This window comes from Blastomonas sp. SL216, assembly GCA_026625625.1.
GTDB lineage: Bacteria > Pseudomonadota > Alphaproteobacteria > Sphingomonadales > Sphingomonadaceae > Blastomonas.
On the sequence record CP113055.1, the window covers coordinates 1,943,095 to 2,000,452 of the forward strand.

The following is a 57,358-nucleotide window of genomic DNA, read 5'->3' on the forward strand; positions in this document are numbered from 1 at the left end:
CCAGGCTCGAAAGGCCCGACCTGCGGCACGATGGCGCCGTCTTCCGCTATGGTCGCGCCCTTGAACAGGTTGACGCACGGATGGACATCGCGCCGCCCCAGCCCGTGCTTGGCCGCGCCGAGCAAAAACCGATCCCGGCCATTGGGATAGGGGCCGCTGTTGCTGCCATTTCCGTATTTTGCGCCGTTGGTGGCAGCGTTCGAGGTGCCGCAGAACGCATCGTGCGTCCCCGCATCATCCTCGACGATGCTCATCAGCACCCGGCCCATGTCCGAGAGCAGCAGCTTGCCCGCGCCCAGATACGCGTTCCATTGCACCTTCACCGTATCCGCAACGTTCAGCCGCTCGGTCGGCATCTCGGCATTGAACAGCTGCAGCCCCGCACAGGCATCGCCCCTGGTATCGATCAGGCGAAGCCGCGTCCCGCGCGCCAGCTTGCGCGTGGCATAGCCGCCCGGCGCGATCGTCTCTTCCCACAGCAGGTCATCCGCCGCGACCCCTTCGGGCAGGTCATCGGCGACCGGCGGCAGCACCGGCATCGATTCGACGCGCGTCCCCGCCATGCTGCGCGCATGCGCGCGGGCGGCGGACGGATCGCTCAGAACGGCAGTCATGCAGCGGCTCCCTTGGCATGTTCGCCCGCATCCGGCTCGTACAGCGGTGGCAGCAGGGCGGTGGTGGTGACGAGTTGCAGCTGGTGGACGCCGCGCACCCGGCGCAGCGCATCGCACAGGTCGTTCAGGCGCACGGCAGGCCCCTGTACCAGCAGCACCTCGAGCGACTGGTCATCCTCCAGAAACACGTGCTGCGAGGAGATGACCTCCTTGAGATATTCGGCCTGGGTCTGCGCGAGCTGGTGCCGCACCCGGCCCCGGTCGCCGCGATAGACGATGGTCAGCGTACCCGCGAGCATCTCGTCCGGGCGCGTCGTCGCCTCGTGCGCAGCAAGCGCGTGGCGGATCAGTTCGGCGATCAGCTGCGAGCGCGACGGCAGGCCGCGTTCCTCCACCATCATGTCGAGCTGCCGGAACAGCTCGCTGGGAAGGCTCATCGACAGCCTTGCGACGCTGGTCGGTTCAGTGCCCATGTCAGGCGTTCTCCTGGTTGACGGCAATCTCCAGAACGCCCTTGGATTCAGGGCTTTCCGGGTTGCTCTTCTTGTTGAGTAACAGGTCGTAGACCGCCGTCGCGCCAAAGCGGTGCGGCGCGTGCGGATCATGCCGGCGCTTGTCGAGCGCGAGCACGCGGGTGCCCAGCGTGAATGCCTCGCGAATGTCGTGCGTCACCATGACGATGGTCAGCGCATAATCCTGCCACAGCTGCTGGATCAGCGCGTGCATGTCTGCGCGGATGCCGGGATCGAGCGCGCCGAACGGCTCGTCGAGCAGCAGGATGCGCGGCCGCTTGATCAGCGCCTGCGCGATGGCGAGCCGCTGCTGCATGCCGCCGGAAAGCTGCGCGGGATATTGGTGCATGGAATCGGCCAGACCCACAGCGACCAGCATCGCTTCGGCCTGCTCGCGCGCCGCCTTGCGCGCGCCACCGAACAGCCGCGCGGTGAGCGGCGCCTGCTCGCATTCCAGCCCGAACACGACATTGCCGAGCGCGCTCAAGTGCGGGAACACCGAGTAGCGCTGGAACACCACGCCGCGATCGGGCCCGCATTCGGGCGCAAGCGGCTGACCATCGAGTTCGATCGCGCCCCGCGTCGGGCGCTCCTGCCCCAGGATGACGCGCAGTAGGCTGGACTTGCCCGCGCCCGAAGGCCCGACGATCGAGACGAACGAGCCCGGCTGGATGTCGAGATCGACCTTTTCCAGCACGATCTTGTCGCCATATTCGACCCACACGTTCTGCAGGCTGAGAATGGGTGCAGCAGCAGCGCTCATCGGCCGTGCCCTTCTGCCCAGGGAAAGGCCTTGCGGCTGGTAAAGGCCAGCGCCCAGTCCATCAGGATGGCGAGCAGCGCGATCCACGCGACATAGGGCAGGATCACATCCATCGCGAGATAGCGGCGGACCAGGAAGATGCGATAACCCAGCCCCACGTCCGCCGCGATTGCCTCTGCCGAGATCAGGAACACCCAGGCAGGCCCCAGTGCCAGCCGCACCGCATGGATCAGCCGCGGCATCGCCTGGGGCAGCGCCACGCGGATCATGATCTGCCAGGAGCTTGCGCCCAATGTCTGCGCCTTGATGATCTGTTCGGCGGGGAGCGCGGCGACATAGGCGGCGATGTCGCGGATCATCACCGGAGCCACGCCGATGGCGATCAGCGCGATCTTGGCGGTCTCGCCCAGCCCCAGCGCGATGAACAGGATCGGCAGCAGCGCGATCGGCGGGATGACCGCAATGCCGGTTACCAGCGGGCCGAAGGTCGCGCGCACCGGCGGCAGCACACCCAGCACCAGGCTGACGATCAGCGCGGTCAGCGTCGCAATACCCAACCCCAGCCCCAGCCGCTGCAGGCTGGCGAGCGTATCCGCCCAGAAGGTGATCTGCCCGGTGAGCTGGTCCGCCTGGAACATCAGCGCCGACATGGCCTGCATCATCGCCCCGGGCAGTGGCAGGATCTTGTCCATCGGATTGTCGGCATGGCGCTGCGCCGCGACGATCAGATAGGCGATCAGCAGCACCACGACCGGCAGCGCGCCGAGCAGGATGCGCTCGCCCTTTTTCGGATGGCGGTTGACCCAGCGCATGGCGGCCCCCTTTCCCGGTTGCCCGCTCAGAGCTTGCCGTCTGCGGCGAGCTTCATGAACGTATCGTCAAAGCGCAAGGTCACCCGCGCCGGATCGCCCAGCACCTTGCCGCCCGGAAAGGCCATGCCCACCGCATCGGCGCTGCTTGCGCCCTTGAACAGGCCCTTGGAGAAGCTGAAATCGCGCACCTGGGTCATCGTCGTGACCAGCCCGGGCGCCGTTGCGGCAGCGAGCGCCGCCTTGGGGTCGGCATAGAGGAAGGTGGTGGCGAGCTGGCTGTCGAACATGTCCGGTGTCGCACCCGAAAGCTTGGCCATCGCCGCGCGGGCGGCCTTGCCCTCCGCATCGTCGCGCTGCATCAGCGCCACCGTTTCGTACCAGATGCCCGCCAGCGCCTTGCCCAGATTGGGATTGGCTTTGAGCGTGGCGCTGTCGACCACCATCAGGTCCAGGATCTCGCCGGGAATATCGGCCGAGCTGAACACTTGGGTGACGCCAGGCTCCGCCTTCATCACCGACAATTGCGGGTTCCACGCCACCGCAGCGTTGACATCGGCCGCGCCAAAGGCGGCGACGATATCGGCATCGGACGTGTTGACGGTCTTGACGTCGGTCGACTTGAGCCCCGCCTTTTCGAGCCCGCGGGTCAGCAGATAATGCGATACCGACAGCTCGACCAGATAGACCTGCCGCCCCTTGATCGCAGCCAGGCTGTTTGCGCCCTTGAGCAGCACACCATCATTGCCGTTCGAATAATCGCCGATGATGATCGCGGTGGTGTCCTTGCCGCCCGCCGCAGGGATGGTCAGCGCATCCATGTTGGTGACGGTGACACCGTCGAACTTGCCGGCCGTGTACTGGTTGACCGACTCCACATAGTCGTTGACCTGCACGAAGTTGATCTTGATGCCGTATTTGTCGGCCCATTTCTTCACGATGCCGGCCTGTTGCGCATAGGGCCAGGGCATCCATCCCGCATAGATCGACCAGCCGATATTGAATTCGGTCTTGGGCTTGGCCTCTTCAGGGGATCCGGAACAGGCAGCCAGGGCCAGGGCCCCCATCATCGCCAGCAGGGTGGTCAGCCTGCGCAAAAGCTGTGTCATGATTCGATCCCCTTTCGCAGTGCAGCATCACCAGCGCGACAGGGCTTGTCCACCAAAAAATATTACGATGATGAAAAAGCGTAATAACAAGATTCCTGCGTGCCATCATTGTGGCAGGCACGGCCTCGCACCGATGGCGCCCCATCACCCGGCGAGATTGCGCTCGGAATTGTCGATAACATCGCCGTTTTATCCAGTCAGCGAATCACCCATGGCTGTGGCCAAATAGCGCCACCTCCCGATTCGTCATCACAAGCTCTGTGCATAGCAGCGCGCAAAGTCACTGGATCGCTTGCCGTTACGGCAGGCCGCAAAGCCGCATCAAACCGAAGATTTTTTGCGCTGCAGCACAACTTCATGTTCATACTGAGCAGGTGCAAAATTATTACGCTTGACGCATTAGGTAATATCCATACCGTATTGCCTATCGCTACAGATGTGGCGATCCAGACGTTCCATTTGACCAGAGCGAGGGTTCGTGGATCAGAAGCCGGCCTGCCAGGATATCCAGCAAGGCGCTGCGCACCGCGCAGGCGGCATGATCGACCATCGCTGCATTTCGATTTTCAGCCACGCAGGCACAACCGCCGCGCGACGTGCATTGGCACGCGTGCCGACAAGGCGGAGCCTGCGCGGTGGTTCAGGGAGAACAGGCCGGAAAACCGGCTATCAAGGTGTCGGCATGGCCAGAACACCAGGGGAGAAGGGTGTCATTTGAAGAAAGGCTCACCAAGAATTGGGGGTCTAAAAATGACGAGAGAACTGTTTCGCGCAACCTTGCTGGGCGCCACCATGTTGATGGGCGTCGGCACTGCGCCCGCTTTCGCGCAGGATGCCGCGAGCGATGCCGCGCAAGACACCGAGCAGGAAGGCGGCAGCAACGTCATCGTGGTGACCGCGACCCGCCGCGCTACCTCCATTCAGGATGTTCCGATCAACATCAGCGCGATCGGCGACGAGCAGCTTGCCCGCCAGCGCATCGACGACGTCCGCGACATTGCCGATTTCACCCCCGGCCTGACCATTTCGGACACCGGCCCCGGATCGACCGGCACCATCGTGATGCGCGGCCTCAATGCGTCGGATACCAGCGCGACCGGCGCTTCGTTCGACGATGCGCTCGGCCTGTATCTGGGCGAAGTGCCGCTCTATTATGATTTCAAGCTGCTCGACATCGCGCGTGTCGAGGTGCTGCTCGGCCCGCAAGGCACGCTCTACGGCCTCGGCACGCTGGCAGGGGCAATCCGCAACATCCCCAACCGGCCCAATCTCGACAGCTTCGAGGGCGAAGTGCATGGCCGCTTCTATGCCAAGGAGCGCAGCTCCAAGCTCGGCTATCAGCTCGACGGCGTGATCAACATCCCGATCATCAAGGACCATCTCGCCTTCCGCAGCTCGACCGGCTATTTCTACGACCCCGGCTTTATCGACTATACGCTGCTGCTGCAGAACCCGGGCACCTCGCTGCCCCAGCCCAATGGGCCGAACACGATCACCGCAGCCGGCTATGCCGCCAACCTGCGGCGCGAGAACGACGTCAACTTCGAAAAGACGATCAGCACCCGCAACCAGCTGCTCTATCAGGCCAGCGAGGACTTCAAGCTCAACATCACCTATGCCTATCAGCGCACCAAGACCGACGGCGGGCAGTATAACAGCGATTTCGTGTTCGGCACCGGACGCTATGAAAGCGCCTCACGCTTCCTGGAACCGGTCGACCGCCGCGCGCATCTGATCAGCGCAGAAATCAACGCGAATATCGGCAATATCTTCGATCTGGTCGCCACCACCGCGCATACCGATGTCAAGATCGAACGCACCGGCGACAATACCGACCTGCTGCTCGATCTCGATTATGGCTATGAATCCTTCCCGGCCTTTTCCAGCTTCAACGAGAGCACCAACCGCCGCAAGCAGTTCAACCAGGAAGTGCGCTTAGTCTCGCGCCATGGTGGACCGTTCAACTGGGTGCTCGGTGCGTTCTACAACCGCCGCACGCTGCAGAACGATTATCGCGAGCGCCTGCCCAACCACCCGTTCGTTGCCTTCGGCACGCTGCCCAATCCGCTCGAGCTCGAATATGTCTCGTTCAACCGGTCGCGGGTGACCGAACGTGCGGTGTTCGGCGAAGGCACATTCCGCATCACGCCCGAATGGCAGGTGACGGCTGGCGCGCGCTATTTCGGCTATCGCTCGGAAGTTGCGGGCCGTGCGGTGCTGCCGCTGCTCGGCGATCCGCTGAGCCCCTATGATCTGCCCTCGGCCGGCGGCGTCGCCAAGAAGAGCGGCTGGGTCTGGAAGTTCAACAGCTCGTACAACATCACGCCCGATGTCATGGTCTATGCGACCTATTCCAAGGGTTACCGCCTGGGCGGGCCGAACACGGTGGCGCCCTGCGTGCTGCCGCTCAACCCCAACCAGCAGAATGTCTGCGCGCTGCCCAATGAACAGCAATTCGGGCCGGACACGACCAAAAACCTTGAACTCGGTATCCGCACCGAATTGTTCGACAATATGCTGACGTTCAACTTCAACGTCTTCCAGATCAAGTGGAACGGCATCCAGGTCGCGTCCGCCACGGTCAACGGCGTGGTCGGCATCACCGTCAATGGCGGCACCGGCAAGTCCGAAGGCTTCGAGTCCTCGTTCCAGCTGCGCCCCTTCCCCCGTGTCAGCATACAGGGCAACTATGCCTATCTCGATGCGCGGCTGACCCAGGATGTGCCGGGGATCATCGCGGTCAACAGCCCGGCGGGTGTCTATCCCAGCCGCCCGATCCAGCTGGACGCCTTGTCGGGCGATCGCCTGCCGGGGTCTGCACGGAATACCGCTGCGCTGGGCGCAACCTATACCGCCCCGTTCATGGACGGGAATATCGTTGCCGACTGGACCGCAACCTATCGCGGCAATGTCGTGACCCGGCTGGGCTGGGAGCGCGCCTTTGGCGACAAGCTGCCCGGCTTCACCCAGCACCGCGCCTCCGTCTTCTATGAAACCGACAAGTACAGCATCGGTCTGTGGGCCAACAACATCTTCGACAAATATGCCGTGGCATCGGTGTCGAACGACCGCTCGCGCGTCGGGCTGAACGATGGGGTGCGGCTGCGCTATCTGCGCAACAACGTCATCAATCCGCGCACCCTGGGGCTGGAGGCGCGGTTCAAGTTCTGATCGCAGGCGTGGTGCGTGGGCCGGTTGGGCAAGGCCGGTCCCCGCCCATGCGGCACATGGCGCAGAGGGGCTTTGAGATGACAGCGGATCGCGGAAGCTTCAAAAAGCCGGCATCGGCAGCCTTGCTGTTTGCGCTTTGCCTCACCGCGGTTCCGTCGGTGACGGCCAAGACCGCCACGCCGCTGCCCCGGTTGTTTCCCGAACGCTGGATCGATGGCACGAACGGCGCAGAGCCGGTGGCGCAGGTCCAGGCGCTGGACGCCGATACCTTCGTCATCCGCCAGTCGATCGCAACCAATTTCGAGGCACCATTCCTCTACCTGCTCTTCGGCCGCGACAAGGCGCTGCTGATCGACACGGGCGCAGAAGGCGGCGTCATCCGCCCGGTGGTCGACCGGGTGATTGCCGACTGGCTGAAGGCGCATGACCGAAAGTCCATCCCGCTGGTGGTTGCGCACAGCCATGCGCATGGCGACCATATCGCGGGCGATGCGGCGTTTGCCGATCGGCCCGATACAACGCTGGTCGGCCTCAAGCCTGCAGAGGTCGCGCAATTCTTCGGCATCAAGCCCTGGCCCGGCGCGATAGCAAAGTTCGATCTGGGCCAGCGGCCGCTCAGCATCCTGGCCACGCCCGGTCATCAGGCCGCCGCGATGATGGTCTATGACCCCCGGCTCAGGATCCTGATCTCGGGCGACACGCTCTATCCCGGGCGGCTGTATGTCCCGGTCAATTTCCTGGCCGACAACCGCGCCAGCATTGACCGGCTCGCTGCCTTTGCGCGCACCCACCCGATCCGCGCCGTACTGGGCGCGCATATCGAGATGACGCGAACACCGGGGCGCGACTACGCGCATGAAGTGCTCGCCCATCCCGACGAACACCCGCTCGAGCTGCCCGCCGCTGCGATCGCCGAATTGCGCCAGGGGCTGAAGGCAAGGCTCGACACACCCGACCAGCCGCAGGTGCACGACCGCTTCATCATCTACCCGGTCCCGCCCCGTGCCGAGTGACCGCATAGATCATGTCTATGGGAACTATTGCCGATTGCCGTCTGGCGTGATGGGCCAGTTTTTACAACGCTCATACCGCTGCGAACCTCAACCATTCCGCATGCTTCGCCGCCTCTGGGCACCGCTGCGGAAACAGAACGCGAGTACAGACACATGACCGGAGTACGCGTCGGCAAGCGGATCATCGGCGGGCAATCGCCCGTCACCATCGGTTGGGAAAATGTTCCCAAGGTGGAAGGTGGCCCGTTCAAGCGGCTGTTCTTCAGCTGGTTCCAGCCCGCTGTCCTGTTTTCGATGATCCTGTTCTGGTATTATGCGCCCAACTCGATCGCCAAGGCATCGACCGCTATCGGTATCGGCATTGCCTTTCGCGCCTTCCTGCTGGCGCTGGAATGGGTCAACCCGCGCTACAAGAGCTGGGAGCTGACCTGGAAGGAATGCGTCACCGACCTGTTCTATGTCGGGCTGGGCTATACCATCCTCAATCTGGTCGACAATTTCCTGGGCAGCGAGGTCCTGATCGCCAATCTGCTCAGCACTTTCGATTGGGACAAGTTCGCATGGTTCACCGGCCTGCCGCTGCTGGCCCAGGCGTTCCTGATCCTGTTCATCTTCGATTTCGGCCAGTACTGGATGCACCGCGGCATGCACAACTGGTACCCGCTGTGGCTCACCCATTCGGTGCACCATTACATCACCCAGCTGAACATCAACAAGGGCGCGGTCGGCAACCCGGTCGAGCTTTTCCTGATCGGCCTGGGCATCGGCGGACTGTTCGATTTCCTGCCGCGCGCGGCGCTGCTGGCGGGCGCGATCGGCATGTCGATCGGCGTGTACCAGCATATCAACGTGCGCTTCAACACGCCTGCCTGGTGGCGCTTCCTGTTCAACACGACCGAGCATCACAGCCTGCACCATTCGCAGGATTTTGAAGCCACGCGCAGCAACTATGCGAGCAACTTCATCTTCATCGACCGCATCTTCGGCACCTGTGTGGATGGCGAGGCGGAATTGCTGGGCATGGAAGGCGGACGCCGCATGTCTATCCGCGAACAGATGACCTATCCGTTCACCGAGGGATGGAAGACGATGAAGGAGCGGTTCGGCAAGACCGAAACGACCCATGTGGTGCCGGCAGAATGAGCGGCCAGGCACCGACCATGCCGGGTGGTGATGCGCCTGCCATGGTGCCCGACAGCGATGGCCGCTCGTGGATGCGGCTGATCGACTGGATCTGGACCGTACGCGGCGACATCAATCTGCCCGAGGGCCTGAGCGCCGAACAGGCCTTCGCCCGGCTCGACCCGTTCTTCCACGAGCCCGGCACCCGGTTCGACCGGTCCGACGACAGCCTGACCTTCTCCAAGAAGGACCCGGTGGCGCAGGACAAGATGTCGATCTACGACACCGGCGTGCTGCGCATCGAGCGTGATGGTGGTGGCGCGGTGCTGCGGTACTGGATGACCAGCAAGTCGCTGCTTTTCTGCTTCCTCGCGCCCCTGCTGTTCGTCGCTTTCGGCCAATTGATCGTCGGCGTCGGCCTGCTGGCAGGCCCCGGGACCGAGCAGGCGGACAAGAAAAAGGACGAGAAGAAGAAGGACGAGGTCCGCCCGCTGCACTGGATCGACCAGGCGCTCGGCGCGCCCGAGCCGGAAAAGCCCAAAAAGGACGACAAGGACAAGAAGGAAGGCAAGAACCAGTTCTCGCCCACGTCCGCCTATGTCTTTGCCGGGCTGTTCGCGCTGCTCTACATCATCGGTCGCATTCTGGAGGACCGGTTGATCCGGCGCAGGTTCCAGCGCAGCCTGGCCGGGGGCTGATCCGGCGCGCCGACCGCTGCATGGTCCCGACATGATTGCCCAGCGCTCCGGCGCAGTCTAAGCCTCACGCCATGACGTCCGGAACCTATACGGCATGAGCAGGTGGCAATTCGACGCGCAGACCGATGACATCCGCCCGCTGATCAAGGCTGCACGCGCCGGTGGCCTGCGCCATGCCATCGCCACGCTGGTCGAAACATCGGGCCCTGCCCCGCGCGAGATCGGCGCGCAGATGCTGATCACCGAGACGCAGCATTGGGGTTATCTGTCCGGCGGCTGTATCGAGGCCGATGTTGCCCGGCATGCGCGCGAAGCCATGGCCGAGGGCACGCCCAGGCTATTGCGCTATGGTGAGGGCAGCCCGTGGATGGACATCCGCCTCGCCTGCGGCACCGGCATTTCGGTGCTGGTCGAACCGCTTGCGATCGACGAGCCTGCAATCGACACACTGCTCGCCGGGTTTGATGCGCGGCACCCGGTCATCTGGTCGAGCGATGGCCAGCATCGCGACGCAGGCAAGGCCGAATGCGCCACGCCCTTCCAGTGGGACGGCCTACACTATGTTCGCAGCTATGAGCCGGTGCTGAAGCTGGTCCTGATCGGCGAGGATGCAACCGCGCTGGCCTGCGCAACCCTGGGCCAGGACATGGGGATCGAGGTCATCCTCATCACGCCCAACGGCCCCGAGCAGCCGCCCTTCGATGGCATCGGCTATCACCGCAGCGCCGCCGCGACCGCGCTGGCGGCCACCGGGCTGGATCGCTGGACCGCGGTCGCGGTGCTGACGCATGATCGCGACGATGACGAGGCAGCGCTCGCGGCGGCGCTTGAATCGGATGCCTTTTATGTCGGCGCGATCGGCGCGCGCATCCGCCTGGAGCAGCGCTTCGGGCAGCTGCGCGCGCATGGTGTCAGCGAGGCACAGATGGCGCGGCTGCATGCGCCGATCGGGCTTCAGGGCTTTGGCAAGGCCCCGCGCGATATCGCGCTTTCGGTGGTGGCAGAGGTCGCGCGCGAATTCCACAGCCGCTCGGCCAGCGCCAGCCCGTCCGCATCGTCGATGTCCAGCACCGCCCCGATATCGTCGGTTTCCAGATAGGCGATATCGTCGCGCCTGCGCTTGAGCAGGTCGCCCGCGCCTGTATCGCCTTCCAGCGCCATCAGCATCGGTAGCGCTGCACGGGTGAAGGCCACCGGATGGCCGGGCCTGCCCTGCACTCTGGGCCGCGCAGCAAAGCCCGATGCCAGCGCGCGCTCTGCCAGCTCCGCGCACATATCGACCGGCACCAACGGCATGTCGCCCAGAAACAGGAACAACCCTGCGTCCGTATCAGGAAAGGCCGAGCAGCCCGCGCGGATCGACGCCGCCATGCCCTGATCCCAGTCCGCCGCCTCGATCATCCGACAGTCCAGCCCGGCGACCGCGCGTGCAATCTCGGCCGAGTGTGCCCCGGTCACAACAACCAGATCGTCAAAGCCGGCAGCCGCAACAGCCTCGAGCGTGCGCCGGATGAGCGGTTCGCCGGCGAGCGGTGCGAGCAGCTTGGCACCGCCGAAGCGGCGCCCCGCCCCCGCCGCCAGCACCAGCGCACGCCATCCGGTCAGCGGCATGGCGTGCGCTGCGTGCTCAGGCCTTGGCCTGGGTCAGGATAGGCAGCGTGCGGATGCGCTTTCCGGTCGCAGCGAACAGCGCATTGGCCAGCGCCGGTGTCGCCGGCGGAACGCCCGGTTCGCCGATGCCGCCAATCTTCGCACCGCTTTCGATGAAATGGACATCGACGGCGGGCGGCGCATCGGCCAGCTTGATCAGCGGATAATCGCTGAAATTGCTCTGCACCACCGCGCCCTTGTCGATGGTGATCGCCTCGCCAATGGCCGAGGACAGCCCCATGATCAGGCCGCCTGCAATCTGCGCTTCGGCATTCAAGGGGTTCACGGTCGTGCCGCAATCAACCACCGCCCAGGCTTTCAGCACCTTGGGGCTGCCATCTTCCTTGACCGTCGCCTCGATCACCTCGGCCACGATCGTGCCGAAGCTTTCGACAATGGCGATACCGCGTCCGACGCCCTCGGGCAGCGGGCTGCCCCAGCCCGAACGCTTGGCCACCATGTCGAGCACCGCGCGGTGGCGGGATCCTTCGGCCAGGTGCTTGCGGCGGAACTGATAGGGGTCTTCGCCCGCCGCCTTGGCCAGTTCGTCCATGAAGCTTTCGTTGTAAAAGCCGAACTGGGTCGAATTGACCGAGCGCCACGGCCCGTCATTCTGGTTGGACTGATATTTGAAATGGCGGCGCGACACGGCAGGCACGTCATAGATGAACGTGACTTCGCCCTCGGCGGTGTCGCTCTGCACATAATCGGCCTGCCACGCGCTGATCTTGCCGTCCTTGCCCAGAGCGCCCTTGAACTGGCTGGACGATTGCGCGCGATAGGTGCCGTGGCGGACCTCTTCCTCGCGGCTCCAGACCAGCTTGACCGGATAGGGCACCTGCTTCGCGAGCACCGCCACCTGATCGATGATCTCGGTCACGTTGGGGAAACGCCGCCCGAAGCCGCCGCCCATGATCATCGGGTTGAACACGACATCGTCGATGCCGAGCTCCGCCGCCTTGGCGGCACGGTCACGGGTGGTCAGCGGATCCTGCAGGCCGCCCCATAGCGTCAGCTTGCCATCGCGATAATGACCGGTCAGCGCGAACGGCTCCATCATCGCATGGTGGAGGAAGGGCACGCGGTAATCCGCGGTCACAACCTTGGCGCCCGGCGCACCGAAGGCGGCTGCGACATCGCCGTCGCCGGCTTCGCCCTCGGGCTCGCCGGTCTCGCGCAATTTCACCTGCGCGGCATGAATGGTCTCGCTCGTCAGGCTTCCATGGCCGCCGTCGGAGAATTTGGGGCTCAGCGCCTGCAGGCCCTTGAGCGCCTGCCAATAGCGCTTGGCGACGACGACGACCGCATCGTCGAGCTTCACCACCTTTTCGACGCCTGGCACTGCCAGCGCCGGCTTTTCGTCGACCGAAATCAGCTTGCCGCCGCGCACGGGCGCTGCCGCAATCGTGGCGACGCGCATGTCGGGCAGGATCAGGTCGATGCCGTATTTGGCGCTGCCATCCACCTTGGCGGGGATGTCGATGCGCGGCACCGGCTTGCCGATCAGCTTGAAATCCTTGCGCGTCTTGAGCTCGGGCGATCCGGTGAGCGAGCGCTCCGCCGCACCTGCCGCCAGTTCGCCATAGCGCAGCGATTTGCCCGATTTGGCGTGGATGACCTTGCTGTCCGCCGTGGTCAGTTCACTCGCCGGAACGCCCAGCCGGTCGGCGGCTTCCTCGATCAGCGCCAGGCGCACCGAGGCCCCCACCACGCGCATGCCCACCTGTCCGGTGAAGCGCACGGCAGACGAACCGCCGGTGATCTGCAGCGGCATCGAGCGTGCCAGCATGGCCATGACCGCATTGGGCAGCGCGTTGATCACGCCCGGCATGGACGAGTCACTCAGCAGGAAACCCCTGCCCAGTGCGGCATTGGCAAAGGCAAGGTCCGCCGGAGCCTGCTCGACCTTGACCTTGGACCAGTCCGCATCGAGCTCGTCCGCCAGCATCTGCCCCATCGCGGTGTGTGTGCCCTGGCCGAAATCGATATGCGGGGAGTAGACCGTGACGGTGTCGTCCTCGGCGATCTTCATCCAGCTGAGGAAATTATGGTCGTTGCCGGTTTCGGTCAGCGCCTTGGCGCGCGCATTGGCCGATCGATCCGACCAGTAGACGCCGAACACGCCGCCGCCGACCAGCAGCGCGCTGCCCACCAGAAACGCACGGCGCACGATGCCGCGCTTCTTCTTGGCCGGAGCGGGAGGAACCATGGTGTCCATGTCGGGATTGGGATTGTCTGCCATCATGCCTCTCCCTGAACCGGAGCAGTCGCGGCGGCGGCCTTACCGGTCGCAGCCAAGATCGCCTTGCGGATGCGCGGATAGGTGCCGCAGCGGCAGATATTGGTCATAGCCTCGTCGACCTGCTCGTCGCTGGGGCTGCCGGTGCGCTCGATCAAGGCCACCGCCGCCATGATCTGGCCCGACTGGCAATAGCCGCATTGCGGCACCTGCGCCTCAATCCACGCCTGCTGCACCGCATGCAGCGTGCCATCCGCGCCCTTGAGCCCTTCGATCGTGGTGACCGACTTGCCAGCCATGTCGGCCAGCGGGACGCTGCACGAGCGGGTGATCTCGCCATCGACATGCACCGAGCACGCCCCGCAGGCTGCGATGCCGCAGCCAAATTTGGTGCCGGTCAGCTCCAGTTCCTCGCGCAGCACCCAGAGCAGCGGCGTGTCAGCCTCTGCCTCGACGCTGACCGGTTTGCCATTCACCTTGAAGTCGATCGCCACCGCGTGCTCCCCCGATTATTTCACCCATGTTGCATAGCAGCAAGGTGCTGCCAACGCCAAGCGAAACGCGCGGGAAACAGGGCTGTTTGCAGCGATTATGTCAGGGAATTCTGGTTTTGCCGTCCGCAGTCAGCTCAACCAGCCCCATGTCATTTCCGGCAGGGTCGATAAACAACGCCAGCACCACCACGCCCGGCACTTCGAAACGCGGCGCGACGACCTTGCCGCCCTGCGCGACGATCTCGGTCAAGGTCGCGTTGATGTCGGGCACGCCGACATAGATCACCTTCTGCGCAGGGTCGGTGCGCAATGTCCCGGGAAGCACCGGACCGCTGACCGGAACCGCAACAACGCCACCGGGGCCAGCCGTCCAGCCGAATATCTTCTCGTAGAACGCTGCCTGACCTGCATCGGCAGGACCGGCGATATCGAAATAGACAATGGGTGCAGGCATGGACTTGCGAGCCCCCTGTGCGGCCCCGCTACCCGGCAGGGAGATGGCAGCCAGGACGACCAGGGCCGGGATATGCAGGCGGGCAGATATGATGTTCATAAGGCGATCTCCTTGAGCGGAACTCTTGCCAGGCTCTGCGCTGGGCGGCTTGGAAAAATCGGCAAATCCTATCGCGGGGCCATGGTCGGTGCGCTGGTCAGCCCTTCAGCCTCGCGCCGCCGCTGATAGCTGCTGGGCGGCATGCCGGCGAGCAGGCGGAATTCGCGCGCCATATGCGCCTGATCGGCAAAGCCGAACGCGGCTGCGGTTTCCGCCAGGGTCTGGCTGGCCCGCTGAAAGCCCGGCGCCTGCAGTACGGCAGACAGCCGGTGCAGCCGCAGCCAGTATTTGGGCGAACAGCCGATCGCCTCGGCAAAATGGCGGCGCGTGTCCCGATCGCTCAACCCCAGCGCCGCGCCGAGCTGACCGGCGCGCCACGGCTCGTTCGGCAGGACCTGACCGGCGCACACCACCGGGTGCGGCAGACGGTCGGCCAGCCAGGCTTCGAGCAGGCCGATCCGCATGGCGGCGTCCTGCGCCTCGCCCAGCCGGTCGCGCAGGCTGTGGAATGCAGCGCCGAACACGGCTTCGGCCAGGATGGGCGGCTGTCCGTCGCCCACCGGCAGCGGCCCCAGCAGCCAGGTGGCCGCTTCCGGATGCAACCGCGCCGCGACAAAGCAGGTTTCACCCAGCGAACGCGAAAATCTGGGCCCGGTCTGGATGGGCGTGATCCAGCCGTGCCTGAACACGGTGCCCTGCCCGCCCGCGCTCCAGACATGGCCATCGCCCAGGCTGATCACGAGTTCGACATAGGGCTTGGGGATGGCCGCCGCCTCGCCCATCAGATGCCCCTCAAGGTGCCAAAAGGTCTTTACCGCCCATGCGAGCGCTGCAGCCGGTTTTCGCTCTAGATACGAGACCATCGGGCGATACCCCCTCGCCTTGCAGCTTGCCATCCGGTGCATCGGCGTCAAGCGCCAGGATTCGGGGCGCGTGCGGACGTGATGCATCCACACCCTAGCTGGTGCGGCGGGGCTGGGAAGCAGTGCGCGTGCCACGTCGGCATCCGAATCGCCAATACAGGCCGACGCCAGAGCCGGTTTCGCACTCCCTGTCCAACTGTCCAAAAAAATTTACACCATCCGACCATCCTCGAATTGGGGTGATTTTTTGCCGCTCCAAGGCATCGACCGGCCCATGGCTTGCAGGATCATGCCGAGATCATCGGGAAATTCCGGCACTCCCCCATATTTGGGGGATGCAAACGAATTCAAAGATTTGGGTGCGGTGATGGACCGGACCGGCGGCCGCACAAGGCGCAATCAAGGCGGCTCATCAGGCGCAGCGATGCAAGACCAATCCCAGGCGGAAGGGGATCAGGTTAATAAACGTGGTGGATCGGCATAGTAACCGGCGCGGTAACTGCCATTAACCCTTGCTTATCCATTGCACGCATAACCCCTGTCAGCCGGGCTGGACAGCTCGGGGCTTGAGGGGGCTTTTATGCTTAAAGATTTCTACGCTCATTATCCAATTCGCAAGAAATTCGACATAATCCTCGGGGTGTTGATGGCCATCACGGCTATCCCCGTGGTGCTCAGTGCGATCGATCTGGTCGGTGGAAAGCCCGGGAGTTTGGGGGAATTCCTGGCGGAACTGGCCGTAATGGCGTCGGTGGGGGCATTTGTGTTGTACGCGAAAAAGGCTGTTTGCGATCCTTATGTGAGCACGGTCGTCCGCATGGAAGGCCTGGCCGCTGGCGATCTTGCCAGCCCGATGGCCTATACCCATCACAATGACTGCGTCGGCCGCATGAACAAGGCGATGCTGGTGTTCAAGGACAACGCGGCCGAACGCGTGCGCGCCGATGCCGTGCTGCGCACCGTGGTGTCCGAAATCACCTCAGGCCTGCAGCAGATGAAGAATGGCAACCTGACCTTCTCGATCGACCAGCCCTTTGATGCGGAATATGACTCGCTGCGGCAGAATTTCAACGAAACGATGGGGCAGCTGTGCCAGCTGCTCACCCAGACATCCAGCGCGGCGGCCAATGTGCTGACCGGCGCATCGGAAATCCGTTCGGCGTCCGATGATCTCGCCCAGCGCACCGAGCAGCAGGCCGCGAGCCTGGAAGAAAGCGCCGCCGCCATGCGCGAAGTCACCGGCATGGTGCAGCAGACTGCACAGAACGCCTCTGAAGTCGGCAAGCAGGTCAGCGAAGCGCATCATGCCGCCACCGATGGCGGCCAGGTCGTGCGCCGCGCGGTGAACGCGATGGACGTCATCCAGAAATCTTCGGGTGAAATCACCAATATCATCGACGTCATCGATGGCATTGCCTTCCAGACCAACCTGCTGGCGCTGAATGCCGGGGTCGAGGCCGCGCGCGCCGGTGATGCTGGCAAGGGTTTTGCTGTGGTCGCCAACGAGGTGCGGGCGCTGGCCCAGCGGTCGGCCGATGCCGCCAAGGATATCAAGGAACTGATCACCGCCTCGACCGCAGGCGTGTCGGATGGTGTGGCCTTGGTTGACGAGACCGGTTCGGTGCTGCTGCAGATCAGTGACCGCGTAGCCGCGATCAATACCCGCATTTCCGAAATCTCGTCGTCCGCCCAGAACCAGGCGCTGCGCCTGCAGCAGGTCAACCTGGCGGTCAACGAGATGGACAAGATGACGCAGCAGAATGCCGCGATGGTCGAGGAATCGAACGCAGCTGCACGCAGCCTGGCAGAAGAGGCCACCGACCTGTCGCAGGTCGTCCAGCGCTTCCAGACCGGCCAGGCGTCGCGCGCTGCTCCAGCCGCCAAAACGCCGCGCCGCGCACCGACAAAACGTGTTCCCATGGTTTCCGGAAACCTCGCGTTAAAGGAATCAGAGGAAGACTGGTCGGAATTCTGAGTTAGAAGGAGAACAGGGTGATGCATCACATGACACTGCCCAGCCGTTGCGATCGCGCCAGCGCGATCGCCATGCACGGCGAACTGCGCGATCAGCTGCGGGCAGGACCGGTGACCATCGACGGATCGGACGTCACGCAACTTGGCCAGGCCATGCTGCAGCTGCTGCTGAGCGCGCGCCAGACCGCCAACCGTAACGGCCAGTCGCTGACCGTCACCCTGTCCGAGAAAATGCGCGCAACGCTGACCAATGTCGGGGCCGACCCGGACATGCTGAGCGGAAATGGGATGCCGTCATGACCAACGAGGAAATCCGTACCATCTTCTTCGCCGAGTGCGAGGAAGCGCTGGCCTCCGCCGAACGGGCGCTGACCATCTGCCGCAGCCAGCCCGACAATATGGACGCGGTGAACGACGTCTTCCGCTCGGTCCACTCGATCAAGGGTGGCGCGGGCGCGTTCGGTTATACCGCGCTGCAGGTCTATACCCACGGTTTCGAGACGCTGCTTTCGGACGTGCGCGACGGCATCCTGCCGATGACCGAGGACCTGCTGTCGCTGCTGCTGCGCGCGCTCGACCTGCTCGGCGACCATGTCGCCCGCGCGCTGGAGGGCAGCGAAGCCCCCGATGACAGCGCCATGATCGCCCAGCTTGCCGCTGCGCAGCAAGGTGGTGGCGCTGCCGCGCCCGCCGAGGCTGCCGCTGCGCCTGCCCCGGTTGAAGCCGCGCCGGAGCCCGTCGCCGAAGTGGTGCCCGAAGCACCGGTCGCCGCCGAAACGTCGTCGGATGTGGACGATCTGCTCTCGTTCGATCTCGACGCGATGCTCAACGACATCGCCACCGATATTGCCCCTGCCAAGCCCGCCTGGCGCGTGAGCATGAAGCCGCAGGCCAGCGCGATGCTGAACGGCGGCGAACCGCTGCTGCTGCTGCGCGAAGTGCGTGCGCTGGGCGAAGGCACCGTGCGCCTGGATACGAGCGCCCTGCCCGATCTGGACAGCTTCGACCCGGCTGGTGCCTATCTCGCCTGGGACGTCACGCTGCCCGGCGAGGTCGAGCGCGACGCGATCGAGGACGTGTTCGGCTTTTCCGGCGACGATCTGGATGTTGCCATCGATTCGGGCGGGGTCGAGCCTGCCAAGGTCGAAGCCGAGCCCGCGCCTGCTGCGGTTGAGCCTGCGCCTGAAGCGCCGGTTGCAGTGGAAACCCCGGCCCCTGCTCCCGTCGCAGCGCCTGCTCCGGTCGCCGCGCCTGAGCCGGTTGCTGCACCTGCGCCGGTACCCGCTCCCGTCGCTGCAGCACCGGCGCCGGAGCCGGTCGCCGCTGCCCCGGTTGCCGAAGCAGCAGCGCCCGCCGAAGCCGCCGCACCTGCGGACAAGGCCGACAGCGCTGCAGCCAAGCCCGCGCTCGTCTCGTCGCAGGCCGCACCCGCCGCGCCGGTTTCGCAGTCGGTGCGTATCGACCTGCGCAAGCTTGACCAGCTGATCGACACCGTCGGCGAAATGATGATCGCCCAGGCGATGCTCGGCCAGCAGCTTTCGATGCACGGTCTGCGCAACAGCAGCGAACTGGCGATGCTCGAATCGCTGACCCGTGATGTGCAGGAACGCGCGATGGCGATCCGCGCTCAGCCGATCAGCACCGTGTTCAGCCGCGTTCCGCGCCTGCTGCGCGACCTGCAGGCGAGCACCGGCAAGACGATCAACCTGGAAGTGTCGGGTGAAACCACCGAAATCGACAAGACGATCATCGAGCGTCTGGGCGATCCGCTCACCCATCTCATCCGCAACGCTGCCGACCATGGCATCGAAGACGCCGCGACGCGCGTGGCCAATGGCAAGGTGCCCGAAGGCACGCTGAAGCTGTCCGCCGAACAGCGTTCGGGCCGCATCCTCATCCGCATCGAGGACGATGGCCGCGGTATCGATCAGGCACGCGTCCTCAAGAAGGCGGTTGAAAAGGGCCTTGTCGCCCCCGATGCCAACCTGTCCCCGGACGAGATCAACAACCTGATCTTCGCCCCCGGATTCTCCACCGCCGAGACCGTGTCCAGCATTTCGGGACGCGGCGTCGGCATGGATGTGGTGCGCCAGAACGTGAAGGATCTGGGTGGCCGCATCACCGTCAAGACCGAACCGGGCGCCGGCACCAGCTTCATCCTGACCCTGCCGCTGACGCTCGCCATCGCCGATGGCATGACCGTCACCGTCGGTTCGCAGACCCTGGTCCTGCCGCTGTCGCACATCGTCGAGAACCTGCGTCCCGGCGAAGGCGAGATCCACCGTCTGGGCAATGGCCGCCTGATGCTCAAGGCGCGCGACCGGTTCATTCCGGTGGTCAATATCGCCCGTGCGCTCGATCTGGATGGCGAGATCAACGATCCGACCGAGGCCGTGCTGATCATCGTCGATACCGAACTGGCCGGGCAGGCCGCACTGCTGGTCGATTCGATCGTCGATCAGCGCCAGATCGTCATCAAGAGCCTGAACGCCAATTATCGCTCGGTCGAATGCGTGGCCGGGGCAACCATCCTGGGCGACGGCCGCGTCGCGCTGATCGTTGACGTCGATGGCCTGGTCGTCGCCGAAGCCGGTTCGCAGAGCTATCGGGAGGTTGCGTGACCGCGCAGGCGCTCGCTTTTGAAACGCTGCCGGGTATCAGCCGGGCCGTCTACTCGCCGGAGGATTTCGCCACGGTGCAGCGGCTCGCGCATGATACCGCGGGTATCGTGCTGGTGCCGGCCAAGTCGATGCTGGTCTATTCGCGCCTGGCCCCGCTGGTGCGCGAATCGCGCTTCACCACCTTTGCCGATTACCTTTCGTCGCTGAAGGGCAATGAGGAGGAGCTGCGCCGCGTCATCTGTGCGCTGACCACCAACCACACCTATTTCTTCCGCGAAGACCATCATTTCGACCATCTGGGCGACGTGGTGGCACCCGATCTGATCGCCAAGGCACGCAAGGGCCAGCCGGTGCGGATCTGGTCGGCGGGCTGTTCCAGCGGCGAGGAAACCTGGTCGATCGTCACCACGCTGCTGGGTGAAGACCCGCGCATGGCCGCGACGCTGGCGGGCACCGACCTGCGCATCCTGGCGACCGATCTGGACGACAACGTGCTGAACACCGCGCGCGCGGCGAGCTATTCGACCGAGAATATCTCGGCCATGCCCGCAGAATTGCGCCGGTTGTGGACCCAGGCCAGCGGCGCGACCACGACGATCAACCCCCAGGTGCGCAATCTGGTGAGCTTCAACCGGCTCAACCTGCTGCACGACTGGCCGATGAAGCGGCGCTTCGACGTGATCTTCTGCCGCAACGTCATGATCTATTTCGACCAGCCGACCAAGGAACGTCTGGTCGCCCGCTTTGCCGACCAGCTTCTGCCGGGCGGTCATCTGTACATCGGTCACAGCGAGCGCGTGATCGGTCCCGCTGCGGCCCGGCTTACGCAAATCGGTAAGACTATTTACCTTAAGGAGGGCGCATGACCATTCGTGTCCTGATCGTCGATGATTCTCCCACCATGCGTGCCCTGCTGGTCGAGGCCCTGCGCCCGTCAGCGGACATCCAGGTCGTGGGTACGGCGGTCGATGCGCGCGAGGCGCGCAGCATGATCAAGGCGCTGAACCCCGATGTCGTCACGCTCGACATCGAAATGCCGGGAATGAGCGGACTGGAATTCCTCGAAAAGCTGATGACGCTGCGCCCGACGCCGGTCGTCATCGTCTCGGGCCTTGCTGAAAGCGGCTCCGCGATGACCGCGCGCGCGCTCGAAATCGGGGCGGTGGAATGCTATGCCAAGCCGACCGGCGCGGCAGGCAATATTCTGGTATCCGACCAGGGCCGCCTCGCCGAAATGATCCGCAATGCGGCGCAAGCCAAGGTGCAGGCGCATGACCGCGTCCGCCCCACCGCAGCGCCGCGCCAGTCGATGGGATCGGCCCAGACCCGGCTGATCGCGATCGGTGCCTCGACCGGCGGCGTGGAAGCGCTGCACGTGCTGCTCAGCCAGTTCCCGGCCGATTGCCCGCCGACCATGGTGGTCCAGCATATCAACGGCGCCTTTGCCGAAGCCGTCGCCCGTCGCCTCGATTCGGTCTGCGCACCCAAGGTGATGATCGCCGAACCGGACCTGCCGGTGCGCGCCGGACATGTCTATATCGCACCGGGCACCGAACGGCATCTGGAGGTGCGCGGCAGCGGGTCGATGGGCATGTATGTCCGTGCACGTCCCGGCCCCAAGGTCAGCGGCCATCGCCCCAGCGTCGATGTGCTGTTCCATTCGGTCGCGGAAAATCTGGGTGCAGACGCCATCGGCATCCAGCTCACCGGCATGGGCAATGATGGCGCGCACGGCCTGCTCGCCATGGCCGAAAGCGGTGCGATGACGATCGCGCAGGACGAGGCGACCTCGGTCGTGTTCGGCATGCCCGGTGCCGCCATTGCGCTGGGGGCAGCGAGCGTCGTCGCCCCGATCCACCGCATCGCGCAGGTCGCCTTCGGAGGTGTCGTGTCATGCTGATGGAAACCATCGACTTTTCCAAGCACAAGCGCGTCCGCCTGATGGTGATGCAGGGCCAGGCCCGTGTCAGCGGCGATCCGCGCCTGGAACTGACCACCGTGCTGGGCAGCTGCATCGCCTGCTGCCTGTACGATGCGTCGAACAATATCGGCGGGATGAACCATTTCCTGCTTGCCAGCCCCGGCAATGATGACGGGCTGGACGAACATTATGGCGTGTACCTGATGGAAGTGCTGATCAACGAGATGCTGGCTTATGGCGCCGATCGCCGCATGCTGCGCGCGCATCTCTATGGCGGCGCGACCATGTCCAGCGGGATGAGCTGGATCGGCACCGCCAACGGTGAATTTGCAACGTCGTTCCTCAAGGCGGAGGGGATCCCGTTGGTCAGTCAGTCGGTGGGTGGGCCGTCCGCCCGCCGCGTCGATTTCCGCCCGTATCACGGCCAGGCGCGTTGCCGCATCGTCGACAACTCCCAGGCTCCCAAAGACCTGCCCACACCCAAGCTTCGTGAAGACCACGGCGATATTGAGCTGTTCTGAGAAAAGGACCCCGAAGATGACCTGTGCTCAAGATAAGACCCGCATCCTGACTGTGGACGACAGTCCCAGCATGCGCGCGCTGCTCAAGCATGCGCTGACGGCGGAAGGTTTCCATGTCGACCAGGCCGATGACGGCGTTTCCGCGCTGGATTGGCTTAAGGAGAACGAGTGCGATGTCGTTATTACAGACATCAACATGCCGCGCATGGACGGCTTTGGCCTGATCGAGCACCTGCGGAAAGGCGCGATCCACGAGAATCGCCCGATCTTGGTGCTGACGACCGAAGCGTCCGAGGAGAAGAAAGCACAAGCGCGCCGGGCCGGCGCGACAGGATGGATCGTCAAGCCGTTCGACGCTGTAAAGCTCGCCGCTGCCGTCCGCCGCGTCACGCACTGATCCTGCTCGCCTGTTGTAGGGGGAAGAAACATGAACCGTCAGCTGATCACATTTGAAGTCGAGGGCCAGACCTTCGGGATCGACATCATGGGCATCCGCGAAATCCGCGCATGGTCGCCCACCACCCGCCTGCCGCGCGTGCCCGATTACGTTGCCGGCGTCGTCAACCTGCGCGGCATCGTGCTGCCGGTGATCGATCTGGCAGCGCGCCTGGGCTGGAACAAGTCCAAGCCTGGCGAACGCCATGTCATCATCGTGACCGAGGTCGCAGGCCAGCTCAAGGGCATGATCGTCGACGCCGTGCGCGACATCGTCACCTTCGATCAGGCCGCGCTGCAACCGCCGCCGACCACCGGAGATTCGGTGCTGCCCTTCCTGGAAGGTCTGGCATCGCTGGACGACCGGATGGTGATGGTGCTCGATCTTGTCGCGCTCACACACGAAATCGAATTCGCCGATGCTGCCTAATAGGCATCCTTAATTCCTGTTATTGAAGGGTCGTTTCCCATGACTGCCGCCGCCCGCGTTCTTATCGTCGATGACTCCATCACCATGCGTGCGCTGTTCACCAGCGCGCTGGAAAAGGACAAGAATATCGAGGTGCTTGGCGCCGCTCGCGACGTCATCGAAGCGCGCGAGCTGATCGCCGAGCTTCGCCCCAATGTGCTGACGCTCGACGTCGAAATGCCCGGCATGAACGGCATCGACTTCCTTGCCGAGCTGATGGCCGAGCGCCCCATTCCGGTGGTCATGCTCTCCACCCTGACCCAGAAGGGCGCCGACATCTCGCTGCGCGCCATCGAACTGGGCGCGGTCGACTGCTTCCCCAAGCCGCAAAAGGCGACCGCGGAAGAGTTCGCCAAGATCTCGGGCAAGCTGTGCAAGACCGTGCTGACCGCCGCGCGCACCAATCTGGAAGCGCGCAGCAAGGCCAAGGATGCGGTCGATCTCAGCGCCTCGTTCAACTATCGCTGGAACGGCCAGGTCATTGCGATCGCAGGCGGCATGGGCTCGATCGATCCCGCCACCATCGCGGTGACCAGCCTGCCGACCAACTGCCCGCCGACCATCGTGTCGCTGGCGATCGACGAGGCGCTGTCCGCTTCGCTGACGGCCAACCTCAACAAGGATTGCCGCGCGCAGATCAAGATCGCGGAAGATGGCGCGCTGCTCGAGCCCGGCATCATCCATGTCGCCGTCGATCCGCGCTATCACGTGGTCATCGACAGCTGGCCCAATGGCCGCATCCGCCTGGTCGAGCGCGATCCCGTGAACGGTGCGCGTCCGTCCGCCGACCTGCTGCTCGCGTCGCTGGCCAAGACGGTTGGCAACAAGGGCGTCGGCCTGCTGCTTTCGGGCGGCGGTGAAGATGGCGCTGCCGGCATGGGTGCGCTGCGCGCTGCGGAAGGCACCTGCCTGCTGCAATCGCCCGACACCGCGCTGATCCCCGAAATGATCGGTGCCGCCATTGCCAAGGGCATCATGAACTTTGTACCGCCGGCCGAATTCGGAGCACGCCTGTGCCCGGCCGACGAGGCGACGCAGAATGCTGCATGACCGCACGGCTCTGCGCGTCATTGCCGATCTGCTGCGATCCACGGGGCATCTGACCGAACAGGTCGGCTCTGCCCTGTGCGCCGATGAGCAGACGGCCAGCCGCAACCTGACGCTGCTGCAGGATATCGACCTGCTGGCCCAGCGTCAGGTCGCGATCGCGGAAATCCTGGAATCCGAGGATCTGTCGCAATCGCTGGCCAATTGCCGGCTCGAATGGATCGCCAGCGCCTATCACCCCGCCAGCACCGGCCGGACGCCAGACGCCTGAAGCCAGCGGATTAGCGTCCGGAGCGACATTGCCGATCCCGTTGCCATCCAGACGGCCATGGCGACCACCATCACGTTCTCGGTCAGCGAGACAAAGCCCATAAACATCGTGGCAAGGGATTCGATATCCTGCAGCCTGGGCACCGCGAGCAGGCCCACCGCCATCACGATGAACGTTTCGGCCGCCATCACCGACAGCATCGTCCCCATCGCAAGCCAGCTGATCGCGCCGGCCATCAGCGCAGCCATCGCGACCAGCGCCATGACCGGGACACAGGATAACGCGTCCCGGTCCCGGTCATCCGAACCGCCGCCTGTTTGAGATTACCCTAGGGGGGCATACGGGCAGAGAAGGCGCGGAACGCAAGCCGCAGCTATCGGACACAAAAACCCCGCAGTGCAGACGAATGCACCACGGGGCTTTTATGTGTCCTACAGCGCTGCTGCCGGCTGCTGGTCCGGGCTTAGAACTCGGACCAGTCGGCTTCATCAAGCGATGTTTGCAGCGCCAGATTGCCGGCCATGCGCGGCGCAGGGCGTGCCATGGGCCGGCGCGGCGCAGCGACGGGCGCCGGACGCGCTGGCGCAATGGCACCCTTGGCGCTGAACCGCTGAACCACCTGCGCCAGGTCATGCGCCTCGTCCGCCAGGCTGCGCGCCGCAGCGGTGGATTCCTCGACCATGGCGGCATTCTGCTGGGTCATCTTGTCCATCTCGCCGACAGCCAGGTTGACCTGCTGCAGCCGGCTTGCCTGGATCTGCGTCGATTGCGAGATCTGGGCGATGCGGGCGTTGATTCCCGCAACCCGGTCGCCGATCTGGAGCAGCACCGATCCGGTTTCATCGACCAGCGCCACACCGTCCGAAACGCTGGCGGTAGAGGCGGTGATCAGTTCCTTGATGTTCTTGGCCGCATCCGCCGAGCGTTGGGCCAGCGCGCGCACTTCGTTGGCGACGACCGCAAAGCCCTTGCCGGCATCGCCCGCGCGTGCTGCTTCCACCCCGGCGTTGAGCGCCAGCAGGTTCGTCTGGAAGGCAATGCCATCGATGACGTCGATGATGTTGGTGATCTCGCCGGCCGATCTCTGTATGGCATGCATCGCCTGGACCGCCCGATTGACGACTTCGCCGCCATCGGTGGCAGCATTGTGCGCCTCGGCCACTTGGGTGCCGACCTCGCCCGCGTTCTGCGCGGTCTGCTGGACCATCTGGGTCACTTCCGCCATCGCCTGGGCGCTGTCGCGCAGATTGGCAGCCTGCTGCTCGGTGCGGCTGGCCAGATCGTCGGATGCAGAGCGGATTTCCGACGCACCGGTCAGCACATTGCCCGCCGTCGATGCCACCTTGGAGAGGATCGCCCCCAGCGCGGACGTCGCATCGTTGAACGCATGGCTGATCCCGTTGGCCTTTTCGCCAAGCTCGGGATTGATCCGGATCGCATAGCCCAGATCACCGTCGCGCAAATGACCAAGAGCCGACGTGACCTCTCCGATCACGTCCTGCAGCTGGCTGTCCGCGACCTCGCGAGCCTGGGCATTATCCTTGAAGATCAGCATCGCGCGGCTCATCCGGCCCACACAATCCTGATGATGCACATAAGGAATAGGCGCGGCGATGTCCCCGGCCGCCAGCGCCTCCATCCGCACGACGGTGCTGACATAGGGGTCGCAGATCAGCTTCTTGGCCATGAGCAGAATTGCGCCAACCGCAACCAGCAGCAGGATCTCGACCGGGATCACCACAGCACTGTCACCGTAACCGAAAACGGTTATCAACAGGGGCATGGCCGATAGCGGCAGCAAGACAGACAAAAGGATATCGAACTTGCGCCTGATCGGCGCATGTGCGGTAAAGTGTTGAATCATATAACCTCTCCTGGTCGCAGCAGTAGGGCCAAGCCTTGGCTATATGGATCGTTCGATAAGAGAGGGTTAAAATAGGTACCTGCCCCCCCTAAAATAGGGGGATGCAGACACAGCGCATGCAAATCCAGCGACCATATCACGCCACAGCGCGCTCAGGACACATGCCACGCCCAGCCTTGCCCCTGCGGCGAGAACACAAGACAGCATCAAGACAGCACCCGAATGAGGGCGTTGAGGAATAGATGATTGCCGGAAGCTTGGCCCATTCGCGAGGCGCTCAGCGAATGGGTGAATGGTGCCAGAAGAGGCCAGTTCGAGTCCCTCATAGGGAACCATACTGACCGCTAAGTGATTGAGATGTCTTGGCTGTCTCCTCATGCCGCCTCATGCTGGCGCACTGTAGCGCAGGTTAAAAGGTGGAATGGAAGGTGGAAGGGATTAGGCGAGGAGGTCGGGATTTTCGTGGATGTTGCCGATGACCTCAAATTCTGACAATCGGTAGTGACCCATTGGCCAAAGGGCACGCGCTTCACCATCGTTGCTTGTACCAAATTCGGTCCAGTCAACCCACACTCCGAACGTGCCATTGTTCGGCTCATACTCGACATAGCCAGTCCGCTGGATGAGGGGCATGTCAATTGGACCAAGGTCGGCACAGCGGACGATATCACCCGACCAGATATCTTTTCCATTTTTGTCTTTAAGGCCGGTAAATTGCATCAATGGGGTATCATCCGGCAATTTTGTATTGAACGGTGTGAGAGTAGCACTATCGTTGTCATCTAGGCCATCTCCTCGCTTTCCACTATTAACAAAAAAAGTGCCGAATTTTCCGGTGACTATATCATACTCCATTTTACCTACCCAAGCTCTAAATTTTATTTCGTAATTCATGTAGCAATATTAAATCACTAATCTAGAAATATACAACCACAGCTGGAGAACAATGTGGAAACGCTACTACCAGTCATTGTAGGTGGTTTAATCGGGCTTGCTGGTGGCATTGTTGGCCCACCACTCGCACATTGGTTAAGCGAGGGAAGTAGCAACAAAAAGAAACGTGCTGAAAAGCTCGAAGAAATGATCGGACATCTCTACGCACACGAACATTGGCTTGGTGTTGTTCGTAGTATTCGCGTCTACGGCGCGCAGGATAACAATGAGCAAAGCCCATTGCCGAAAGCGAAAGCTATCGCGGCGATCTACTTTCCACAATTCATACCAGCGCTAGCAGGGCTGAGCGTTGTGTCCCATCGATATGAAATTTGGATGCTAGAGGGGGCTAAAAAGCGTCTCACAGGAAACATCAAAGAGCTAAACGACGGTCACCGGGAAGCGTATCAAGCGTACTTGGACAACCAAGAGCAATTTCTAAGCACGTTACGGGAGTTTGCCGCCTCGGAATTCCGCTGAAGGTCACTGGTTAAGCGACTTGCAAAAGGTGGAATGGAAGGTGGAATAGCGCTTTTTATCTCACCTAAAACCTAAGTATCTCAGATACTTAGGTGAGTAGTGGTGCCCAGAAGAGGACAAACAAGTAAAAAGTAAGTATTTGATATACTTACTATCTACACATTTCGAAGATTGAAATGCCACTTGTCATGCCCCCAAGTCTGAATTGCTTACAAGATTTGGGTCTCTAAGCACTGTTTCAGGCGCATTCATCATGTAGCACGGTGTTTCGTTCCAATGCAAGTTTTTTGGTTCGATTTATTTGTGCATGCCCTTTGCAATACGTACCGGTTTTGTGTCCTCGCAATCAGATCGCGCAATGACATGGCACCTTCGGCCATGGGCTGGCGACCATGCTTCCCCAGTCGGAGAGCTGTCGAAACGGGCACGTTGATCCCCCACAGGGTATATTGCGGATTTATACCTTCCAGGGTATAGAATAGCCTACGGAGGCAGTGATGGATCAGCTTGTAAGACTGCCGAGGCAGCTAGGTGCAGTCATCCAGAGCGCGCGTGTGCGGCAGGGAATGACCCAGTCAGAGCTGGCCGGTATCTCCGGCACACAGCAGAAAACCATATCAGGCATCGAGAACGGCAGCGTCGGAGTAAAGCTCGGCACGCTGCTCCGCGTGATCGCGAGCCTCGATCTCGATATCAAGATCGGACCGCGAGAGCGTGGCCCTTCCATCGAGGACGTCTTCTAAGGCCAATCCATATAGCTTTTGCGTTCTTGATGCCCCATTGCATCAGGCAGCATGCATATGATATGTTTCCTCGGACAACATTTCATCTTGTCCTATGTAAAGTATCAGAATGATCGAACTGCAGACCCAAAGGGACAAGGCCGTAGCGCTGCTAACGCAGCGAACCATGATGCGCGCCTACGAACTCAAAGCGGAAGGGGTGACCGCAGCGACGCTAGCCAGAGCGGTAAGCGATGGTGAAATCATCAGGGCAGGCCGGGGCCTTTATCAGCTCCCCGATGGCGGCGACAGCGCGCACATGGCCCTTGCCGAAGTGAGCAAGCGTATCCCTGACGGTGTTATCTGTCTGGTGTCGGCACTGAGCTATCACGACCTCACCGATCAGATGCCACGCCAAGTCTGGGTGGCCATCGGCGCCAAGGACTGGGCCCCGAGGGTCGATTATCCGAAGGTGCGCATCGTCCGCTTCCGCGAGCCCTATCTCGGCTATGGAATTGAGCGCCACACCATCGCCGGGGTCGAGGTAGCAATCTACTCTGTCGCCAAATCGCTGGCAGACGCGTTTCGAAACGCACGGCTTGTTGATCGCTCCGTGGCAATTGAAAGTCTGCGCAGCGCGATCGATCAGCGTAAGGCAACGCCTGCCGAGATTGCGCAGGCCGCGAAGGACTGCGGAGCATGGAAGATCATGCGCCCCTATCTCGAGGCCCTGGTGCAAAATGGCTAAGGACATCACCAATCTGGCCGCATCAGTGCGCCAGCGGCTGCGCAATCTTTCGCTCGAAAAGCAGCGGGACTTTGGCCTTGTGCTGGTCAACTATGGACTGGAACGGCTGATCTACCGCCTCGTGCAATCGCGGCACCGCGATCAGTTCATGCTGAAGGGCGGCATGCTCGTGACAGTGTGGACCGGCGATGATCATCGCACCACGCGCGATGCAGACTTCCTCGGCTTTGGCGAACTGGACGAAGAACGCCTGCGCGAAATCTTCGCCGACATCATGGCCATCGACTGCAACGATGGTTTGATGTTCGATGTTGAGCAGCTGACGGCTGCGGCCATTCGGGAAGACAACATCTACGGCGGCGTCCGGCTCAAGACTGTCGCCATGCTCGATGGTGCGCGCATCCCGATCACCATCGACGTGGGCCTAGGCGATGCGCTCACCCAGCCCGAGCACGTCATCGACTATCCCTCACTGCTTGGAACACCGATCCCGAATATCCGCGCCTATCCGCCCGAAACGGTCATCGCCGAGAAGTTTCAGGCCATTGTTGCCTTGGGCATCGTGAACGGGCGGATGAAGGATTACTATGACCTCTGGACCATTCCGGCAGTGCTCGACCTCGACGAAGCTTCTTTGACCCAGACCATCGCAGCGACTTTCGCGCGGCGCGCAACGGCAGTGCCGGTAGACGCTCCAGAAGGTCTGACAGACGCCTTTGCCAAGGATCCGCTCAAGGTCAGGCAGTGGCAGGCCTATGCCGACTCCATCGGTATCGACAGCGTATCGCTAAGCGAAGTGACTGAGCAGATATGGTCGACCTTGCGACCCTCCTGCGAGCGCCTGACTGACCGTCGCAACTAGCCGTCCGCCCTATAGTTTCAGTGAAACTGCATGTTCAACGGCGCGTTGAAGTGCCGCCTTTGTTGAACCTCAAAGCCGCGTAGCGCTGGCGGAATTCCTTATCATTGAGCAGCCCCACGAGGCCCTTCGATCATCAATGATAAGGCTCGCAGCCGATCCCATCGCCGTCGCCATCAAGCCGCTCCGAAAAGCCAGGCTCGTAGCTGTATAGCGGCGCAACTCCCGCAGCGCGGACCTCGTTGCAGCCCGAGTAAGTGTACCCGGAGGGAAGCGCATCGAGGATAGCTTGCCGTTCCTGTGCAGCCTCCAGAGCATTCGCGCCAAACGCTAGACCAAGCCCCGAAGCTACCGCGATCAGACCATAGCGCCCTGCGGTCTGAAGGGTCGACTCGGGCGCGGGCAATTGGCGCCGTTGGGGGCGATTATTGAAGCGCCGCTGGGGTTGGGGCCGAGCCATGGGTTTGAATTACAATCCAATCCTCAAGGCTCCGTTAAGTGCGCGAGAGTCCGAGTCGCGCAGATTCCGGCCATAGGCGCCGCCAAAAGGCGACACTAACGCTGCCGATCACCGACGAAGCCGAGCCTTGGCTCCCCGCTCATGAAATCTATGCCGGACGCAATGCGTCCCGGTGCGTCCACAGGCGTCCACGTGCTAGATGAAACGGCATTTGATCCTGTTTTGTTCTTTCCAACAGCCAGGCGTCGCACATAGCGTCTGATGGTCACTGAAGCTCAGGCAGAGGTGTCGGGTTGAACAAAAGAATGTCGTGCGGCTCGCCGTGCGACGGATCACCCGTCACTCCGGAGGGGAGTGCGGCGCCAGTGACAGAACCTTGAATGAAGAGGAATCTGTCATGTCGAATACTGAACTGATCACCTGCCAGGAGGTGCTGCGCCTCACCGGCATCCGCAGCCGCTCCACCATCTGGAGGAAGATGCGAAAGGGGGGCTTCCCCCATCCCGTCGACATTGGCGGCGGGCGCATTCGCTGGCGCGCCGCCGACATATCGGAATGGATCAACGCCCTTCCGCTGCGCCGTTACTGACCCCCTTAACTGGCGGGCAGTCGCCCGCAGAAAGCATCCCCCAATGTCCATTTATTCCATGTTGAAAGCCGCCTTGCGTGCGCAAGGCTGGATCCTCGCCCGCGTCCCTGAAGATGACGAACTGCACGCAGCCGAGCTCGTCGACCTCCTCACCGAGGACAACGCGGACGGACGCGCGCGGCGCTTCGCTCTTGCGCCCTGGCTGACATTCGAGCGACCTGTCATCGCGCGTTTTCTGGGCGAGACCTGCATCCTCACTATCGAAGGTCCGATCTACCTCAAGGACGGCTTTGGCTATCCTCTGGGAAGCCAGATGCAGACCGAGTTTGGCTGACTCGCCCTTGCCCCGGTTGAGACCGGTCAGCTCATCGATGAGCTGCGCGCTGCGATCGATCTGGTGCTGCTGCGCTGGTTCACGGACCCCGCAATGGTGCCCCGCCAGACGTCCTCACGACAGCCGCGCGAGCGGTTCTTCGATGACCATCTCGCCTGGACCCAGATCCGGCTTGCGACGCCTCCCGTCCGTCACGAGGAGCAAGCGGCCGATGACCAGTAACTTCGGAAAAGCGGGAACCATGAAGGGCCACGATGCGATGCATCGGGCCCGGAAAAGGGATACACACCCCACGCACGCGTGCAGCGAGGATTTCTGCGGGTTTGACGGGATGCGAATAGCATCTCGGCTTCTGTGGGATCTCGGAAACCACGCAATTCCGCCATTTTTCGCGATGGCGGATCGCATCGCTCAGGAGACGGTGCGATGAGCGCGTGGACGCAAACGGTGCGCCTCAATCCGTCGCAATATCGGGTGCTCGCCGAGTTCGCGCAGCGGCGCGGGCTCAGCCAATACGCCATGCTTGGCCGCGTTGTGGAAGAGGGGCTTCTGGCCCTCATCCACGGCGCTGACCGGGAGACCGATCTTGCCGAAATGGCGAGCGTGATCGGCTCGATATCCGAGCGCCTTGCCGATGCCGAACGAGTGCTCGACCGCACCCTGTTCACCGCCTGCGCGGCCTATGCCTATGCCCGCTCGTCAGCGCTCGGTGGGCGCACATCCGACGAGGCCATTGCCGCCGAAGCGCGGGCCGCATTCGAGCGCCAGCGCAAGCTGGCCGGGGAGAGCGAGCGATGACCGCAGGCAACGATTTCATCACCCGCGCCCACGCTCTGTGGCGCGTGCGCATGGCGCAGTGGCAGCAGCGGTTCGGGTTCTTTGCCCGTCTCGTTCTGCTGTCCGGCGGGGCGGGCGCGATCATCGCGCCGCAGTTCGTCATGAACGCAGCTGAGCTCAAGGTCGCCGGCCAATGTCTGGGGGCCAAGGTGCTCGTTATTCTTGGCGAGATGGCGGGCAAGGACCTGATGATGAACGTGTCGCTGGAGGGGCGCCGCTACACCGTCTCGGCAGCTGCTTTTGCCAGCGAGCCGTTGATTGCCGTGACCTTCTCCAAGGCCGTAACCCTGCTCATCATCGGGGCAATTCTGGGCTGCACCTTAGGCATGCTGGTCGCCTGGCTGATCCAGCGCACCATGTCTGCGCAAGGGCAGGATACGCTGGCCGACCGGGTGATCGGCGGGACCCGCCTGGCGCGCCAGGAAGAGGTCGCGGCGCTGATGCACCTGAGCGCTGAAAGCCGTGCCCTGCAGATCGGGCCGGTCCCGATTCCGCAGCGGATCGAGACCCGGCATTTTGCCTTTCTCGGTACCACCGGGAGCGGCAAGACCACGGTCTTGCGCCAGATGCTCGATGGCATCGAAGCGCGCGGCGAAGCGGCGCTGGTCTACGACACATCCGGCGAGTTCATCGCACACTATTACAACCCGGCGCGCGGCGACATCATCCTCAATCCCTTCGATGCGCGCTGCGCTTTCTGGTCGCCCTTCGACGAGATATCCCACCCCGCCGATGCCGACCGCATTGCGCGCCAGCTGGTCTCGGAAACCGGCAGTCAGGATGATGATGTCTGGCTGGAAACTAGCCGCATTCTGGTGGCCAACATGATGCGTTCCTTGTGGGCCGAGAAGAACGGCAGCCTTGAAGCGCTGCTCGATGCCTTGCAGGTCAAGAGCAAGGAGCAATTGAAGGCATGGCTGGGGCATACCTCGTCAGCCAGAACCTTCGCCGATGACGCCGACCGCGCCACCGGCAGCGTGCTCTTCATGCTCGCCAAGGCCGCCAACCTGATCCAGTTCCTGAAGGTCGAACAGGATAATGCGGCGCGCTTTGCGTTCCGCGATTTCATTGTGGGGCTCGACCGGATCGATGGCGCAAAGCCCTGGATCTTTGTACCCCGCAAGGAGGACTATTTCGAGGCAGCAAAGCCCCTGATGGCCTGCTGGCTCGAATGCGCCGCGAGCGCCGTGCTTGGGCTTTCGCCATCACCGGAGCGCCGCATCTGGTTCGTGCTCGATGAGCTCGCCGACCTGCCCCGCGTGGAGAACCTTGCGCGCCTTTTGCCTGAGGGCCGCAAGTTCGGCGCGGCGATCGTGCTCACCTTTCAGGCGCTGGGGCAGATGCGTCATCGCTACGGTGACAACATCGCTGAAGCCATGCTCGCCTGCTGCAACACCAAGCTGTTCCTGCAAACGGTCGACCGCGAAACCCGCCAGTGGGCGAGCGAGACAATCGGCCAATGCGAAGTAGAGATGCGGGTTGCAACCGACACGCTGATGATCGGCAAGGAGGTGCCGCGTACCACCATTGCCACGCAGCGCCAGTTCCGCGCTGCGGTTCTGGAAAGCGAGCTGCGACTTGCCCCGCATCAGGGCTATCTGCTGCTGCCCGATGGTCTCCCGGTGGCGCGGATTGGTCTCACCGCCGAGCACATCACGCGGCGCGGGCAGGCCCGCCAGCCTGCCTTTGTGGCGGGCGATCCGGCGAGCACTCTTTGGAGCCGGGTCAGTGGCATTGCTGCGCCTGGTGATGCCGAACCTGAAGGAGGCACGAAGACAGGACCAGAAGCGGGGCCGGTCTGATGGTGGCCTCGGTCTCAGCCCTGACCAGCGCCGGGCAGGCGGCGAGCTACTACGAAGCGGATGACTACTATGCCGAGGGGGGCTTCGCTCCCTCGGAGTGGTTTGGCGAAGCCGTTGCAGCGCTTGGCCTCTCTGGCGAAGTGGACCGTAGTCAGTTCGCCGAGCTGCTCGAAGGGCGCGTTGCCGGGCAGCAGCTCGGCACCACCCGCGATGGCAAGGTCGAGCACCGGCCGGGCTGGGACATCACCTTCTCCGCGCCCAAGTCAGTATCGATCATGGCTCAGGTTGCGGGTGACAAGCGGCTGATTGCCGCGCATGCCGCAGCCGTCAAAGCCGCGCTTGGCCATGTCGAGCAGCATATGGCCGCAACCCGGGTGCGCGAGGGCGGCGAGGTGCGGCGCGAGGAAACCGGCAACTTTGCGATCGCCACCTTTCGCCATGCCACGAGCCGAGCACAGGACCCTCAGCTTCACACCCATGCGGTGATCCTCAACGCGACACAGGACAAGGACGGCAACTGGCGCAGCCTTGAGCCACGCGCGTTCTACCAGCTGCAGAAGGAGATCGGGGCGATCTACCGGCAGGAGCTGGCGCATGGCGCAGCCCAGTTGGGGTACCGGATCGAAGCGGGCAAGGATGCCATGTTCGAGATTGCGGGCGTGCCTGACAGGGTGATCGAAGCACTGAGCCAGCGCACGGCTGCGATCGATGCGCGGCTTGCCGAGCGCGGAACGAGCCGGGAGGAAGCGAGCGCTGCCGAGAAGCAGATGGCCGCCCTCGATACCCGCGAGGCAAAGAGCCATGCGGATCACAAGACCTTGCGGGCCGATTGGCGCGCGACGGCGGAGGCGAAGGGCTTTGGCGAAGCGGCGCAGGCGCGTGTGATTGCCGAGGCCGAAGAGCGGGCAAAGGTGAGCGAACTAACGGTAAGCCCTGAGATCGCTGCTGCGCGCGCCGTTGCCTGGGCTGCCGCCAAGCTGTCAGAGCGTCAGGCCGTGTTCGCGGCCAGCACGCTGGCGCGTGAGGCGGGCGACTATGCCTTTGGCAGGCTCAACCACAAAGCGATCAGCGCTGCCATTGCCGAAGCAGGCGAGCGCGGCGCGCTGGTGCCGCGCGCCTATATCGACCGGCGCGGGGCGGAATTTGCCGGGTTCACCACGCCCGAAGCCATCGCGACCGAGCAGGCGATGCTGCGCCTGGAGGCGGCAGGGCGCGGCGTTGCCGCGCCGCTGGCGTCGTCGCTTGCCTCTGCGCGCACGGTCGAGCGCGCCGCGCGGCAGTCTGCGCGCGCGGGGTTTGCCTGGACCGACGATCAGAAGCGCGCGACCTCAGCGCTGCTTACGTCGCGTGACCGCGTGGCAGCTGTGCAGGGCTATGCCGGGACCGCCAAGACCACGACCGTGCTCGCGACCTATGCGCGTGAGGCGGCGAAGAGCGGGTTGGCTGTCACTGCGCTCGCGCCGACTGCGTCAGCAGCCACCGTTCTCGGAGAAGCGCTGGGCCTGCGCGGTGACACGGTCTCGCGCCATCTCGTCTCGCCCGAGGCGAAGTGCCTCGGCAAAGGCGCGGTCTGGATTGTCGATGAGGCTTCGATGCTGTCTGCGCGCGACATGGCGGCGCTCATGGCCAGCGCCGACAAGTCCGGTGCCCGGCTCGTGCTGGTTGGCGACGTCAGGCAGCTGGGATCAGTGGGCGCGGGCTCAGCCTTTGCCCAGTTGCAGCAGGCGGGCATGGCGACTGCGAAGCTCGCCAACGTGGTGCGACAGACCAATGCCGACACTCGCGAGGCCGTCATGGCGTCAATCGAAGGCCATGCCGGCAAAGCGCTTGCCGCGCTGGAGCGCGGCGGCGGCGAGGTGGTTGAAGGCGCAGATCGCGATGCGCGCTTGGCGATGATGGCGCAGCGCTATGTCGCCCTCAGCCCTGCCGAGCGCGCCCGCACCCTCGTGATCGAACCCTCGCGCGATGGGCGCGATACGCTCACTAACCTGATCCGCCAGCAACTGGCGCAGCGTGGTGAGCTTTCATCCACAGCCGTTCGGTTCGAAGCTCTCGAAGCCAAGGGACTCACCCGCGCTGAAACCCGTCAGGCTGCAAGCTATGCCATCGGCGATGTCGTCCGCTTTACCCGCGACTACGCCGACAAGGGAGTGACGCGCGGCGCTGCCTATCGCATTGAGAAGATCAACCCAGACAAGGCCGCCATATCGCTCAAGTCTGCCGACGGGTCAGCCATCGATTGGCGGCTGCGCCAATGGGGCGCAGGCAAGGTCGAGGTGTTCGAGCCCAAGCTAATGGAGCTGCAGGCGGGCGACCGGGTGCAGTTCACCCGCAACGACCGCGAGGCCGGGCGCATCAACGGGCTGCGCGGCACCATCACCGAGATCGATCCCGAGCGGCAGCAGGCCACCATCGCGCTGGCGAATGGCCGCGAGCAGCGGCTTGATCTCACCGACTCCCGCGACGCCCATCTGCGCCATGCCTACGTCCAGACCGCCCACGCCGCCCAGGGCCAGACCGCTGAGCGCGTCCTGATCCACGCTGACAGCCGCTCTGCCAATCTGGTCGATCAGAAGATGCTCTATGTCGCGCTCTCGCGCGCGAAGTCCGAGGCGATTGTGGTCACCGATGACAAGGCGCGGCTGATCCGTGCCATCCACGAGCGGGCGGGCGAAAAGCAGACCGCTTTGGAGGTGAGTGCTCCGGAAGCGTCCAAAGCGAAGTCTCTGGGTGCTGGTCTCAGCTGATCGTGTGATGCGTGAATGCCGGGCCATGGCATCCTTCACCCTGCCATTGGAATGAACTGCTCCCTCTCGTGACAGGCCGTGCCGGGCGGGATCAACAGCCTGCCCGATCCATTCGGGCTCACGTCCTCCCGTGTTGGCTGTTCCGCGTACCGCTGACCCGCCCGGCCATCCGGCCCGTCCCTTCATCCGCGTTCCCAACGACAGGACGAAGGATTACTCCCATGGCCCGCACCGCAACCGCCAGCATCTACGACACCATCACCAACCAGATCATCGCCGCGCTGGAGCGCGGCACCGGCGACTACACGCTCCCCTGGCACCGCAGCAGCGCCCCGCTCACCCGCCCCGTCAATGCAGTCACCCGCAAGGCCTATCGCGGCGTCAATGTCCTTGCCCTCTGGGCCAGCGCCGAGGCGCAGGACTTCGGGCACGGTCTCTGGGCGACCTATCGCCAGTGGCAATCGCTGGGCGCGCAGGTCCGCAAGGGCGAGAAGGCCTCACCGATCGTGTTCTACAAGGTCCTGGACAAGGCCGAAGGCAGCGAAGACGAGGCGCGCGAGGGCGTAGGCCGGATCTTCGCGCAGGGCTCGCATGTGTTCAACATCGCGCAGGTCGAGGGCTATGCTCTCCCCGACGTGCCGGACGCCGAGGCCTTTGATCCCATCCCCGATGTCGAGACCTTTGTCGCCGCCACCGGCGCTGCCATCCGCATTCAGGGCGACAGCGCCCACTACACCCCGTCGACCGACACAATCACCATGCCCGACCGCGAGCGGTTCTTCGCCACCGAAACCGCCAGTGCCGAGCAGAACTGGTATGCCATCCTGCTCCATGAGATGGTTCACTGGACCGGGGCCGACCACCGGCTTGCCCGCACCTTCGGCAAGCGCTTCGGTGACGAGGCCTATGCCATGGAAGAGCTGGTCGCCGAGCTTGGCTCAGCCTTCCTGTGCGGCGACCTTGGGCTTACGGTCACCCCGCGTCCCGATCATGCCTGCTACCTCGCCAGCTGGCTCAAGGTCCTCAAGGGCGACAACCGCGCGATCTTCACCGCCGCCAGCGCGGCGGCGAAGGCGGCGGAGTGGTTGGAAAATCTGCAACAATCAGGCCTTTCTGCTCGGGAGTGATCCTGATAGCTACATCAGGTTACCCGGAGATCGACCAACGCATGCCGCGCATTTTTGATAACATCGACAACTCTCTTCTTCCCGAACTGAGCAAGGTTCTCTCTGTTTCGGATCGGGCCGATTTCTGCGTGGGTTACTTCAATTTGCGTGGCTGGCGGCGGATCGATGAACACATTGAGACCTGGTCGGGCGAAAACGGAAATTCGTGCCGACTTCTTGTCGGTATGCATCAATCGCCCGAACGCGGGCTTCGTGAAAAGCTTGCTGCCGCGTTCCACGAGGACGGCATCGATAACGCCCGCGCTCTTGAGCTCAAGAAGGCACTTGCCGAGGAATTTCGGACACAGCTCACCCTTGGGACGCCCTCCAACAGCGACGAAGCAGGACTTCGGCGGCTTGCACGCCAGATTCGGGCCAAGAAAGTCGTCGTGAAGTTGTTCCTGAGGCATCCACTGCACGCGAAACTTTACCTTCTGCATCGTCCTGATCCAGTGAATCCAAAGGTGGGCTTTGTTGGCAGCAGCAACCTGACCTTTGCAGGTCTCTCCCTTCAGGGAGAATTGAACGTTGACGTTATGGACCACGATGCTTGCAACAAGTTGGCGGAATGGTTCGAAGCCCGATGGACTGATCGGTGGTGCGTGGACATTTCAGATGAGCTGGCCGAGATTATCGAGACCAGTTGGGCGGGGGAGGTCTTGGTCCCCCCTCACCACGTATACCTGAAGATCGCATATCACCTCGCGCAAGAGGCTAGGCTTGGTCAGTCAGAGTTTCGGATCCCAGCCATTTTTGGCGACAAGCTCTTCGCGTTCCAGACAAGTGCGGTGAAAGTGGCAGCCCATCACCTCAACAAGCGTGGTGGCGTGGTGATTGGCGACGTTGTCGGGTTGGGAAAGTCCATCATGGCGTCCGCCCTCCTAAAGATCGTGGAGGAAGTCGACGGACGTGCGCTGATTATCTGCCCGAAAAACCTTCTCGATATGTGGCATGACTACGTCGAGACCTACGAGCTAAACGCCAAGGTCGTGTCTCTATCCAGGGTTGAAAGCGAACTCAAAGAACTAAAGCGCTATCGAACCGTCTTGATCGATGAAAGTCATAACCTGAGGAACCGTGAGGGAAAGAGGTATAAAGCGATCGCGGATTACATTCGGACAAATGACAGTCGATGTATTTTGCTTTCTGCCACACCCTATAATAAGACCTTCATCGATCTATCCTCGCAGCTTCGCCTCTTCATCGAAGACGATCAAGACATTGGAATTCGCCCCGAGGCCATGATCCGAACCATTGGCGGTGAAACCGAGTTTGTGCGAAGGCATCAGTGCGCGGTTCGGTCTCTCCCCGCGTTCGAGAAAAGTGATCAGACCGAGGATTGGCGCGAGCTTATGCGGCTGTACATGATCCGCCGGACGCGCGGCTTCATTCTGCAGAACTACGCCCAGACAGATGAGGATAGTGGCCGGAAGTACATCACGTTTTCGGATGGAACACGGTCATATTTTCCGGTGCGGCAACCGAGATCAGTCAAGTTTGAGATCGACGATAGCGACCCCCTGGACCCATACGCGAGGGCGTATTCGGACGAGGTTGTCTCAGCAATCGATGGCCTAGCGCTCCCGCGCTATGGCCTTGCGAACTATCTCAACCCAGACCCGGCGCATCCACCGACGCCTGCCGAAGACACCATCATGGACGGGCTCGGGCGCGCCGGAATCCGGTTGATGGGTTTCTGCAAGACGAACCTTTTCAAGCGCCTTGAGAGCGGCGGTCCGGCGTTCGTCCAGTCTTTGCAGAGACACATCATGCGCAATCTGGTGTACCTGCATGCATTGGAAAACGAATTGCCGGTGCCTATCGGCACTCAGGACTCTGAACTTCTCGATGTATCGGACGAAGACGCCGATTCCGATGCAATCGAAGGTTTGTTCGAAACTGGCGAGTACGGCGACGCGGATGACGACGCGACAGCAAGCCTTCCCGACGAACTTACCGCCCTCAAGCAGCATGCTGCTCAAATCTATGGGGTTTACGCCAACGCCAAGAAGCGGCGCTTCAAATGGTTGAAGGCCACCCACTTCAAGCGAGCGCTGCAGACCGATCTTCAAGCCGACATCGATGCTCTACGCCGTGTTCTCGAAATCTGCGGACCCTGGGAAGAGGCGCGAGACAAGAAGCTTCATGCACTCATTGAACTGGTAACCGCCCGCCATCCCGCTGATAAGCTGCTGATCTTCACGCAGTTTGCGGACACCGCCCGTTATCTTGAGACGGCTCTTCGCAACGCCGGGGTTGCAGCGGTCGCCGCCGTCACTGGCCAATCCGAGAACCCGACCCGGCTTGCGTGGCGCTTCAGCCCCATGTCGAACAAGAAGGAAAAGGTGGCGCAGGCAGAGGGCGAGCTTCGCGTCCTGATCGCGACCGACGTGCTTTCGGAAGGACAAAACCTTCAGGACTGCGCCACGATCGTGAATTTTGACCTACCCTGGGCGATCATCAGGTTGATCCAGCGTGCAGGCCGCGTCGACCGCATCGGTCAGCAGGCTGATACGATCAATTGCTATTCCTTCCTTCCGGCAGAAGGCGTCGAACGCATTATCAGGCTGCGCGCTCGCGTCCGAGCGCGGCTGAAAGAAAACCAGGAAGTCGTCGGTTCGGATGAAACCTTCTTCGAGGACGACAATAAAGAGAACCCCATCCAAGATCTCTACAGCGAGAAGTCCGGTATTCTCGATGGTGAGGATGACGGCGAAGTCGATCTTGCATCATACGCGTTCCAGATTTGGCAGAATGCCATCACCGCCGATCCCAAGCTTCGGAAGTTGGTCGAAGATCTGCCGGATGTGGTTTACGCCACCAAAGCATTGCCATCGGTGCTCGATGCGAAAGCCGGTGCGCTCGTCTATATCCGAACGCCGGACGACAATGACGCGTTGGCGTGGGTCGATCAGAACGGCGAAATCCTGACGCAATCTCCGCTGGCAATCCTGCGTGCGGCAGATTGCCTACCAACCGAGCCCGCGTTGGAGCGGACTGACTACCATCACGACATTGTCCGCCATGGGGTAGAGCACCTCATGCAGGAGGAACGCACCACCCACGGTGCGTTGGGGCGGCCTTCGGGGGCCCGTTTCAAGACCTACGACCGCCTGAAGCGGTTTCTTGAGCAACAGGGCAATGAACGCACGCTGTTTGTGACCGAACATTTTGTGCGGGACGTTGAGAAGGCGATGGCAGACATCTATGATTTCCCGATGTTTCAATCGGCTATCGACACACTCAACCGCCATTTGAAAACGGGCATCGGCGATTATCCGCTCGCCCAGATGGTCATCGCCCTCCGGGAGGATGGCCGCCTTTGCGTGAAGCAGGACAAGGACGAGGCCCAAGCCGACATGAGGATCATCTGCTCAATGGGTTTGAAAGGCTGACAATGGCAATCGACAGACCCCGCGCCACCCAGCACCTCAAAGCCTTCGATTTCGCGACGCTATTCATTGAAGAGCTTGGCTGGGATCGCCCAGGCTCGCGCCAGCCCGAAATGATCAATGTTACCGGCCAAGAATACCGCCTGTCGCCCGTGGCCGATAAACGCGGCGTCCGGATTTTCCATTGCCCGGAGATTCCGGATCGCGCGCTCCGTCAGTATATCGAGCGCGAGATTACCAAGCGGGCCTTTGAACATCTCATCATCTTCACCGACGAAGAGAAAACCAGGCAAATCTGGCAATGGGTCGCGAGGGAAAAGGGCAAGCCGGCCGCCTTCCGTGAGCATATCTGGCTCGCAAACAGCGCTCCCGATCCGCTGATCCAGAAGCTGGACCATATCGCGTTCACCCTGAACGACGAAGAGGGCCTGACGCTTTCCGGGACGACATTGCGCATGCGCGATGCGTTCGACCGCGAGAAGATCACGAAGCGTTTCTACGAGGATTTCAAGAAGCAGCACGACCGGTTCCTTGGCTTCATCGATGGCCTTGCGAATGTGTCGGACCGTCAGTGGTACGCCTCGCTGATGCTCAACCGCCTGATGTTCGTCTATTTCATTCAGAAAAAGCGCTTCCTTAATGGCGACATCGACTATCTGAAGACCAAGCTCGCCGAGGTGCGCGCCGAGAAGGGGAATGACCAGTTCCACACCTTCTACCGCGCGTTCCTGCTGAAGCTCTTCCATGGCGGCCTCGCAACACCCGCCAATGCCCGTGATGCCGACACCGCGCGGCTGCTTGGCAACATCCCCTATCTCAACGGTGGTCTGTTTGAGCCACACGCGCTGGAGGCGGATGGTAACGACATCCAGATCGCCGACGCGGCGTTCGAAGCTGTGTTCAATTTCTTCGACCAGTACGAATGGACGCTCGACACCCGCCCCATAGAGCAGGCCGATGGCAAGGAGATCAACCCCGATGTCCTCGGCCACATCTTCGAAAAGTACATCAACCAGAAGCAGATGGGGGCATATTACACCAAGGAAGACATCACCGATTACATCACCAAGAACACCGTCATTCCCTGGCTTTTCCAGAATGCTATTGCTCACGACAAGGTCGCGTTCGAGCCGGGTAGCGCGGTTTGGCGGATGCTCTCCGAGAACCCCGACGCTTATATCTACCCGGCGGTGAAGCATGGGGCGGATCAGCCGCTTCCCGACAATATCGCCGCAGGCATCGATGATGTCGCGCAGCGCGGAGACTGGAACAGGACGGCCCCTCCCAGCCTCGGCCTGCCGACCGAAACCTGGCGTGAGCTGGTGGCGCGGCGTGAACGCTACACCAGCCTCAGGGCTAAGGCGGCCTCAGGCGAGATTTGCTCGATCGAGGATTTTATCACCCTCAATCTCGATATTCGCCAGTTCGCCCGCGATGCGATCCAATATGCCGAAAGCCCCGATCTGGTTCGTGCCTTCTGGAAAGGCATTTCAGCGATCAAGGTGCTCGATCCCGCATGCGGATCGGGCGCATTCCTGTTTGCTGCCCTCAACATCCTGTACGACCTGTATGACGCCTGCCTTGAACGGATGGAGCAGTTCGTCGAGAGCGCTCCGGAAGGCAACGGGCCGCGCCAGCTCTACTCCGATTTCCGCGCCGTGCTCGACCGGATCGAGCGCCATCCCAACCGGTCCTATTTCATCTACAAATCGATCATCCTCGATAACCTCTACGGCGTCGATATCATGGATGAGGCGGTGGAAATCTGTAAACTCCGCCTGTTCCTGAAACTCGCTTCCCAGCTTGAGAGCGCCGATCAGATCGAGCCGCTGCCCGATATCGATTTCAATATCCGGGCGGGGAACTCGCTGATCGGCTACACCTCTATGGCCGATGTGCGGAAGGCGACCGAAGCCAAGGGCTTCGACTTCGACGACCGTGCAGGAAAGATCGAGGCGGCGGCGCAAGATTTGGACGCTGCCTTCCGCCTGTTCCGTAACCAACAGACCGAATTGCATGGAACTATTGGCGCTGACCACAAAGCTGAGCTGCGGCAGCGGCTCGCGGCGCTGGAGGCGCAACTGGATCGCTTCCTTGCCAATGATTACGGCGTCGATTCCGGTGATGACCTGGAAGCGAGTGCTAGCTTCACGGCGTGGAAGGCCAGCCACAAGCCCTTCCATTGGCTGATCGAGTTTAATGGAATTATGAGCAGTGGTGGGTTTCAATCCATTGTCGGAAACCCACCGTTTCTGGGATACTCACAGGTCCGCTCAGACTACACGGTCCGAAATTTGGAAACCTTACCCTGCGGCAACTTGTATGGCTTTTTCGCCGAGCGCTCAGAGTCCCTGCGGCACCCTCAGGGTCTAATTTCCCTCATCATCCCGCTATCGATGATGGCCACGCCAAACATGCAGTCGGTCATGGAAATGATGAATGCAGCGTACAATGGTATATGGGTCTCATACTACTCAAACAGACCTGATCAATTATTTGAGGGGGCTCAGAATTTTCTGGCCATCTATGTGGCAACCGCAAATTCTACTTCGGAGCATATGTATACAACAGGTCTTCGACGTTGGCCTGGGCAGCTTCGTGATACGGTGTTCGAGACACTGGACTATGCGCCTGTCGACCTTTCAAAGACCTATCGACCCTACGCCTATCCGAAGTTTCAGTCTGCGCTGGACCAGTCGATTTGGGACAAGCTGAATGCTTTACCAGAAAAGCTATCCTATTTCGCCTCGCACCAGTTTTCATCCGGCGAAAGTGCGCTGTATTGTTATGGCGGCGTCTACTGGACCAAAGCCCGAAATTTCGACAGTTTTGTGACTCGAAACGGAGTGAAGGCTGTCTCCACTGCTGACCGTCCTTTCAAGTTGAGGGAGGGAGTGCCGGCGGAATCCGTAGTCGCGATCTTAAACAGCTCGTTGCATTTTTGGTTTTGGACGAACTTCTCAGATTGTCGCAACAAGACTTACAACGTGATGCTCGACATGCCCACGTCCAGCTCAATGGTGCGGAACACCGCATTAAAAACAATGGGAAGCGACCTGATGGACGGTTACCGACAGAATGCCGAGCAGAAGATAAGGGATGGCCGAAACAGGACTGTTTTCACTGAATTTTACCCCAAAAGGTCCAAGTTGATTATTGACGAAATCGATCGCGAGATTGGCGAGGTGATCGGATTAAGTCCAGAAGAGGTCGATTACATCATTAACTACGACATTAAATACCGCATGGGCGCAGACGCGGACGATGCCGAGTGAGCCGCCCGCCGCGCTCGACGCTGCGTCGGTGTTGGCTAAGCCACTGATCGCCTTCTTATGCTCTCAATCGTGTCCCGGCGACATCATCCTGAAGGCGCAGGACTGGGCCAATGCTCGGGGTCCGGACAGCGCTCCTGTGATCGGCGGTTTTCACACCCCTGTTGAGCGCGACGTGTTGCGCATCCTGCTGCGCGGCAACGCCCCCGTGATCATGGTCCTCGCCCGCGCCGCGCAAGGCTGGCGCGCCCCCAAGCCTCTCGGCCCGGCGATCAAGGCCGCCGTTGCCGCAGGCATGGCGCAAATCGTCAGTCCGTTTCCCGCGTCTCAGACGCGTACCACTGCCACCACTGCCCAAGCCCGCAACCGTCACGTCTTGACCCTCTGCAAAACGGTCCTGATCGCCCACGCTGCCCCTGATAGTAAAACCGAGGCGCTGGCACAGCAGGCGAAAATAATGGGTCTCCCGATCTTCACCTTGCCATCCCCGGCCAATTCGCATCTATTGCAGATCGGGGCGCAAATCGTTCCAGATCAATAGCCTGTCTGTGGGGGTCGCATGGCAAAAGCGGAAGCAACGGTCGAAGAGCTCGTCGGAATGGTCGAGCGCGGGGAGCTGAGGCTTCCCGAAATGCAGCGCCAATATGTGTGGCGCTCGCCTCGCGTCCGCGACCTGATGGATTCGCTCTATCGCGGCTATCCGTCCGGTGCGATCCTGCTTTGGGAAACGGATGAAGCCGTGCCCCTGCAGGAGATGGCCGTGACCCAATCGGCCAACCCCTACGCTACGACCCGGCTTCTGCTGGATGGGCAGCAGCGATTGACGTCCTTGTCCGCCGTAATCCGGGGAGAGCCGGTCAAGGTCCGCGGCCGCGTCAAACCGATCGAGTTGTTGTTCAATCTCGACCACCCCGAACGTCAGGAGATCGTCACCGAGGTGGACGAGGATGCGGAGGACGACGCACCCGAGACCGATGAGGCGGATTCGACCGAAGACGAACTTCAGAAGCGATTCGAACGGATGACGTTCGTCGTGTCGACCAACAAGCTCGCCGCGCTACCCCAATGGGTCAAGGTCTCCGAGGTGTTCAAGAGCGAGAGCGATACTGCCTTTCTGAAGCGCGCCGGGGTCAGAAATTTCGATGATCCCCGCTACGAGAAGTACACGCAAAGGCTGGCCCAGCTCCGCCGCATCCGGAAATACGTTTACCGCATGGACGTCCTCGAACGGTCGTTGACCTACGAGGAAGTGACGGAAATCTTCGTGCGCGTGAATTCCCTCGGAGCGAAGTTGCGTAGTTCCGATCTTGCGTTGGCGCAGATCACAGCGCGCTGGCGGCACAGCCTCGAAATCTTCCAGGAATTCCAGCGCGAATGCGCTAAGCTTGGGTTTGACCTGGACCTTGGCATTCATCTTAAGACGTTGATCGCCTTTGCGACCGGACAATCACGTTTCTTGACCGCAGGCCGCCTGTCTCTCGACGTACTCCAGACCGGGTGGAAGGAGGCAACCGAAGGCATGCGGTTTGCCATCAACTTCCTGAAGAGCAACGCCGGTATCGACAGCCCCGCGCTACTGTCGTCACCTTTCCTGATGATCGTGGTAGCCTATTTCGGACACGCCAAGGGCTATGCGCTTTCGCCCGAGGAGTCCGACCGCCTGCGTCAATGGGCGCTGCTGGCCAACGCGAAGGGCAGATTCTCACGTGGTTCCAGCGAAACGATCCTCGACCAGGATTTGGCGACCATCGACAAAGTTGGCTCACCAGACGCCTTGATCGACCGCGTTCGCCTGCAGTTCGGCAGGCTTACAGTCACGCCCGAAGATCTGGAGGGTCGCGATCAGCGCAGTTCACTGTTCAAAACAATGTTCCTTACCTTCCGCGCCCTAGGTGCGAAGGATTGGACTTCCAATCTTCTGATTTCACTGGATCATTCCGGTGCGCAGCACCGCCTGCAGTTCCATCACTTCTTTCCCAAGGCCGTGCTGACCAAGCACGGCTTCTCGTCGCGGGAAGCCGACGACGTTGCCAACCTGACCTTCATCGGCGGACGCACCAACCGCAAGATCAGTGACAAGCCGCCCTCGGTCTACTTGGCTGATTATCTGGCCAAGCAGGGGCCTAACTTGCTGTCGCTGCAGGGTATCCCGGCTGAGCCGCAATTGCTTGAAGTGGTAAGCTACCGCGAATTTCTGGATGCGCGGCGCTCGCTGCTGGCCGCCGCGATCAATGCGTTTCTTGGCGTATCGGACGAGTAGGGTCGCCTTGGCCAAGCGCTCCATCACCGATGAAGAGATTGGTCTGATCAAGGCCATGCTCGCTCGCGGCATGGCGAACAAGGACATCCAATTCTACTTCAACCGGCAGGACCGTGCGGTGAATTCCGGTCGGATCACCGGGATACGCGACCGAAGCTACGGACCTGAGGTGCCAAAAGCGGGCGACGACGCATTAGCTGCATTCATCGCAAGCTTTACGGCTCCGCCGTTGGCAGCCCCCGGTCTAGTCGTCGAAGCTGCGCCGCCCACGCCTCCAGGCGTGACGGATGAACGGGTTCTGCGGTCATTCTTCACCAAGGATGCCGAAGGGGTTTGGCGGTGCTCGCCTGGCGAGACTGACGAATTCGAATGCAAGGAGGGCTTCAGCCTCCGCAACTTCGGGAAGCCGCTGCGCACCATCGCGGGCTTCGCAAATAATCGTGGTGGCTACTTGTTTTTCGGGGTGAAGGACAAGCCGCACGGCTTTGCCGTTTGCGGGTTGGCCGATGATCGATTCACCAGCACTGACCAAAACAAATTCAGCCAGGTAATCCGATCTGTGCTGGAGCCCACACCACGCTTTCGCGTCGCCAGCCTGAAGCTTGATGGACTGACTGTCGGCGTTATCCATGTCGAGCCGCATAGCGCCAAACCCGTCATCGCAAGCCGGACAGAGGGCGAGGTCGCTGAGGGCGCGATCTATTTCCGTTACCCCGGCGAAACCAAGGCGATTTGCTATGCTGACCTTCGCGCCATCTTGGACGAGCGGGATCAACGCAGCCGGGAGGCCATTTTACCCATGGTCCAGCGATTGCTTGAACTCGGTCCCAAAGACGCCATGGTCGCCAATCTTGCTGATGGTCAGTTAGAAGGTGGGGATCGTCCGATCATAATTGACCAGCAACTCGTTGACCGGATCAAGTTCATTCGGGACGGCGAATTCGACGAGCGCGAGGGCGCGGAGACTTTGCGTCTTGTGGGAGATGTGAGCGCTGTTGACTTGTCGAGCGTCACGACAGTGAAGACAGTTCGAACCGAGGTTACAGAGGAATCGATCGTCCGGAATTTCGTTGGGCGCGTGGTGGTGGAAGAGCCGTTGGCCTATGTGCGGCAAGCCAGCCACGAGCAGAGTTTCCTGTTGCCGGTCTTCTATTATCTGCATCTTGCTGGCCAAACACGGAGTGAGGCGATCGCCGTTTTGAGGGCGCACCGCAATGCAAAACCGAACACTGTGAAAGAGATAATACGTCGGCTCCAGCGCCAGAAAACAATGTTCGTCAAGGCCGGAGGGATGAGATTGAAGAGACTCAATCAAATCCGCGAACGCGCAGTCGGCCAGATTGTGACAACTGCCCGCGCTAAGGAAGTGATGGACGCCATGACGGGGCTGCAGGAAGCAGACGCCGATGTATTCGGGTACGCGAACGAACTGGTGGGCCAGTGCCTTGAGTTTTGGGCAGAAGACCGAAACCTGGTGACCTATATCCGGAAAGCTGCATCGAGGTTGGATGAGCTGACTTATGGCCCACTTGTCCCAGAGTAGTAGGAGTTTTCGCCGCTACCCTGCCGGACAACCTGCTCTATCCCCTGGCGGGTACCGGGCCTGTAGTCCCGGCCCATTCGGGTGACGATCAGGAGCGGGTGCAAGCGGAGCGGGAGTTACTGGAGGACGCGCTCTGTCCCGCATGGCCTTTGGCCATGCTCCTGAGGGCGCGGTGTCTTTGAGCTAACCCGCAGGCGCTCTTGCCTCTCTCATGGCCGGACGCCCGCTGGCCCACTTGGCCCGCGCGCAGAGCGTCCGGCGGCTTCGCGCCGTGCAAGGGCGCCGTTTCTGTGCGGATCGCTGCGGCGATCCTTTGGGGGAACGCCAAGGGCTTTGCCCTCTCGTTCCCAAACCCCAATCGACACCCCCGTGTGGCAGGCTTCGCCCGCTGGCCCGCGCCAGGGCATCGATTGGGGTTTTCCCTCCCCCTCCCATCCTCGCCGGAAGGCAGAGCCGCATGCCGCGTGGCGGATGCGGCTTTGCCGGATGGAGTTTGGACCATGGGTGACCTGATCTTGAATTACCGCGCATGCGGGGCCGAGTGCCGGGAGGACTGGCTGCGCATGCTGGCGCATGACAATGGCTTGCCGCTGGTGGCGGTGCAGCAGCTGGCGGACGAGCTGGGCGAGCGCGAGGATTTCGGCGAGCTGGTGCGTCTGTGCGAGTGCGGCGGGAGCCTTGCGTCATGAGCGGCGCGGTGCCGACGCGGGCCGAGCGGATTGCACGGCTCAATGATCTGGCGCGCCGCGCCATGGGCATCGCGTCAGTCGTGGTGGCGACCGAGGGCATTCGGGCTTTGCCCGAGGCCGACCAGGCGCGGCTGCGCGAGCTGGTCGAGACTTTCGATGCCTTCACGCCCGACAATGATCCCTATGGCGAGCGCGACTTCGGGGCGATCTATCAGGGGGTGGACGGGGTCTGGGCAACCTTGCGGCCTGTTGATGTTGCGGTGACCGTGTTCTGGAAGATTGATGCCTATGACCGCGCGTTGCGGTTCGGCAGCGAGGACCCCGCCGATCCCGCCATGACCCAGCGGGTGCTGACCATCATGTTGGCGAGCGAGTATTGAGATGGCTGCCCGCGCCCACACGGTAGAACCCTCGCGCCTTGCTTACGGTGCATGGTGCCACGCCAGCGAACAGCAAATCGGCGAAGGCGATATTCGCGCGAGCTACAGCGCCGACCGTATCGGCATGGGTCAGCCCATCCGCAAGCCCTTCCGATACGCCGGGGAGCTTTGGGTCTGTGTTGGCACAGGTCCTTCGGGAGCCGAAGCCTACCGGCTTGTGCACCCTTCCGTCTATGGTGGCACTGCGCGCAGCTATCATAATCGGTGCCGCGATGGCGATCGTGCGCGCGGCGATCAGGCGGGCTTCTATGATGGCATTATCGTGCATCACGGCGGACGGGAACTTGTGATGGCCGGTCCGCCCGTCATGTTCATTGCAGGCGAGGAGGCCCAGCTGTCCCTGTTCTGATGTGGTCGGAGGGTGTGGCTCTGCTGACCAAGGCGCGCCGCCTGACACGTCAGGCGGCGCGGTGATCCACAAAGCAGTGTTCATTGTGCCAGTCGAGAAAGGCGGGCTCCGGATCGAACCGCGCTGCTGGCCGCAAGGTAGCCCTCTCGAATTGCTGGAAATAGGTGCGGGTCTCGCGGCTGCTGCTTTCGCGCAGCTGGCGCGAGACATGGATGCGGCGAGCGCGGTCCACTGTGATGAGGCCGCGATCGAACGCGCGGTCGAGGGTTGCAGACAACAACAGGCCATTGGCCGGATTGTGGCGGTTTTGGCTGTCCTTGCCCCACGGCTTGATATGACTGGCGGTCAGCAGGCGCGGCTCGGCGATGCCGGTGATGCAGCACGCCTCTTCATAATTGGCCAGCACCGCGCGGCGGAAGAAGTCCTGGCCGACCCGCTGGTTCACCATGGCCTGTGTGGTGGACTCGCCTTGCCATGGTTCGAATTTGAACTCGCTTCGCTTGTCGTGGAGGCGTTGGCTGGTGGGCGGAATTGATTGCGCGGCGGTGATCGGGCGGTCGACCTGGCTGGACCACAGCGCTTCGGCCCGCGTCACGAGGCCCGACCAGTCTTGCCCGAACTCGGCATAGGTCGCACGGTCGAGCTTCGATGCACCGTCCAATCCCTTGCGCCCGCTCTCGGTGATTTTCGGATCGAGGCTGGCGAAGTTGCACAGCTTCATCGCCACCGAGCTGCTCGACCGATCAATAGCGGTGGCCAGCGTCTGGATCTCCGGATTGCCCGAATGCAGCTTTCCGAACGGGAGTTGGAAATAGAGATAGAGCGCGAGCACCGTCTCCTCCTCGCTCCAGCGTTTGCGCGCGGTGCCTTCCATTGCCATGACAAAGGTTTGGGGCAGAGCGCGGCGGTGTGCAAGCGGGGGGTCGAGGGGGCGGCCCTGACGTCCTCCGGTCTGGAGGCTTCGTTTTGAGCACCCGCACTGGCCGCGCGCGGTCGAGGGTCAATGTCCGGCCCGCTCCGGTTCCGTTCCGTCACCCGTGTTGGACATGACCCCACGCCCTTTGCCGCGCGGCCTTTCTGTCTGGTGCAACGAGCCACCAACACGAAAGGAACATTCTATGGCCCGCACGTCCCAAGCACCCGCACCCGCCACCGCGCCCGAGCCCAAGGCCCCGGATTTCATCGCCTGGCATGTCAGCAATCGCAGCGACAAGGCCTTCTGGACCAAGGTCGGAGCCGCCTGGTTCCACCGCGACCGCAAGGGCCTGTCGCTCCAGCTCGAGGTCGTGCCGATCAATGGTCGGATCGTCTTGCGTACACCGCTCGATGACGAGACGAGGGAAGGGCAGCCGGGCGCTTAGCGCCCGGCCCTGCCGTTGGTCAGATGTCGATTGCGGTGTCGGTAGCAGTACCGTGATCGGAATTTCACTGCGTTGCCGGCGGAATGGCGAAATTTGGGACGTTGCTGCCATTCCCAAGCGGTCGGTTCTGTGACAGGTTGGTTGCCAGGACCCGACATACAGCGAAGACTCCACTGGCAGGAACTGCGCCCGCAACTGGGCCGATTGGAGACTGTCAGCGTTTCGTGCGGAAACGGACGAAGCAGACGCTCGCACAAGTCAGGCCACCTGATCGCATCCAGCACCATTTGTCGTTCGCAATTCGAACTGATGTCCGTGCTGCCTTAGATTGTCAGCATACGGCCTTGAACGTCCGTTGGGGCGGCTCAAACTGGAGACGACCATGATTTACTCGATCCAATATGATCTCAATCGGCCCGGCCAGAACTATACTGATCTGCACGCCGCAATAAAATCCTGCGGCGCATGGTGGCATTATCTCGACTCGAGTTGGTTGGTAGACACCACCCTCACAGCAAGCGGGATCTGGACCCGCCTATCGCCGCACATCGACAAAAACGACAACATGCTCATTATCGGCGTGACTCGCGACGTCACTGGCTGGCTCCCTCAAGACGCTTGGAGCTGGATCAATCAGCGAACATCAAAGCTCGCCGCGTGAGGGCAGCATCACGGGGAAGAATGGGCGCACCGGCCCTTCGAATTATGCGATGGGTTCCGCGCCCTCGCCTTTTTTGGCCGAGGATCGCTTTACCTTTCCATATCTCTTCTGAAACTCCTTCTGAATTTCCATGAGAGATTGCTCGATGGACTCTTCGGTCAGTTGATGAATCGAGTCCGCAAAACGTCGGTTCGTCAAAGCCCATCGACCAGGCGTGCCGACAGGCGCGTTAGCTGTCCTACGTCTCGCCATCGTCGCTTTCCTTTCCGAGCATTTTGCTAAACCGTCTCCACATGTAACGCGGGTTCAACTCCGCGCTAAAATGGTGCTTTCGCTTTATCCAAACGAAACCTTCTGATCGCGTTATCAGCGCGACATCAATCGGGCCTCCAACCGTTCCAGCATCGTCGGAAGCCTTGCGCTCAATTGCCGTGATGCTGACTAAAGCCTCAGCGAGTTCGATAAGATCCTGCTTCGGCATAAGGGCGATTGTCTCATTGAACTTTCGCTCGAACTCTTGCCTCAGTTTTGCGACGAACCTCGACTCAAATTGGGACGCAATGAGATCACCGAGGAGCCCACCCATGTCGCTGGCAGCAATCTCGCCACCGTCGCTCCTGACAATTTTCAACTTCAGCTTCGAAAAATTCTGTTCAAGGCTGCCCGAGACGTTTTCCTTGATGAAATCCCGAGCTCCATCGATGAATCTACTGTCCGTGCCCTTCAGGAGGCGATCGATGACGTCGGTCTGGGCGAAGGAAATTGCTGTTCCGGTGCCCTTCTCTTTCTCACCCCGTTCGATTTTGACGTTGTGAGATTGCTGGTAGCGCAGCCTCTGAATTACGTGCCCGTCGATCTCAACTGCGCACAGCGACGGAAAAAGGTCCTTGCCTCCGAACCCGCATATGACGAGGCCGGTAACCGTAAACCTATCGAGCGACTTCAACAGGCGCTGAGCGATGAGGCGGCAGAAAATCTCGCGCTGTCCCTCGTTCGTATCGAATGGCATGAGGTCGCTACCGATCTCGCCGACCAGCGAGCGCACTGTAGGTAATATGTCGTCTTCGACGAGTCCGTCCAAGCTCTTGAGCGGTGTAAGATGGACTAGCTGCTCGATGCGCTCGGTCATGGCCTCGGTGTAGAGCCGCTGGAGCAAATGGTGGACATTCTGCTCGCCATCTTCCGTGGCGATAATCTCGATACGATCGCGCACATGTTCGTTCAGATCGTCGAGCTCTTCCTGAATTAATCCGTCCTGCCAGCGGCGAACATCGTCAGGCTTGATGACGGTGGGATGGGTAGATAGGAACTCGAGAAACCGCTCCATCCACTGCTCTATGGTAATTTTCGCCGCGTCTTGAGGCGGAGTGCAGCGGAATTCCTTCGCAATGATTTCCCAAGGAACCCCTAGAAAATCCATGCTGCCGTTCACCATGAGGGCGACAGGAAAACGTTCGCTCAACTCGAATAGCTTGTCTCCAGTATCGAAGACCTTATCGTTACCACCATATCCTGGAATCGTTACAGCGCTATCGGCGGCCAATGCAACGCCGAGACGATTGATAACCGCAATTTCCGTCGTCATGCGGACATCCGCGCGGTTCCATAGTGCTTTACGAAGATCTAACCGTCTCCGTCGCGAGGCAAATAGACTCGCCCCCCTTCAGGGCCGTTAAATAGCATCCGTTAAACAACTGCAATGGCCATTGTGGTGCTGGGCGTAGCAAAAAATGGCTGCCGATCGCCGCGCCCCCTCCTCTATCCGGCGGCTGCCAGCGTCCGTTTGAGCGTCGCCGGCGCATCAGGATCGAGTGCCACGGCACCATCCGGTTGTTTTTCTGCCACGAGCCGTGGTTCGGCACCACTGTTGTCGAAAATATACGCGCGATCTGCTTCCTCGAGAAACCAAGGCAGTTGCGCTAGCGAGCGCTCGTAACGCGCGACAATCTTCTCTGGGGGAACATCGTGCCCGCCACGCGCTACCCGCACTTTTACGCGCTCGATATTAAGTTCGGGCGACCGCAACATCACATAGATCAGACATACGTCGAACCCGCCAGCTCGCGCTCGCTGAACGAGGGCGCGGTATTTGTCGGTCGACAGCACCGTTTCGACACCGACGGTCTGATGGGTGCGAAGCGACGCATCCAGCCAGTCCATGATGCGTTCGACTGCCTGGCGGTTCGCGTCGAGCAACTCGAGACCCTCGGAATCTATGATCCGCCGCGTCAGGAGATCCGGATTGATGATCCACACCGATCGACCGAAGTCGTCGATCAGCGTGGTATCATAGAGGGTGCTCTTGCCCGAACCATTTGGACCGGCGACGATCCAGAGCTTCGGATTAGGCGTCGTCCCCATCGGCACCGTCCCTGCGACCGAGCAGCAGCTTGTTCTCGCGGCGCGCACGACTGACCGAGCGTGCAAACGAGGTCAATAGATCCTCACCGAACGAGTTGCTCTCGGCATCGAGGCGGATAGCCTGAACGCGCTTGCCCTGGGCACTGATCAAAGACCGGGACTCGAGCTTTCTGCGGCGCTTGCCGGGCCGTCCAAGCCGCTTTTCAACAATCCTAACCATCCTCAGACTCCTGCGACCGTCAATCATCTAGTCTTCCACGCCAGGCAATAGGCCGAGCTCGGCGAAGCGCGCAATCATCGTTTCCAATTCTTCTTCGCTCAACGCATCGATTGTGATCTTGCCGACTAGATCACGGGCGCGCGGATGCGCGACGAGAAGCTCACGCACCATAGCGCGTCGGGGTGCCGAGCGCGACGCCGAGCGGAGCGGCCGCCGACGCATCGCATCGGGCAAAAGGGCAGGCCGTATATCCCGGCCGGCCTCGATCGCACGCTGTGCAACGCCGCGGGCTGATTGCGCCAGCTCTTTCATGTCGGGCGAGAAGAGAATGTCGTCGTCGTCCGCCTCGATCAAGGCGTCCTCGATCATCGAAAGCCATACCGCACGGTGCTGCGGACCGCTCCTGTCACCATGTTCCTTCATAAATCACCTATCAATGGGCTGGTGGCGATCTTTCGCCGTATCCGCCGCCGGGTCGAGTCATACTCGACCGACGTTATTCCAAGCCGCTCCTGAATTTCTTTTGGCGAGAGCTCGTCGGCGAGCGCCTTCAGAAGTTCGAAAGCGACCATATCGTCGGCAAACAAAGTTTCCACGCGCCGCACCAGATCTTGTTCGATCGCAAGGCACTCAGGATCCGGCAGGTCACCCGGCACCTGATGGAGCGCCTCGTTATCGTCACCCGCGTCGAATGCCGGCCTCTTCTCGCGAACCTGACGCCGCCAAGCTTCGCTCGCGAGGCTGCGGATGATTTCCCGCAGAAATACCGTGAAGGGCACATGCGATGGCCATCGCCGCGTCCCGTCCATCGCTCGCTGCACGGCATCATGGAGCAAGTCCTGCCAGTCGACACCGACGAGCCCGCGTGCGCGCAGCCTCGCTATGTGTCCCAACCGCGCGAAATCCGCATCACCGAGTGCAGCGACGGCGAGTGCCACCTCCGCCGGAGAGGCGTGATCCTCGTTATTCGATCGGGAACGCGTCAAGACCATATCGGGCTATGCTGGGCCGAGATGCGTTTGCGGACAAGCCTCACAAAATAAATTTTCGAAGCGGCCGATGTCCGCATCCCGCTTCGCCCTCAGCATAAGGGGGTATCAACCGATGGAGGCCGTCATGTCTGAGGAAAAGAAGAAGGAAAAGCCGTTCAAAATTCAGATCGACAAGCAGCATCTGGAAATCGACAACCCCACGCCGACCGCGCGAGATCTCTTGGCACTCGCCGGCAAGACGCCTGCAGAGCATTATGCGCTGTACCGCAAGGATAAGGGGCAGCCGACCCGTCTGCAGCTCGACGAGCGGGTCGACCTTCGGGAACCCGGCGTCGAGAAGTTCGTGACCCTTCCGCTCGATCAGACCGAAGGGCTCGGCGCCGGTCGCCGTCAGTTCTCGCTGCCGGAGGAGGACACTGAATGGCTCGACAGCCTCGACCTGATGTATGAGTTCGTCGCCGAGGGTGGCATTCCGCGCGTGGTAATCTACGGGTGGCCGGTGCCGCCCGGCTACAATGTCGAGAAAGTCGATGTGAACGTCCGCATCGACCCCGGCTATCCGGACATTCAGATCGACATGGCCTATTTCACCCCGGCGCTGGTCCGGCGCGACGGACGGTCGATCGGCGCGACAAGCGACGACAGTTTCGATGGAAAAATCTGGCAGCGCTGGAGTCGGCACCGGACGGCGGCCAACCCTTGGCGGCCCGGTCTCGACAGCCTATCGACCCATTTCGCCCTCGTGGAAGACTGGCTCGCCCGCGAACTTCGCAAGGGCTGATTTAGATGATCTTTTCCTTGACGATAACCGAGGCCCAGCATGCCGCGCTTCGAGCGCACCTCTTTCCCGGCGACGGAAAGGAAGCGGTCGCGCTCCTTCTCTGCGGTCGCACGGTGCGTCGTGGACGAACGCGTTTCGTCGTCAGCGAGGTCCATCTGGTGCCGCATGCTGTTTGCGACCGCGAAGTTGACCGGGTGACCTGGCCGACCGACATGCTGCCCGATATGCTATCGCGTGCTGCAAGACGTGGCCTCAGCTTGTTCAAAATTCACGGCCATGCGGGCGTACCGGACTTCTCCCCTATCGACGACGCCGCGGATAGCGCGCTGTTTCCGAGCGTCCACGCCTGGGCGGATGGGCCGCACGGCAGTGCTGTAATGCTCGACGGCGAGCGTATCTTCGCTCGCGTTGTCGATGCCGATGGCGCCTTTCACGCTATTCACCGTGTTGCACGCATCGGCGACGACTTGAGCTTTTGGGACCGGGAAGGCGCAGGCATCGCCGTCCCCGAACACGCCCGGCGCGTGGCACAAAGCTTCGGCGCCGGGACCTATGACGTCCTCCGCCGGTTGAGAATCGGCGTGATCGGCTGCTCGGGAACTGGCAGCGTCGTGATCGACCAGCTCG

56 protein-coding genes and 1 pseudogene (2 of these 57 running past the window's edge) are annotated in these 57,358 nt (G+C 61.9%); 37 read left to right on the forward strand and 20 right to left on the reverse strand.

The window, feature by feature from the left end; translation table 11 throughout:
- The 5 genes in view from OU999_09090 to OU999_09110 are tightly spaced (at most 26 nt apart) and all read right to left on the reverse strand, a layout consistent with a single transcriptional unit that may run on beyond the window.
- Positions 1-614: the 5' portion of an urea carboxylase-associated family protein gene (locus OU999_09090; GenBank protein WAC21931.1), read on the reverse strand. The gene continues 211 nt to the left of window position 1, outside the view; 614 of the gene's 825 nt are visible here — the first part of the coding sequence; the start codon lies at positions 612-614; its stop codon lies off the left edge, out of view.
- The gene (locus tag OU999_09095; GenBank protein ID WAC21932.1) at positions 611-1,087 is read right to left on the reverse strand and encodes a CopG family ribbon-helix-helix protein; all 477 of its coding nucleotides are present in this window, start codon (positions 1,085-1,087) and stop codon (positions 611-613) included. The genes OU999_09090 and OU999_09095 overlap by 4 nt, the downstream gene beginning before the upstream one ends.
- 1 nt (position 1,088) lies before the next feature.
- On the reverse strand, positions 1,089-1,889 hold the full coding sequence (locus OU999_09100; protein WAC21933.1) for an ABC transporter ATP-binding protein: 801 nt from the start codon (positions 1,887-1,889) through the stop codon (positions 1,089-1,091).
- On the reverse strand, positions 1,886-2,701 hold the full coding sequence (locus OU999_09105) for an ABC transporter permease (GenBank protein ID WAC21934.1): 816 nt from the start codon (positions 2,699-2,701) through the stop codon (positions 1,886-1,888). Before OU999_09105 ends, OU999_09100 begins: the two co-directional genes overlap by 4 nt.
- Before the next feature lie 26 nt (positions 2,702-2,727).
- Positions 2,728-3,807: a putative urea ABC transporter substrate-binding protein gene (locus OU999_09110; protein ID WAC21935.1), complete on the reverse strand. Its 1,080-nt coding sequence runs from the start codon at positions 3,805-3,807 to the stop codon at positions 2,728-2,730.
- 750 nt (positions 3,808-4,557) lie between these two features.
- Here OU999_09110 and OU999_09115 point away from each other — a divergent pair.
- From OU999_09115 to OU999_09135, 5 genes are all read left to right on the forward strand, one after another.
- The gene (locus tag OU999_09115) at positions 4,558-6,978 is read left to right on the forward strand and encodes a TonB-dependent receptor (GenBank protein WAC21936.1); all 2,421 of its coding nucleotides are present in this window, start codon (positions 4,558-4,560) and stop codon (positions 6,976-6,978) included.
- 77 nt (positions 6,979-7,055) lie between these two features.
- On the forward strand, positions 7,056-7,991 hold the full coding sequence (locus tag OU999_09120) for an MBL fold metallo-hydrolase (protein WAC21937.1): 936 nt from the start codon (positions 7,056-7,058) through the stop codon (positions 7,989-7,991).
- Positions 7,992-8,144: 153 nt separating this feature from the next.
- Complete coding sequence (locus OU999_09125) at positions 8,145-9,134, forward strand: sterol desaturase family protein (protein WAC21938.1); 990 nt, start codon at positions 8,145-8,147, stop codon at positions 9,132-9,134.
- A gap of 71 nt (positions 9,135-9,205) precedes the next feature.
- Positions 9,206-9,811, forward strand: coding sequence for a hypothetical protein (locus OU999_09130; protein WAC25393.1), 606 nt, complete (start codon positions 9,206-9,208; stop codon positions 9,809-9,811).
- Between the two features lie 94 nt (positions 9,812-9,905).
- Positions 9,906-10,910, forward strand: a complete 1,005-nt coding sequence (locus tag OU999_09135) for an XdhC family protein (protein WAC21939.1) — start codon at positions 9,906-9,908, stop codon at positions 10,908-10,910.
- Between the two features lie 26 nt (positions 10,911-10,936).
- Here OU999_09135 and OU999_09140 read toward each other — a convergent pair.
- The 5 genes and pseudogenes from OU999_09140 to OU999_09160 form a co-directional block, all read right to left on the reverse strand.
- Positions 10,937-11,422: pseudogene (locus tag OU999_09140) on the reverse strand (nucleotidyltransferase family protein).
- Positions 11,423-11,438: 16 nt separating this feature from the next.
- Complete coding sequence (locus OU999_09145; protein ID WAC21940.1) at positions 11,439-13,706, reverse strand: molybdopterin-dependent oxidoreductase; 2,268 nt, start codon at positions 13,704-13,706, stop codon at positions 11,439-11,441.
- Positions 13,703-14,188, reverse strand: a complete 486-nt coding sequence (locus OU999_09150; GenBank protein WAC25394.1) for a (2Fe-2S)-binding protein — start codon at positions 14,186-14,188, stop codon at positions 13,703-13,705. Before OU999_09150 ends, OU999_09145 begins: the two co-directional genes overlap by 4 nt.
- Positions 14,189-14,294: 106 nt before the next feature.
- On the reverse strand, positions 14,295-14,747 hold the full coding sequence (locus tag OU999_09155; GenBank protein ID WAC21941.1) for a hypothetical protein: 453 nt from the start codon (positions 14,745-14,747) through the stop codon (positions 14,295-14,297).
- A gap of 68 nt (positions 14,748-14,815) precedes the next feature.
- Complete coding sequence (locus tag OU999_09160; GenBank protein WAC21942.1) at positions 14,816-15,529, reverse strand: helix-turn-helix domain-containing protein; 714 nt, start codon at positions 15,527-15,529, stop codon at positions 14,816-14,818.
- 727 nt (positions 15,530-16,256) lie between these two features.
- Between OU999_09160 and OU999_09165 the strand changes: the two genes are divergently transcribed.
- The 10 genes from OU999_09165 to OU999_09210 are packed head-to-tail and all read left to right on the forward strand — an operon-like array spanning position 16,257 to position 24,869.
- Positions 16,257-17,585 (forward strand): methyl-accepting chemotaxis protein, encoded by a 1,329-nt coding sequence (locus OU999_09165; GenBank protein WAC21943.1) that lies wholly within the window; start codon positions 16,257-16,259, stop codon positions 17,583-17,585.
- A 20-nt stretch (positions 17,586-17,605) separates the two neighbouring features.
- The gene (locus OU999_09170; protein ID WAC21944.1) at positions 17,606-17,884 is read left to right on the forward strand and encodes an STAS domain-containing protein; all 279 of its coding nucleotides are present in this window, start codon (positions 17,606-17,608) and stop codon (positions 17,882-17,884) included.
- A complete protein-coding gene (locus OU999_09175; GenBank protein ID WAC21945.1) occupies positions 17,881-20,205 on the forward strand; it encodes a chemotaxis protein CheA in 2,325 nt (774 codons plus the stop codon). The genes OU999_09170 and OU999_09175 overlap by 4 nt, the downstream gene beginning before the upstream one ends.
- The gene (locus tag OU999_09180) at positions 20,202-21,071 is read left to right on the forward strand and encodes a protein-glutamate O-methyltransferase CheR (protein WAC21946.1); all 870 of its coding nucleotides are present in this window, start codon (positions 20,202-20,204) and stop codon (positions 21,069-21,071) included. Before OU999_09175 ends, OU999_09180 begins: the two co-directional genes overlap by 4 nt.
- Positions 21,068-22,105: a chemotaxis response regulator protein-glutamate methylesterase gene (locus OU999_09185; protein ID WAC21947.1), complete on the forward strand. Its 1,038-nt coding sequence runs from the start codon at positions 21,068-21,070 to the stop codon at positions 22,103-22,105. The genes OU999_09180 and OU999_09185 overlap by 4 nt, the downstream gene beginning before the upstream one ends.
- Entirely contained in the window at positions 22,105-22,647 is a 543-nt protein-coding gene (locus tag OU999_09190) for a chemotaxis protein CheD (GenBank protein WAC25395.1), read from the forward strand. The genes OU999_09185 and OU999_09190 overlap by 1 nt, the downstream gene beginning before the upstream one ends.
- A 16-nt stretch (positions 22,648-22,663) precedes the next feature.
- Complete coding sequence (locus tag OU999_09195) at positions 22,664-23,044, forward strand: response regulator (GenBank protein ID WAC21948.1); 381 nt, start codon at positions 22,664-22,666, stop codon at positions 23,042-23,044.
- A 30-nt stretch (positions 23,045-23,074) separates the two neighbouring features.
- Positions 23,075-23,512: a chemotaxis protein CheW gene (locus OU999_09200; protein ID WAC21949.1), complete on the forward strand. Its 438-nt coding sequence runs from the start codon at positions 23,075-23,077 to the stop codon at positions 23,510-23,512.
- A 39-nt stretch (positions 23,513-23,551) separates the two neighbouring features.
- Positions 23,552-24,601: a response regulator gene (locus tag OU999_09205; protein ID WAC21950.1), complete on the forward strand. Its 1,050-nt coding sequence runs from the start codon at positions 23,552-23,554 to the stop codon at positions 24,599-24,601.
- Entirely contained in the window at positions 24,591-24,869 is a 279-nt protein-coding gene (locus OU999_09210) for a hypothetical protein (protein WAC21951.1), read from the forward strand. Before OU999_09205 ends, OU999_09210 begins: the two co-directional genes overlap by 11 nt.
- Here the strand turns inward: OU999_09210 and OU999_09215 are convergent.
- The 3 genes from OU999_09215 to OU999_09225 form a co-directional block, all read right to left on the reverse strand.
- A complete protein-coding gene (locus OU999_09215; GenBank protein WAC21952.1) occupies positions 24,833-25,132 on the reverse strand; it encodes a hypothetical protein in 300 nt (99 codons plus the stop codon). The genes OU999_09210 and OU999_09215 overlap by 37 nt on opposite strands.
- A 200-nt stretch (positions 25,133-25,332) precedes the next feature.
- Positions 25,333-26,733: a methyl-accepting chemotaxis protein gene (locus tag OU999_09220; GenBank protein WAC21953.1), complete on the reverse strand. Its 1,401-nt coding sequence runs from the start codon at positions 26,731-26,733 to the stop codon at positions 25,333-25,335.
- A 438-nt stretch (positions 26,734-27,171) separates the two neighbouring features.
- A complete protein-coding gene (locus OU999_09225) occupies positions 27,172-27,627 on the reverse strand; it encodes a YopX family protein (protein WAC21954.1) in 456 nt (151 codons plus the stop codon).
- Positions 27,628-27,681: 54 nt separating this feature from the next.
- Here OU999_09225 and OU999_09230 point away from each other — a divergent pair, with 54 nt between their 5' ends.
- The 4 genes from OU999_09230 (at position 27,682) to OU999_09245 (ending at position 30,478) form a co-directional block, all read left to right on the forward strand.
- Positions 27,682-28,146 (forward strand): hypothetical protein, encoded by a 465-nt coding sequence (locus tag OU999_09230; GenBank protein ID WAC21955.1) that lies wholly within the window; start codon positions 27,682-27,684, stop codon positions 28,144-28,146.
- Between the two features lie 497 nt (positions 28,147-28,643).
- Complete coding sequence (locus OU999_09235; GenBank protein ID WAC21956.1) at positions 28,644-28,889, forward strand: helix-turn-helix transcriptional regulator; 246 nt, start codon at positions 28,644-28,646, stop codon at positions 28,887-28,889.
- Between the two features lie 109 nt (positions 28,890-28,998).
- Positions 28,999-29,616: a transcriptional regulator gene (locus OU999_09240; protein ID WAC21957.1), complete on the forward strand. Its 618-nt coding sequence runs from the start codon at positions 28,999-29,001 to the stop codon at positions 29,614-29,616.
- Complete coding sequence (locus tag OU999_09245; GenBank protein ID WAC21958.1) at positions 29,609-30,478, forward strand: nucleotidyl transferase AbiEii/AbiGii toxin family protein; 870 nt, start codon at positions 29,609-29,611, stop codon at positions 30,476-30,478. The genes OU999_09240 and OU999_09245 overlap by 8 nt, the downstream gene beginning before the upstream one ends.
- 133 nt (positions 30,479-30,611) lie before the next feature.
- On the opposite strand, the gene OU999_09250 is transcribed toward OU999_09245, so the two are convergent.
- A complete protein-coding gene (locus OU999_09250; GenBank protein WAC21959.1) occupies positions 30,612-30,935 on the reverse strand; it encodes an excalibur calcium-binding domain-containing protein in 324 nt (107 codons plus the stop codon).
- Positions 30,936-31,332: 397 nt separating this feature from the next.
- Between OU999_09250 and OU999_09255 the strand changes: the two genes are divergently transcribed.
- The 14 genes from OU999_09255 to OU999_09320 all read left to right on the forward strand — a co-directional run bounded on the left by OU999_09255 (position 31,333) and on the right by OU999_09320 (position 50,355).
- Positions 31,333-31,524, forward strand: a complete 192-nt coding sequence (locus OU999_09255) for an AlpA family phage regulatory protein (protein WAC21960.1) — start codon at positions 31,333-31,335, stop codon at positions 31,522-31,524.
- A 43-nt stretch (positions 31,525-31,567) separates the two neighbouring features.
- Positions 31,568-31,858, forward strand: coding sequence for a hypothetical protein (locus tag OU999_09260; protein ID WAC21961.1), 291 nt, complete (start codon positions 31,568-31,570; stop codon positions 31,856-31,858).
- Between the two features lie 426 nt (positions 31,859-32,284).
- The gene (locus OU999_09265) at positions 32,285-32,656 is read left to right on the forward strand and encodes a hypothetical protein (GenBank protein ID WAC21962.1); all 372 of its coding nucleotides are present in this window, start codon (positions 32,285-32,287) and stop codon (positions 32,654-32,656) included.
- Entirely contained in the window at positions 32,653-34,497 is a 1,845-nt protein-coding gene (locus tag OU999_09270; GenBank protein WAC21963.1) for a type IV secretion system DNA-binding domain-containing protein, read from the forward strand. Before OU999_09265 ends, OU999_09270 begins: the two co-directional genes overlap by 4 nt.
- A complete protein-coding gene (locus OU999_09275; protein WAC21964.1) occupies positions 34,497-37,244 on the forward strand; it encodes a relaxase domain-containing protein in 2,748 nt (915 codons plus the stop codon). The genes OU999_09270 and OU999_09275 overlap by 1 nt, the downstream gene beginning before the upstream one ends.
- A gap of 221 nt (positions 37,245-37,465) precedes the next feature.
- Entirely contained in the window at positions 37,466-38,371 is a 906-nt protein-coding gene (locus OU999_09280; GenBank protein WAC21965.1) for a zincin-like metallopeptidase domain-containing protein, read from the forward strand.
- Between the two features lie 41 nt (positions 38,372-38,412).
- Positions 38,413-41,805 (forward strand): helicase-related protein, encoded by a 3,393-nt coding sequence (locus OU999_09285; GenBank protein WAC21966.1) that lies wholly within the window; start codon positions 38,413-38,415, stop codon positions 41,803-41,805.
- Between the two features lie 2 nt (positions 41,806-41,807).
- Entirely contained in the window at positions 41,808-45,077 is a 3,270-nt protein-coding gene (locus tag OU999_09290; protein WAC21967.1) for a hypothetical protein, read from the forward strand.
- On the forward strand, positions 45,067-45,615 hold the full coding sequence (locus tag OU999_09295; GenBank protein ID WAC21968.1) for a hypothetical protein: 549 nt from the start codon (positions 45,067-45,069) through the stop codon (positions 45,613-45,615). Before OU999_09290 ends, OU999_09295 begins: the two co-directional genes overlap by 11 nt.
- Before the next feature lie 18 nt (positions 45,616-45,633).
- A complete protein-coding gene (locus tag OU999_09300) occupies positions 45,634-47,334 on the forward strand; it encodes a DUF262 domain-containing protein (protein ID WAC21969.1) in 1,701 nt (566 codons plus the stop codon).
- Between the two features lie 7 nt (positions 47,335-47,341).
- Complete coding sequence (locus tag OU999_09305; protein ID WAC21970.1) at positions 47,342-48,877, forward strand: ATP-binding protein; 1,536 nt, start codon at positions 47,342-47,344, stop codon at positions 48,875-48,877.
- Positions 48,878-49,377: 500 nt separating this feature from the next.
- Entirely contained in the window at positions 49,378-49,566 is a 189-nt protein-coding gene (locus OU999_09310) for a hypothetical protein (GenBank protein ID WAC21971.1), read from the forward strand.
- On the forward strand, positions 49,563-49,946 hold the full coding sequence (locus OU999_09315) for a DUF3768 domain-containing protein (GenBank protein WAC21972.1): 384 nt from the start codon (positions 49,563-49,565) through the stop codon (positions 49,944-49,946). Before OU999_09310 ends, OU999_09315 begins: the two co-directional genes overlap by 4 nt.
- Before the next feature lies 1 nt (position 49,947).
- Complete coding sequence (locus OU999_09320; protein WAC21973.1) at positions 49,948-50,355, forward strand: hypothetical protein; 408 nt, start codon at positions 49,948-49,950, stop codon at positions 50,353-50,355.
- A 49-nt stretch (positions 50,356-50,404) separates the two neighbouring features.
- On the opposite strand, the gene OU999_09325 is transcribed toward OU999_09320, so the two are convergent.
- Positions 50,405-51,235, reverse strand: coding sequence for an HNH endonuclease (locus tag OU999_09325; GenBank protein ID WAC21974.1), 831 nt, complete (start codon positions 51,233-51,235; stop codon positions 50,405-50,407).
- Between the two features lie 238 nt (positions 51,236-51,473).
- Between OU999_09325 and OU999_09330 the strand changes: the two genes are divergently transcribed.
- A complete protein-coding gene (locus OU999_09330; protein ID WAC21975.1) occupies positions 51,474-51,716 on the forward strand; it encodes a hypothetical protein in 243 nt (80 codons plus the stop codon).
- Positions 51,717-52,098: 382 nt separating this feature from the next.
- Complete coding sequence (locus tag OU999_09335; GenBank protein ID WAC21976.1) at positions 52,099-52,377, forward strand: hypothetical protein; 279 nt, start codon at positions 52,099-52,101, stop codon at positions 52,375-52,377.
- Positions 52,378-52,615: 238 nt separating this feature from the next.
- On the opposite strand, the gene OU999_09340 is transcribed toward OU999_09335, so the two are convergent.
- The 5 genes from OU999_09340 to OU999_09360 all read right to left on the reverse strand — a co-directional run bounded on the left by OU999_09340 (position 52,616) and on the right by OU999_09360 (position 55,950).
- Positions 52,616-53,962 (reverse strand): hypothetical protein, encoded by a 1,347-nt coding sequence (locus OU999_09340; GenBank protein ID WAC21977.1) that lies wholly within the window; start codon positions 53,960-53,962, stop codon positions 52,616-52,618.
- A 173-nt stretch (positions 53,963-54,135) separates the two neighbouring features.
- Complete coding sequence (locus OU999_09345) at positions 54,136-54,738, reverse strand: zeta toxin family protein (GenBank protein WAC21978.1); 603 nt, start codon at positions 54,736-54,738, stop codon at positions 54,136-54,138.
- A complete protein-coding gene (locus tag OU999_09350; GenBank protein ID WAC21979.1) occupies positions 54,722-54,958 on the reverse strand; it encodes a hypothetical protein in 237 nt (78 codons plus the stop codon). Before OU999_09350 ends, OU999_09345 begins: the two co-directional genes overlap by 17 nt.
- A gap of 27 nt (positions 54,959-54,985) precedes the next feature.
- On the reverse strand, positions 54,986-55,327 hold the full coding sequence (locus OU999_09355) for a hypothetical protein (protein WAC21980.1): 342 nt from the start codon (positions 55,325-55,327) through the stop codon (positions 54,986-54,988).
- A gap of 50 nt (positions 55,328-55,377) precedes the next feature.
- Positions 55,378-55,950: a hypothetical protein gene (locus OU999_09360; protein WAC21981.1), complete on the reverse strand. Its 573-nt coding sequence runs from the start codon at positions 55,948-55,950 to the stop codon at positions 55,378-55,380.
- Positions 55,951-56,074: 124 nt separating this feature from the next.
- On the opposite strand from OU999_09360, the gene OU999_09365 reads away from it, so the two are divergent.
- Entirely contained in the window at positions 56,075-56,731 is a 657-nt protein-coding gene (locus OU999_09365; protein WAC21982.1) for a multiubiquitin domain-containing protein, read from the forward strand.
- Between the two features lie 5 nt (positions 56,732-56,736).
- A protein-coding gene (locus tag OU999_09370) for a ThiF family adenylyltransferase (GenBank protein ID WAC21983.1) crosses the window boundary here: on the forward strand, positions 56,737-57,358 show its start. Its footprint extends 767 nt past the window's final position; the window shows 622 of its 1,389 coding nt (coding positions 1-622); it begins with the start codon at positions 56,737-56,739; its stop codon lies off the right edge, out of view.

Excerpts from the sequence above, each read along its gene's own strand:
- OU999_09175 (WAC21945.1), top strand. The coding sequence starts at position 17,881 with ATGACCAACGAGGAAATCCGTACCATCTTCTTCGCCGAGTGCGAGGAA.
- OU999_09135 (WAC21939.1), top strand. The coding sequence starts at position 9,906 with ATGAGCAGGTGGCAATTCGACGCGCAGACCGATGACATCCGCCCGCTG.
- OU999_09200 (WAC21949.1), top strand. The coding sequence starts at position 23,075 with ATGAACCGTCAGCTGATCACATTTGAAGTCGAGGGCCAGACCTTCGGG.
- OU999_09355 (WAC21980.1), bottom strand. The coding sequence starts at position 55,327 with ATGATCGAGGACGCCTTGATCGAGGCGGACGACGACGACATTCTCTTC.
- OU999_09315 (WAC21972.1), top strand. The coding sequence starts at position 49,563 with ATGAGCGGCGCGGTGCCGACGCGGGCCGAGCGGATTGCACGGCTCAAT.
- OU999_09155 (WAC21941.1), bottom strand. The coding sequence starts at position 14,747 with ATGAACATCATATCTGCCCGCCTGCATATCCCGGCCCTGGTCGTCCTG.
- OU999_09260 (WAC21961.1), top strand. The coding sequence starts at position 31,568 with ATGTCCATTTATTCCATGTTGAAAGCCGCCTTGCGTGCGCAAGGCTGG.
- OU999_09190 (WAC25395.1), top strand. The coding sequence starts at position 22,105 with ATGGAAACCATCGACTTTTCCAAGCACAAGCGCGTCCGCCTGATGGTG.
- OU999_09145 (WAC21940.1), bottom strand. The coding sequence starts at position 13,706 with ATGATGGCAGACAATCCCAATCCCGACATGGACACCATGGTTCCTCCC.
- OU999_09300 (WAC21969.1), top strand. The coding sequence starts at position 45,634 with ATGGCAAAAGCGGAAGCAACGGTCGAAGAGCTCGTCGGAATGGTCGAG.
- OU999_09210 (WAC21951.1), top strand. The coding sequence starts at position 24,591 with ATGCTGCATGACCGCACGGCTCTGCGCGTCATTGCCGATCTGCTGCGA.
- OU999_09360 (WAC21981.1), bottom strand. The coding sequence starts at position 55,950 with ATGGTCTTGACGCGTTCCCGATCGAATAACGAGGATCACGCCTCTCCG.
- OU999_09120 (WAC21937.1), top strand. The coding sequence starts at position 7,056 with ATGACAGCGGATCGCGGAAGCTTCAAAAAGCCGGCATCGGCAGCCTTG.
- OU999_09130 (WAC25393.1), top strand. The coding sequence starts at position 9,206 with ATGCGGCTGATCGACTGGATCTGGACCGTACGCGGCGACATCAATCTG.
- OU999_09320 (WAC21973.1), top strand. The coding sequence starts at position 49,948 with ATGGCTGCCCGCGCCCACACGGTAGAACCCTCGCGCCTTGCTTACGGT.
- OU999_09105 (WAC21934.1), bottom strand. The coding sequence starts at position 2,701 with ATGCGCTGGGTCAACCGCCATCCGAAAAAGGGCGAGCGCATCCTGCTC.
- OU999_09095 (WAC21932.1), bottom strand. The coding sequence starts at position 1,087 with ATGGGCACTGAACCGACCAGCGTCGCAAGGCTGTCGATGAGCCTTCCC.
- OU999_09310 (WAC21971.1), top strand. The coding sequence starts at position 49,378 with ATGGGTGACCTGATCTTGAATTACCGCGCATGCGGGGCCGAGTGCCGG.
- OU999_09270 (WAC21963.1), top strand. The coding sequence starts at position 32,653 with ATGACCGCAGGCAACGATTTCATCACCCGCGCCCACGCTCTGTGGCGC.
- OU999_09365 (WAC21982.1), top strand. The coding sequence starts at position 56,075 with ATGTCTGAGGAAAAGAAGAAGGAAAAGCCGTTCAAAATTCAGATCGAC.
- OU999_09280 (WAC21965.1), top strand. The coding sequence starts at position 37,466 with ATGGCCCGCACCGCAACCGCCAGCATCTACGACACCATCACCAACCAG.
- OU999_09225 (WAC21954.1), bottom strand. The coding sequence starts at position 27,627 with ATGAATTACGAAATAAAATTTAGAGCTTGGGTAGGTAAAATGGAGTAT.
- OU999_09285 (WAC21966.1), top strand. The coding sequence starts at position 38,413 with ATGCCGCGCATTTTTGATAACATCGACAACTCTCTTCTTCCCGAACTG.
- OU999_09125 (WAC21938.1), top strand. The coding sequence starts at position 8,145 with ATGACCGGAGTACGCGTCGGCAAGCGGATCATCGGCGGGCAATCGCCC.
- OU999_09345 (WAC21978.1), bottom strand. The coding sequence starts at position 54,738 with ATGGGGACGACGCCTAATCCGAAGCTCTGGATCGTCGCCGGTCCAAAT.
- OU999_09160 (WAC21942.1), bottom strand. The coding sequence starts at position 15,529 with ATGGGCGAGGCGGCGGCCATCCCCAAGCCCTATGTCGAACTCGTGATC.
- OU999_09215 (WAC21952.1), bottom strand. The coding sequence starts at position 25,132 with ATGGCGCTGGTCGCGATGGCTGCGCTGATGGCCGGCGCGATCAGCTGG.
- OU999_09330 (WAC21975.1), top strand. The coding sequence starts at position 51,474 with ATGGCCCGCACGTCCCAAGCACCCGCACCCGCCACCGCGCCCGAGCCC.
- OU999_09170 (WAC21944.1), top strand. The coding sequence starts at position 17,606 with ATGCATCACATGACACTGCCCAGCCGTTGCGATCGCGCCAGCGCGATC.
- OU999_09335 (WAC21976.1), top strand. The coding sequence starts at position 52,099 with ATGATTTACTCGATCCAATATGATCTCAATCGGCCCGGCCAGAACTAT.
- OU999_09185 (WAC21947.1), top strand. The coding sequence starts at position 21,068 with ATGACCATTCGTGTCCTGATCGTCGATGATTCTCCCACCATGCGTGCC.
- OU999_09295 (WAC21968.1), top strand. The coding sequence starts at position 45,067 with ATGCCGAGTGAGCCGCCCGCCGCGCTCGACGCTGCGTCGGTGTTGGCT.
- OU999_09250 (WAC21959.1), bottom strand. The coding sequence starts at position 30,935 with ATGGCTCGGCCCCAACCCCAGCGGCGCTTCAATAATCGCCCCCAACGG.
- OU999_09220 (WAC21953.1), bottom strand. The coding sequence starts at position 26,733 with ATGATTCAACACTTTACCGCACATGCGCCGATCAGGCGCAAGTTCGAT.
- OU999_09325 (WAC21974.1), bottom strand. The coding sequence starts at position 51,235 with ATGGCAATGGAAGGCACCGCGCGCAAACGCTGGAGCGAGGAGGAGACG.
- OU999_09240 (WAC21957.1), top strand. The coding sequence starts at position 28,999 with ATGATCGAACTGCAGACCCAAAGGGACAAGGCCGTAGCGCTGCTAACG.
- OU999_09265 (WAC21962.1), top strand. The coding sequence starts at position 32,285 with ATGAGCGCGTGGACGCAAACGGTGCGCCTCAATCCGTCGCAATATCGG.
- OU999_09110 (WAC21935.1), bottom strand. The coding sequence starts at position 3,807 with ATGACACAGCTTTTGCGCAGGCTGACCACCCTGCTGGCGATGATGGGG.
- OU999_09205 (WAC21950.1), top strand. The coding sequence starts at position 23,552 with ATGACTGCCGCCGCCCGCGTTCTTATCGTCGATGACTCCATCACCATG.
- OU999_09340 (WAC21977.1), bottom strand. The coding sequence starts at position 53,962 with ATGACGACGGAAATTGCGGTTATCAATCGTCTCGGCGTTGCATTGGCC.
- OU999_09235 (WAC21956.1), top strand. The coding sequence starts at position 28,644 with ATGGATCAGCTTGTAAGACTGCCGAGGCAGCTAGGTGCAGTCATCCAG.
- OU999_09255 (WAC21960.1), top strand. The coding sequence starts at position 31,333 with ATGTCGAATACTGAACTGATCACCTGCCAGGAGGTGCTGCGCCTCACC.
- OU999_09195 (WAC21948.1), top strand. The coding sequence starts at position 22,664 with ATGACCTGTGCTCAAGATAAGACCCGCATCCTGACTGTGGACGACAGT.
- OU999_09245 (WAC21958.1), top strand. The coding sequence starts at position 29,609 with ATGGCTAAGGACATCACCAATCTGGCCGCATCAGTGCGCCAGCGGCTG.
- OU999_09100 (WAC21933.1), bottom strand. The coding sequence starts at position 1,889 with ATGAGCGCTGCTGCTGCACCCATTCTCAGCCTGCAGAACGTGTGGGTC.
- OU999_09275 (WAC21964.1), top strand. The coding sequence starts at position 34,497 with ATGGTGGCCTCGGTCTCAGCCCTGACCAGCGCCGGGCAGGCGGCGAGC.
- OU999_09290 (WAC21967.1), top strand. The coding sequence starts at position 41,808 with ATGGCAATCGACAGACCCCGCGCCACCCAGCACCTCAAAGCCTTCGAT.
- OU999_09350 (WAC21979.1), bottom strand. The coding sequence starts at position 54,958 with ATGGTTAGGATTGTTGAAAAGCGGCTTGGACGGCCCGGCAAGCGCCGC.
- OU999_09115 (WAC21936.1), top strand. The coding sequence starts at position 4,558 with ATGACGAGAGAACTGTTTCGCGCAACCTTGCTGGGCGCCACCATGTTG.
- OU999_09165 (WAC21943.1), top strand. The coding sequence starts at position 16,257 with ATGGCCATCACGGCTATCCCCGTGGTGCTCAGTGCGATCGATCTGGTC.